General features: G+C 33.9%; 57 protein-coding genes and 2 tRNA genes (1 of these 59 running past the window's edge). 37 read left to right on the top strand and 22 right to left on the bottom strand.

The genetic code is table 11. From position 1 onward, the window contains the following. The first annotated feature begins 54 nt into the window (after positions 1-54). Together Q9Q97_RS00795 and Q9Q97_RS00790 are read left to right on the top strand one after the other, a co-directional pair. Positions 55-411 (top strand): hypothetical protein, encoded by a 357-nt coding sequence (locus Q9Q97_RS00795; RefSeq protein ID WP_306153469.1) that lies wholly within the window; start codon positions 55-57, stop codon positions 409-411. A gap of 88 nt (positions 412-499) precedes the next feature. After that, the gene (locus Q9Q97_RS00790) at positions 500-1,018 is read left to right on the top strand and encodes a ferritin (protein WP_306153467.1); all 519 of its coding nucleotides are present in this window, start codon (positions 500-502) and stop codon (positions 1,016-1,018) included. Positions 1,019-1,081: 63 nt separating this feature from the next. On the opposite strand, the gene Q9Q97_RS00785 is transcribed toward Q9Q97_RS00790, so the two are convergent. Then, complete coding sequence (locus Q9Q97_RS00785) at positions 1,082-2,374, bottom strand: aminopeptidase P family protein (RefSeq protein WP_306153465.1); 1,293 nt, start codon at positions 2,372-2,374, stop codon at positions 1,082-1,084. A gap of 382 nt (positions 2,375-2,756) precedes the next feature. On the opposite strand from Q9Q97_RS00785, the gene Q9Q97_RS00780 reads away from it, so the two are divergent. The 4 genes from Q9Q97_RS00780 to Q9Q97_RS00765 all read left to right on the top strand — a co-directional run bounded on the left by Q9Q97_RS00780 (position 2,757) and on the right by Q9Q97_RS00765 (position 5,948). Further along, positions 2,757-3,938: a hypothetical protein gene (locus tag Q9Q97_RS00780; protein WP_306153462.1), complete on the top strand. Its 1,182-nt coding sequence runs from the start codon at positions 2,757-2,759 to the stop codon at positions 3,936-3,938. A gap of 72 nt (positions 3,939-4,010) precedes the next feature. Then, on the top strand, positions 4,011-4,481 hold the full coding sequence (locus tag Q9Q97_RS00775; RefSeq protein WP_306153460.1) for a GNAT family N-acetyltransferase: 471 nt from the start codon (positions 4,011-4,013) through the stop codon (positions 4,479-4,481). Between the two features lie 70 nt (positions 4,482-4,551). Continuing rightward, positions 4,552-5,292, top strand: coding sequence for a LytTR family DNA-binding domain-containing protein (locus Q9Q97_RS00770; protein WP_306153459.1), 741 nt, complete (start codon positions 4,552-4,554; stop codon positions 5,290-5,292). Between the two features lie 101 nt (positions 5,293-5,393). Further along, positions 5,394-5,948, top strand: a complete 555-nt coding sequence (locus tag Q9Q97_RS00765) for a hypothetical protein (protein WP_306153458.1) — start codon at positions 5,394-5,396, stop codon at positions 5,946-5,948. A 263-nt stretch (positions 5,949-6,211) separates the two neighbouring features. Here Q9Q97_RS00765 and Q9Q97_RS00760 read toward each other — a convergent pair whose 3' ends face one another. Next, a complete protein-coding gene (locus Q9Q97_RS00760; protein WP_306153456.1) occupies positions 6,212-7,573 on the bottom strand; it encodes a hydroxymethylglutaryl-CoA synthase family protein in 1,362 nt (453 codons plus the stop codon). Positions 7,574-7,929: 356 nt separating this feature from the next. Between Q9Q97_RS00760 and Q9Q97_RS00755 the strand changes: the two genes are divergently transcribed. From Q9Q97_RS00755 to Q9Q97_RS00745, 3 genes are read left to right on the top strand one after another with little or no spacing between them, the layout of a single operon-like run. Further along, the gene (locus Q9Q97_RS00755; RefSeq protein WP_306153454.1) at positions 7,930-8,595 is read left to right on the top strand and encodes a succinate dehydrogenase cytochrome b subunit; all 666 of its coding nucleotides are present in this window, start codon (positions 7,930-7,932) and stop codon (positions 8,593-8,595) included. A 15-nt stretch (positions 8,596-8,610) separates the two neighbouring features. Continuing rightward, positions 8,611-10,611: a fumarate reductase/succinate dehydrogenase flavoprotein subunit gene (locus Q9Q97_RS00750; protein WP_306153451.1), complete on the top strand. Its 2,001-nt coding sequence runs from the start codon at positions 8,611-8,613 to the stop codon at positions 10,609-10,611. Positions 10,612-10,649: 38 nt separating this feature from the next. After that, entirely contained in the window at positions 10,650-11,396 is a 747-nt protein-coding gene (locus Q9Q97_RS00745) for a succinate dehydrogenase/fumarate reductase iron-sulfur subunit (protein WP_306153449.1), read from the top strand. A 59-nt stretch (positions 11,397-11,455) separates the two neighbouring features. Here Q9Q97_RS00745 and Q9Q97_RS00740 read toward each other — a convergent pair whose 3' ends face one another. Then, complete coding sequence (locus Q9Q97_RS00740; RefSeq protein ID WP_306153447.1) at positions 11,456-13,753, bottom strand: family 20 glycosylhydrolase; 2,298 nt, start codon at positions 13,751-13,753, stop codon at positions 11,456-11,458. A gap of 157 nt (positions 13,754-13,910) precedes the next feature. Between Q9Q97_RS00740 and Q9Q97_RS00735 the strand changes: the two genes are divergently transcribed. Beyond that, entirely contained in the window at positions 13,911-14,687 is a 777-nt protein-coding gene (locus Q9Q97_RS00735; RefSeq protein WP_306153445.1) for a DeoR/GlpR family DNA-binding transcription regulator, read from the top strand. Here Q9Q97_RS00735 and Q9Q97_RS00730 read toward each other — a convergent pair. The 4 genes from Q9Q97_RS00730 to Q9Q97_RS00715 all read right to left on the bottom strand — a co-directional run bounded on the left by Q9Q97_RS00730 (position 14,684) and on the right by Q9Q97_RS00715 (position 18,916). Then, a complete protein-coding gene (locus Q9Q97_RS00730) occupies positions 14,684-15,754 on the bottom strand; it encodes a dipeptidase (RefSeq protein ID WP_306153444.1) in 1,071 nt (356 codons plus the stop codon). The genes Q9Q97_RS00735 and Q9Q97_RS00730 overlap by 4 nt on opposite strands. Before the next feature lie 9 nt (positions 15,755-15,763). Next, the gene (locus tag Q9Q97_RS00725; protein ID WP_306153442.1) at positions 15,764-16,858 is read right to left on the bottom strand and encodes a D-TA family PLP-dependent enzyme; all 1,095 of its coding nucleotides are present in this window, start codon (positions 16,856-16,858) and stop codon (positions 15,764-15,766) included. Between the two features lie 266 nt (positions 16,859-17,124). Further along, complete coding sequence (locus Q9Q97_RS00720; protein ID WP_306153440.1) at positions 17,125-17,592, bottom strand: RidA family protein; 468 nt, start codon at positions 17,590-17,592, stop codon at positions 17,125-17,127. A 4-nt stretch (positions 17,593-17,596) separates the two neighbouring features. Next, positions 17,597-18,916: a GntP family permease gene (locus Q9Q97_RS00715; RefSeq protein ID WP_306153438.1), complete on the bottom strand. Its 1,320-nt coding sequence runs from the start codon at positions 18,914-18,916 to the stop codon at positions 17,597-17,599. A 181-nt stretch (positions 18,917-19,097) separates the two neighbouring features. On the opposite strand from Q9Q97_RS00715, the gene Q9Q97_RS00710 reads away from it, so the two are divergent. After that, positions 19,098-19,865, top strand: coding sequence for a nitrilase family protein (locus tag Q9Q97_RS00710; protein ID WP_306153436.1), 768 nt, complete (start codon positions 19,098-19,100; stop codon positions 19,863-19,865). Here Q9Q97_RS00710 and Q9Q97_RS00705 read toward each other — a convergent pair. Further along, positions 19,862-21,550, bottom strand: a complete 1,689-nt coding sequence (locus tag Q9Q97_RS00705) for an Ig-like domain-containing protein (protein WP_306153434.1) — start codon at positions 21,548-21,550, stop codon at positions 19,862-19,864. The two genes, Q9Q97_RS00710 and Q9Q97_RS00705, sit on opposite strands and share 4 nt — an antisense overlap. Before the next feature lie 302 nt (positions 21,551-21,852). Between Q9Q97_RS00705 and Q9Q97_RS00700 the strand changes: the two genes are divergently transcribed. The 5 genes from Q9Q97_RS00700 (at position 21,853) to Q9Q97_RS00680 (ending at position 26,258) form a co-directional block, all read left to right on the top strand. Beyond that, positions 21,853-22,728, top strand: a complete 876-nt coding sequence (locus Q9Q97_RS00700) for a hypothetical protein (RefSeq protein WP_306153432.1) — start codon at positions 21,853-21,855, stop codon at positions 22,726-22,728. Further along, positions 22,688-25,045 carry a hypothetical protein gene (locus Q9Q97_RS00695; RefSeq protein ID WP_306153430.1) on the top strand — a complete coding sequence of 786 codons (2,358 nt, stop codon included), beginning with the start codon at positions 22,688-22,690 and terminating at the stop codon, positions 25,043-25,045. The genes Q9Q97_RS00700 and Q9Q97_RS00695 overlap by 41 nt, the downstream gene beginning before the upstream one ends. A gap of 10 nt (positions 25,046-25,055) precedes the next feature. Continuing rightward, complete coding sequence (gene mce, locus Q9Q97_RS00690; RefSeq protein WP_306153428.1) at positions 25,056-25,460, top strand: methylmalonyl-CoA epimerase; 405 nt, start codon at positions 25,056-25,058, stop codon at positions 25,458-25,460. A gap of 146 nt (positions 25,461-25,606) precedes the next feature. Beyond that, positions 25,607-25,680, top strand: a tRNA-Ile gene (locus Q9Q97_RS00685). 158 nt (positions 25,681-25,838) lie between these two features. After that, positions 25,839-26,258, top strand: a complete 420-nt coding sequence (locus Q9Q97_RS00680; RefSeq protein ID WP_306153426.1) for a very short patch repair endonuclease — start codon at positions 25,839-25,841, stop codon at positions 26,256-26,258. Here Q9Q97_RS00680 and Q9Q97_RS00675 read toward each other — a convergent pair. Then, entirely contained in the window at positions 26,255-27,241 is a 987-nt protein-coding gene (locus Q9Q97_RS00675) for a DNA cytosine methyltransferase (RefSeq protein WP_306153424.1), read from the bottom strand. The genes Q9Q97_RS00680 and Q9Q97_RS00675 overlap by 4 nt on opposite strands. A 454-nt stretch (positions 27,242-27,695) precedes the next feature. Here Q9Q97_RS00675 and Q9Q97_RS00670 point away from each other — a divergent pair, with 454 nt between their 5' ends. Further along, positions 27,696-27,959: a hypothetical protein gene (locus Q9Q97_RS00670; protein ID WP_306153422.1), complete on the top strand. Its 264-nt coding sequence runs from the start codon at positions 27,696-27,698 to the stop codon at positions 27,957-27,959. 33 nt (positions 27,960-27,992) lie between these two features. On the opposite strand, the gene Q9Q97_RS00665 is transcribed toward Q9Q97_RS00670, so the two are convergent. Beyond that, positions 27,993-28,583 (bottom strand): riboflavin synthase, encoded by a 591-nt coding sequence (locus tag Q9Q97_RS00665; protein ID WP_306153420.1) that lies wholly within the window; start codon positions 28,581-28,583, stop codon positions 27,993-27,995. 57 nt (positions 28,584-28,640) lie between these two features. Here Q9Q97_RS00665 and pdxA point away from each other — a divergent pair, with 57 nt between their 5' ends. The 12 genes from pdxA to Q9Q97_RS00605 all read left to right on the top strand — a co-directional run bounded on the left by pdxA (position 28,641) and on the right by Q9Q97_RS00605 (position 37,206). Then, positions 28,641-29,690, top strand: a complete 1,050-nt coding sequence (gene pdxA / locus Q9Q97_RS00660; RefSeq protein WP_306153417.1) for a 4-hydroxythreonine-4-phosphate dehydrogenase PdxA — start codon at positions 28,641-28,643, stop codon at positions 29,688-29,690. 105 nt (positions 29,691-29,795) lie between these two features. Beyond that, positions 29,796-30,338 carry a DUF177 domain-containing protein gene (locus Q9Q97_RS00655; RefSeq protein ID WP_306153415.1) on the top strand — a complete coding sequence of 181 codons (543 nt, stop codon included), beginning with the start codon at positions 29,796-29,798 and terminating at the stop codon, positions 30,336-30,338. A 9-nt stretch (positions 30,339-30,347) separates the two neighbouring features. Then, the gene (rpmF, locus tag Q9Q97_RS00650) at positions 30,348-30,542 is read left to right on the top strand and encodes a 50S ribosomal protein L32 (protein WP_008465217.1); all 195 of its coding nucleotides are present in this window, start codon (positions 30,348-30,350) and stop codon (positions 30,540-30,542) included. Positions 30,543-30,717: 175 nt separating this feature from the next. Further along, positions 30,718-31,716 carry a beta-ketoacyl-ACP synthase III gene (locus Q9Q97_RS00645; RefSeq protein ID WP_306153397.1) on the top strand — a complete coding sequence of 333 codons (999 nt, stop codon included), beginning with the start codon at positions 30,718-30,720 and terminating at the stop codon, positions 31,714-31,716. Between the two features lie 23 nt (positions 31,717-31,739). Then, positions 31,740-32,228, top strand: a complete 489-nt coding sequence (gene accB / locus Q9Q97_RS00640; protein ID WP_306153395.1) for an acetyl-CoA carboxylase biotin carboxyl carrier protein — start codon at positions 31,740-31,742, stop codon at positions 32,226-32,228. Between the two features lie 103 nt (positions 32,229-32,331). Further along, entirely contained in the window at positions 32,332-33,681 is a 1,350-nt protein-coding gene (gene accC, locus Q9Q97_RS00635; protein WP_306153392.1) for an acetyl-CoA carboxylase biotin carboxylase subunit, read from the top strand. Positions 33,682-34,093: 412 nt separating this feature from the next. Then, positions 34,094-34,390 carry a hypothetical protein gene (locus tag Q9Q97_RS00630; RefSeq protein WP_306153390.1) on the top strand — a complete coding sequence of 99 codons (297 nt, stop codon included), beginning with the start codon at positions 34,094-34,096 and terminating at the stop codon, positions 34,388-34,390. A gap of 83 nt (positions 34,391-34,473) precedes the next feature. Continuing rightward, the gene (locus Q9Q97_RS00625) at positions 34,474-34,770 is read left to right on the top strand and encodes a hypothetical protein (protein ID WP_306153388.1); all 297 of its coding nucleotides are present in this window, start codon (positions 34,474-34,476) and stop codon (positions 34,768-34,770) included. 28 nt (positions 34,771-34,798) lie between these two features. Then, positions 34,799-35,089 (top strand): hypothetical protein, encoded by a 291-nt coding sequence (locus tag Q9Q97_RS00620; RefSeq protein ID WP_306153385.1) that lies wholly within the window; start codon positions 34,799-34,801, stop codon positions 35,087-35,089. 18 nt (positions 35,090-35,107) lie between these two features. Then, complete coding sequence (locus Q9Q97_RS00615) at positions 35,108-35,401, top strand: hypothetical protein (RefSeq protein ID WP_306153383.1); 294 nt, start codon at positions 35,108-35,110, stop codon at positions 35,399-35,401. A 15-nt stretch (positions 35,402-35,416) separates the two neighbouring features. Then, positions 35,417-35,713: a hypothetical protein gene (locus Q9Q97_RS00610; RefSeq protein WP_306153381.1), complete on the top strand. Its 297-nt coding sequence runs from the start codon at positions 35,417-35,419 to the stop codon at positions 35,711-35,713. A 137-nt stretch (positions 35,714-35,850) separates the two neighbouring features. Then, positions 35,851-37,206, top strand: a complete 1,356-nt coding sequence (locus Q9Q97_RS00605) for a sigma-54 dependent transcriptional regulator (protein ID WP_306153379.1) — start codon at positions 35,851-35,853, stop codon at positions 37,204-37,206. A gap of 47 nt (positions 37,207-37,253) precedes the next feature. On the opposite strand, the gene Q9Q97_RS00600 is transcribed toward Q9Q97_RS00605, so the two are convergent. Then, positions 37,254-39,692: a hybrid sensor histidine kinase/response regulator gene (locus Q9Q97_RS00600; protein WP_306153378.1), complete on the bottom strand. Its 2,439-nt coding sequence runs from the start codon at positions 39,690-39,692 to the stop codon at positions 37,254-37,256. A gap of 173 nt (positions 39,693-39,865) precedes the next feature. Beyond that, complete coding sequence (locus tag Q9Q97_RS00595) at positions 39,866-41,767, bottom strand: S9 family peptidase (protein WP_306153376.1); 1,902 nt, start codon at positions 41,765-41,767, stop codon at positions 39,866-39,868. Positions 41,768-42,234: 467 nt separating this feature from the next. Here Q9Q97_RS00595 and Q9Q97_RS00590 point away from each other — a divergent pair, with 467 nt between their 5' ends. From Q9Q97_RS00590 to Q9Q97_RS00580, 3 genes are read left to right on the top strand one after another with little or no spacing between them, the layout of a single operon-like run. Then, the gene (locus Q9Q97_RS00590) at positions 42,235-43,350 is read left to right on the top strand and encodes an FAD-binding oxidoreductase (RefSeq protein WP_306153375.1); all 1,116 of its coding nucleotides are present in this window, start codon (positions 42,235-42,237) and stop codon (positions 43,348-43,350) included. 1 nt (position 43,351) lies between these two features. Continuing rightward, positions 43,352-44,140, top strand: coding sequence for a monofunctional biosynthetic peptidoglycan transglycosylase (gene mtgA / locus Q9Q97_RS00585; RefSeq protein ID WP_306153373.1), 789 nt, complete (start codon positions 43,352-43,354; stop codon positions 44,138-44,140). Next, positions 44,118-45,086 carry a lipid A deacylase LpxR family protein gene (locus Q9Q97_RS00580; protein ID WP_306153371.1) on the top strand — a complete coding sequence of 323 codons (969 nt, stop codon included), beginning with the start codon at positions 44,118-44,120 and terminating at the stop codon, positions 45,084-45,086. The genes mtgA and Q9Q97_RS00580 overlap by 23 nt, the downstream gene beginning before the upstream one ends. Positions 45,087-45,148: 62 nt before the next feature. On the opposite strand, the gene Q9Q97_RS00575 is transcribed toward Q9Q97_RS00580, so the two are convergent. Continuing rightward, the gene (locus Q9Q97_RS00575; protein ID WP_306153368.1) at positions 45,149-45,709 is read right to left on the bottom strand and encodes a hypothetical protein; all 561 of its coding nucleotides are present in this window, start codon (positions 45,707-45,709) and stop codon (positions 45,149-45,151) included. Between the two features lie 169 nt (positions 45,710-45,878). Then, positions 45,879-46,913 carry an oxidoreductase gene (locus Q9Q97_RS00570; protein WP_306153366.1) on the bottom strand — a complete coding sequence of 345 codons (1,035 nt, stop codon included), beginning with the start codon at positions 46,911-46,913 and terminating at the stop codon, positions 45,879-45,881. Positions 46,914-47,138: 225 nt separating this feature from the next. Between Q9Q97_RS00570 and Q9Q97_RS00565 the strand changes: the two genes are divergently transcribed. After that, positions 47,139-47,315, top strand: coding sequence for a FeoB-associated Cys-rich membrane protein (locus Q9Q97_RS00565; RefSeq protein ID WP_306153364.1), 177 nt, complete (start codon positions 47,139-47,141; stop codon positions 47,313-47,315). Positions 47,316-47,437: 122 nt separating this feature from the next. Here the strand turns inward: Q9Q97_RS00565 and Q9Q97_RS00560 are convergent. After that, positions 47,438-47,511, bottom strand: a tRNA-Ala gene (locus Q9Q97_RS00560). Positions 47,512-47,696: 185 nt separating this feature from the next. Between Q9Q97_RS00560 and Q9Q97_RS00555 the strand changes: the two genes are divergently transcribed. The 4 genes from Q9Q97_RS00555 (at position 47,697) to Q9Q97_RS00540 (ending at position 50,209) form a co-directional block, all read left to right on the top strand. Next, positions 47,697-48,461, top strand: coding sequence for an enoyl-CoA hydratase/isomerase family protein (locus Q9Q97_RS00555; protein ID WP_306153362.1), 765 nt, complete (start codon positions 47,697-47,699; stop codon positions 48,459-48,461). 265 nt (positions 48,462-48,726) lie between these two features. Continuing rightward, a complete protein-coding gene (locus tag Q9Q97_RS00550; RefSeq protein ID WP_306153360.1) occupies positions 48,727-48,903 on the top strand; it encodes a hypothetical protein in 177 nt (58 codons plus the stop codon). A 33-nt stretch (positions 48,904-48,936) separates the two neighbouring features. After that, a complete protein-coding gene (locus Q9Q97_RS00545; RefSeq protein WP_306153358.1) occupies positions 48,937-49,389 on the top strand; it encodes a 6-carboxytetrahydropterin synthase in 453 nt (150 codons plus the stop codon). 76 nt (positions 49,390-49,465) lie between these two features. Beyond that, on the top strand, positions 49,466-50,209 hold the full coding sequence (locus Q9Q97_RS00540) for a UDP-2,3-diacylglucosamine diphosphatase (protein ID WP_264553208.1): 744 nt from the start codon (positions 49,466-49,468) through the stop codon (positions 50,207-50,209). On the opposite strand, the gene Q9Q97_RS00535 is transcribed toward Q9Q97_RS00540, so the two are convergent. The 7 genes from Q9Q97_RS00535 to Q9Q97_RS00505 form a co-directional block, all read right to left on the bottom strand. Then, entirely contained in the window at positions 50,210-51,418 is a 1,209-nt protein-coding gene (locus Q9Q97_RS00535) for a cytochrome c3 family protein (RefSeq protein ID WP_306153356.1), read from the bottom strand. A gap of 83 nt (positions 51,419-51,501) precedes the next feature. Further along, positions 51,502-51,858 carry a hypothetical protein gene (locus tag Q9Q97_RS00530; RefSeq protein WP_306153354.1) on the bottom strand — a complete coding sequence of 119 codons (357 nt, stop codon included), beginning with the start codon at positions 51,856-51,858 and terminating at the stop codon, positions 51,502-51,504. Between the two features lie 249 nt (positions 51,859-52,107). Beyond that, complete coding sequence (locus tag Q9Q97_RS00525; protein WP_306153352.1) at positions 52,108-52,458, bottom strand: hypothetical protein; 351 nt, start codon at positions 52,456-52,458, stop codon at positions 52,108-52,110. Positions 52,459-52,627: 169 nt separating this feature from the next. Further along, positions 52,628-53,542: an alpha/beta fold hydrolase gene (locus tag Q9Q97_RS00520; protein WP_306153351.1), complete on the bottom strand. Its 915-nt coding sequence runs from the start codon at positions 53,540-53,542 to the stop codon at positions 52,628-52,630. Between the two features lie 57 nt (positions 53,543-53,599). After that, positions 53,600-54,883 (bottom strand): MFS transporter, encoded by a 1,284-nt coding sequence (locus tag Q9Q97_RS00515; RefSeq protein WP_306153349.1) that lies wholly within the window; start codon positions 54,881-54,883, stop codon positions 53,600-53,602. Then, positions 54,870-56,573 (bottom strand): single-stranded-DNA-specific exonuclease RecJ, encoded by a 1,704-nt coding sequence (recJ, locus tag Q9Q97_RS00510; RefSeq protein WP_306153347.1) that lies wholly within the window; start codon positions 56,571-56,573, stop codon positions 54,870-54,872. The genes Q9Q97_RS00515 and recJ overlap by 14 nt, the downstream gene beginning before the upstream one ends. 314 nt (positions 56,574-56,887) lie before the next feature. Further along, positions 56,888-57,157 carry the 3' portion of a HopJ type III effector protein gene (locus Q9Q97_RS00505; RefSeq protein WP_113676677.1) on the bottom strand. The gene runs 75 nt beyond the window's last position, so the window shows 270 of its 345 coding nt (coding positions 76-345); the start codon falls outside the window, past its right edge; it ends in the stop codon at positions 56,888-56,890.

Below are 57,157 nucleotides of genomic sequence, written 5' to 3'. Positions count from 1 at the left end.
TGTTTTTATTTGCTTTAAATTATATATTTTTGCATCGTTAATAATTTTTTTAGAATGGCATTAGTTAGTGATTCGACCAACCAAGTATTATTTGAAACCGAAAAAGGATACAGTTATCAATGTGATTTGACCAATACTATCGTTATCAATTTTGTTGATACCGTGTCAAGTTATAAAATTCATGATTTTTTGATTTTTCAAAGAAAGGTTAATAATGTCGATATTTTGAATATGCTTTATGACTTGTCTGATAAGTCAGATGCACAGCTGATTGAGACTACTAAAAGAAATTTTTCCAGAAATCTTACCATCTGCGAAATAGTGCAGCTTAGAGAATTATTGAACGGAACTAAATTTACGCTCAACCTTCATTCTATGCTTTGTAATGTTTTAAAAGCGGAGCTTATTTAGATTCTTACTTAGATTAAATCCAAATTTTCAGACATTTACGGCACTTCGGTCTAATTTTAGTAATTTTACATTATTAAAATTTAAGACTATGAAAGATTTACTAAGAACAAGCACTTCATTAACTGAAGGGATTGAAAATATATTGAACTTACAGGCAAAATTAGAAAGCGACGCTTCAAACAAATATTTAGCTATGGCAGCATGGTTGGATAGAAATGGCTATGCTAATACAGCATCTTACTTGTATAAGCAAGCCGAAGAAGAAAGAGAGCATTTTCTAAAAGTTTTCAAATATATTACAGATATGGGAGGGATTGCAGTTACGCCATCTAATCCAGAAGTACAGCAGGAATTTGCTTCTTTGAGAGAAGTATTTGAAATTGCTTTACAAAATGAAATTGCAGTTACTCAAGCGGTTAATAAAGTAATTGCAAAATGTAGAGCTGAAAACGACTACGCTACAGAAGATTTCATGATGTGGTATGTTGCTGAGCAAAGAGAAGAAGAGAAAAACGCAAGAAGAGCATTAGAGCTTTTTGAGTTGATCGACGAAAATGAAGCTGCTGGTAAATTCCAATTGGATGTACAGATAGCAAAAATCGGATAATTAAAACTGATTTTTATAAAAATAAAAAGCCCTTAATAATTCAATATTAAGGGCTTCTTTTATTTATTCATTCATCAAAGTTTCAATCTCATCAGCTTCAACAGGAATGTTTCGCATTAAGTTGAAAGGTTCTCCTTTTTCCTGAACCACAACATTATCTTCAAGACGGATTCCGAATTTTTCTGCTGGAATGTAAATTCCTGGTTCTACCGTGAAAACCATATTCGGTTTCATTGGTTCGTGAAGCAATCCGTAATCGTGAGTGTCTAGTCCCATGTGGTGAGACGTTCCGTGCATGAAATATTTTTTGTAAGCTGGCCATTCTGGATTTTCGTTCTGAACATCAGCTTTATCTAATAAGCCTAAACCAAGCAATTCAGAAGTCATAATTTTACCTACTTCAATATGGTATTGTTTCCAAAGCGTTCCAGGAGTAAGCATTTTTGTAGCTTCATTTTTAACTCTTAAAACCGCGTTGTAAACCGCTTTTTGGCGATCTGTAAAACGTCCAGAAACTGGAATTGTTCTTGTCATATCGCTTGAATAATTAGCGTATTCTGCAGCAACATCCAATAATAGTAAATCTCCTGCTTTACATTGCTGATTATTTTCGATGTAATGCAAAACATTCGCATTGTTTCCAGAAGCAATAATTGGCGTGTAAGCAAAACCTTTTGAGCGGTTACGGATAAATTCGTGTGCCAATTCAGCTTCTACTTCATATTCTGTAACATTTGGTCTTACAAAACCTAATAATCTGCGGAAACCTTTTTCTGTAATATCACAAGCGTGCTGAATCAAATCGATTTCTTCGCTTTCTTTTACAGAACGAAGTCTTTGTAAAATTGGGTTGCTTTTTGCCACATTGTGTGCTGGATAACGCTCTTTCCACCATTTTACAAAACGAGCTTCACGAGTTTCTGTTTCAACAGTTGCACGATAATGTTCGTTGGTGTTGATGTACATCGTATCAGCGTACGTCATCATTTCGTTCAAAACTTTATGAAAATCCTGTAACCAATAAACAGTTCTGATTCCCGAAACCTGAAAAGCGCGTTCTTTAGTCAGTTTTTCACCTTCCCAAACTGCAATATGATCATTCGTTTCTCTCAAGAAAAGAATTTCTCTCTGATGCTCATAAGGCGCATCTGGAAATAAAAGCAAAACACTTTCTTCCTGATCGACACCGCTCAGATAAAAAATATCTCTGTGCTGCGCAAAAGGAAGTGTACTGTCGGCACTAATTGGGTAAATGTCATTTGAATTGAACACGGCAACAGAATTAGGTTTCATTTCTGCCATGAACTTTCTGCGGTTTTTTACAAAAAGACCACTGTTTATTTGATGATATTTCATAATTATTTCATTTTTGAACTTCGAATTTCAAAATTACATATTTTAAGGATTTTAAGCGAAATAGATTTATTAAAGTTTTCTTATTTGTTTTGGTTCTAGAGTTTTTGCCACGAAGGCGTAAAGGCGCAAAGTTATTTTTAACCTTTGAAAGGGCGTTGCATTATTTTGCTCGCAAAGTCGCTAAGACGCAAAGTTTCGACTTCTTTTGTCCTCCTGAGCAAATCGAAAGATCAGCGTAAAGTGTTTTGTTATTATCATTAAAAATAAGCCTAATTTTTTTCAGGCTTGGTAATTAAAATAATCCTAATACGGTTTCCCGTAAAAAACTTTATCAATTATTATTAATATTTGCGTACAGAAAAAAATAAAAACAAACTTACCTATGAAATTGAAAAAATACTATTTAACCACATTATTTCTTGTGTCACTTTTAGTGCAATCGTGTGCAACAGTTGAAGATGTTGCATTGAGTGCTGAAAATGAAATTCAATCTTTTACAATAACGAGAGGCGAGCTTTCAAAAGAGTTTGAAATTTCTGATGATTCTATTACTGGAATAGTAGAAAGTAATTTTGAATTAAACGATTTGACTCTCAAAGTTTTAATCTCTAAAGGAGCAAAAATAAATCCTGACCCAGCTACAATCAAATCAATTACTGCTCCATTTGCTTTGACAGTTATAGCTGAAAATGGTGAAGATAGAGTTTATAATGTAGATATTAAAAGAGAACCTAGTGTTGAGAATTCTGTTTTAGAATTTAATTTGACTAATGAAGCTTTTACAACTACAGCCAAAATAAATTTAGAAAACGGAGAGATTACAAAAAGAATTCCTGAATTTGTTGATTTGAAAAATTTAAGCATCGATTTGAAATTTTCAAAATATGCTACAATTTCACCAGATCCAAAAACGATAAAAGATTATTCTTCGCCAGTGAGTTTTACCGTTAAGTCAGAATCTGGATTAGAAAAAGTTTATCAGGTTAAGTTTGAATATATGAATAATGATAGATTTCAATCCTGTACAGATGCAAATTCAGACAAATGGTTTGGAGGAGATGATAGAACAAATGTTCCCGATATTTTGCCTTTTGATAGAAATGTAGGAACTGGTCAGACTATTATAGTTGATAAAGATTTAGTTCCTTCAGTTTTTAGTGTCGATTTAAAGGGTGGTTTTAGATATTTTCAAGGAAATACTAACTATGACAAAGCAGTTACCTTAAAATTGGTTGTAAGAGATGAAAATTCTAAAATTTTAGCAACAACTACTACAGATGTTCCAGCTGGTTTTAGCGGTGGTATGATTCCTTTTGACTTAACCCAACACAATATTTTTATGGAAGCTGGAAAAAAATATAAGATGTTTTGGTATGTTGTTAATGGAGATGTAATTGGTGTAAATTCTGGAAGTAATGCTAACTCCAGTAATGGCTCAGGATTTTGTTTCAATTCTGGATGGGCTGGAGAATCTAAAAAAAGTAAAAATACGACACTAGAAGATTTAAGTGTTTGGTATGAGCACTGGTGGCACTTTAATATTGAATTGGAAGGAAAAGAATAAAAACCGAAAACCGAAGCTTATGCTTCGGTTTTTTATTTGCTGTCTAGTTTGTGTTTGGTTTTAAAATTAGAAATGTGTAATCTTGATGTAGAGAAGATTATAATTATGAAGCCAAACATCAACATAAGAAAAATCCAAACCCAAGATCTAGATTTCGTCTACAAATCAATATGCGAGCTCGAAAATGAAGTTTTTGATTTCGAAACTTTCAATGATATTTTCATTGAAAACATTTCAAACCCAAATCATCTTTATTTAATCGCCGAAAGCGGAAATGAAAGTTTAGGTTTCATAACATTTCATGTTCAAAATTTAATGCATCATTGCGGTTTGGTTGGTGAAATTCAAGAATTTTTTATCGACAGAAATCACCGTGGAAAAGGCGTTGGAAGAAAATTAGTTGATGAAATAATTCTCTATTCAAAGCAAAATAATCTAAAAAGTATTGAAGTTACTACAAACAAAAAGCGAGTTGAGAATGTGGCAATTTATGAAAATCTGGGTTTTACTTTGAGCCATAATAAGTTTACTATTTTAAAATAAAAAAAACTTTGCGAACCTTGCGTAGTTCCTTGCGTTCTTTGCGGTTAAACAAAATTCTGCATCTTAAGAAATGAACAAACTAAATCCATCCATAAAACACCATTTAATAGTTGGAATGCTCATTAGTGTTTGGCTTTTCGTTTTTGCATTCATTATAAGACCTTTTGACGACGGAACTATAAATTTTCAATCTTGGCTTTTAATAAGTGTTGGCTTTAGTTTACTGGCTTTTTTATGTTATGGAATTCTCGCAATCATTCAAAAAATGATTTACAAGAAACTTTCAACTTGGAATATTACATTAGAAATTAGCGGAATAGTCTTTTTTTATCTGATTTATTTACTCGGAGTTTACACTTATTACAAAAGTCCAGTTCTAAACGGCGGATATAATTTTACTGAATTCCTCACTATAATTTTCATCAAAGTTGCACTAATTCTAACTCCAGTAATTATTCTCGCAAGAAGATATTTAATTAAGCTGATTCCGGTAAAAGAAGATGTTCTGATTTTTAAAGGAGAAAATAAACACGACATTTTAAAAATCAAAAAAGCCGATTTGGTTTGTATTTCGAATGCGCAAAATTATGTCGAGATTTTTTATATCGAAAATGATAAACTTCACTCTAAACTTATTCGGTCTTCGCTTAAAAAGATACAGGATGATTTTACTTTTTTATTGCAAATTCATCGTTCACATTTAATAAATCCGCTCCATTTTAAGTCTTGGAAAGATTCAAATACAATTGTTTTGACACAAATTGAACTTCCTGTTTCTAAAAATTATAAAGAAGTTGTGTTGGCTTTGTAAATTTCGTACCTAAAAAGATATGTTTTATACCTAAGCTTGTAAAATCAGTAGTTTAGAGGTTTTCTTGTTCTAGTTTTGTTTTTCAATTTTAAAACAATTATATGAAAACAAAGCATCTTTGCCTTCTCGGATTATTATTTTTTCTTCTCAGTTATCTCTTATTTTCCAAAGTTCTCCCAGATTTTAATATACCAATAGATTTGCCTCATTTATTTAATATAATTGGGGCTTGTCTATTGTTGTCTTTTAATGATGTCTTTTCGAAAAACAGATTGAATTCTATTGCTTCTTTTATAACATCTTTAGGTGTTGTTGCTCACATCGGACTTTGTACAATTGATTTTATTATGTTCAGTTTTGGGAATGATGATCTTGCTAAAGCCGAATTGAGTAATCATATTAATAATTCGCCCTTTATTTTATATCCTTTTATAATAGTTGGGCCTTCTTTGCTTTTTATTGGGTTGTCTTTGCATGCATTACGATTCATTAAAACAAATGCAATCAATTCTATTATGGTTTTCCTGTCTTCAGTGGCAATTGGTTTTTCATTTTTTATATTGAAAAATGGAGTTTATATGTTGTTGAGCTGTTTGATTTTTGTTTTAGGATTGGGATTTTTGTTGTTTAGAAAGGAAGAAAAGTTAATTAGATAATTTGTCAATTTGATAATTAGATAATTCCCCGATTTTGCGCATGACCTTTGTCAAAGTTTTAAACTTTGATAAAGGATTTTTTACTTGTCATTCTGAGGAACGAAGAATCTCACAAGGAATTCCGCAAACAAATTCACTAATCTTTGACGAAATACTAATGCGATTCTTCGTTCCTCAGAATGACAAAAATGTGTATAAAAAAACCGAAACAATTAAGTTTCGGTTTCTATTTGGAATTTGGAATTTTTTATTGGAATTTTAATCTATTCCACCCATTTATAATATCTTGCTCCAATCAAAACAGGAATTTCCTTTTCGATTCTGTCTAAAACCCATTCTTGTTTTGGAGTTCTTACGCTTTGCTTTAGTTCTTTTTTATGAAGACCTTCATAAGTATTGAAATCAATTTCTACGCTTTCTGTTAAATTTTTAAAAAGCTTCACATTTGCTAAAGCTGATTTCCATTCTGGCTGAATTGTTCCTTCAAAAACTTTCGATTTCGATCCGCTTCCGTAAGCTAAGAAGCCGAATTTTTCTCCGGCAACTTCTTTATTAGTATCATAAAAATGAGCCAAAGTCGATAACAATCCCATGAAAATAGAACCTGTATAAAGGTTTCCTATTAACGAAGAAGCCAATTCTGCAGGCTGTAATTTTTGAGTTACAAAACTTCTGTAATCATCAGATTTTGCCACTTCTTTGATTTTGGTTTGATAATCTGCAGGTGCAATATCATCAGCAATAATTTTCTCAGTATTGTCTAAAGCGTAGATTTCAGACAACATTCTGCGACCTTGAAAAGAATAAGGTAAGTGCATTACAATGCTGTGCCAAGTATTGTATAAAGTTTCGGTAGTATTTTTTAATTTTTTGAATGAAAAGTAAGCATTTCGCGTACGATCCATATAACATTGATTCGAATATTGACCGTCAAATACCGGCTGATCTTTATGGATTTCGATTTCGGCTTCTAAATTGTCAAACCAAGAATCGTTGTTTGTATTTTTGGTAATTTCTTCTTTTGAAATCGTTCTGTAAGGCTTAAAGAAATCGAAAACCCCTTTTGTGCTTGTTGCCCAATTCTCATCAAAAGCAATAATTTTTGGGTTTGCAGCAATTAACATTGCGACAGCTCCAGCACCTTGAGTATATTCTCCGCCAGAATTTAAATCGTATTTAGCAAAATCACTTGTAACTACAATCGCTTTTTTCGTCGGGTTTAATTTTACAAAATCCAAACAGTTTTGCATCGCATCGACACCTCCGATACAAGCGAAAGTAAAATCGACAACATCGCATTCAGCCAAAGCATCTTCGCCAAATTTTTGCTCCATTAAGCTAATTAAATAAGAAGCAATTGGCTTAGAACTGTCAACACCGCTTTCGGTACCAACATAAATACGGCTGATTTCGTTAAGGTTTATATTGTTGTTATGAATCAATTTGGTTAAAGCATTTGCTCCAAAAACAACAGCGTCTTGGTGAACGTCTGGAAAAGTCATTTTTAGTAATCCAAGACCTTTTTCTAATTTTTCTGGTTCAATATTTCTGGCAACAGCCAAAGTTTTTATGGGTAAATGTATGTTTGCTACATCAAATGAGATAGCATCAATTCCTGTTTTCATTCTTAATTTTTTGAGCCGCTAAAGGTAAAACTATGTTGTGGAATGACAATTTTTTACTTAGACAAAATTTCTGCTGAACATCACTTTTAAAGAAAACAAATCAAAACTTTGAATAAAATAACAATATGATAAATTTTTGGTAATCTACTTAGAGGGTAATTTTTTCTTTAAGTCTTAAAAAGCAGTGTCTTGACGTTTTCCATAGTGAATTATTTTTTAGCAGCTTCATTTTTGTACGTAAAAATACGTAGAAAGGGGCTATTTTAAAATCATTATAAATAACAGCGAAATGGTTGTAGTTCTTTTGTAATTGAGTTATTTTTGTCTAATTTTTTAAAACAAACTACTTAACACTTATGGCACAATCTGCACAGTTGAATGCTTCCATCTTAAAGAAAGTAGCAATGGCTCTTTCGGGAATATTCTTAATCACGTTTTTAGCGCTGCATGTTACCTTAAATTTTATTTCTATTTTGAGTGAACCCGTTTTTAACGAAGTTTCTCATTTTATGGGTTACAATCCGCTAATACAATATGTAATGCAGCCAGTTTTGGCATTCGGAGTAATTTTGCACTTCGTAATGGGATTTGTTCTTACTGCTCAAAACAGCGCGGCAAGACCAATTTCGTACGCAAAGTACAATGGAGCAGCAAACGCTTCTTGGAGTTCTAGAAATATGATTATTTCTGGATTGGTTATTTTGGCATTCTTAGTATTGCACTTTTATGATTTCTGGTTTCCTGAATTAAGCTATAAATATGTAGCAGGTACAGCTCCAGACGCTACAAGATATTATGGTGAGTTAGTTCACAAATTTCACAGTCCAGTTCGTACAGGATTATACTGTATTTCTTTTATCCTTTTAGGATTTCACTTATGGCACGGATTTGCATCTTCTCTTCAATCAATGGGAATGCACAATAAATATTCAAGATTTTTGGCAAAAGTAGGTTACTGGTTTGCAGTTGTTGTACCAGCAGCTTTTGTAATTATCGCACTTTTTCATCATTTCAACCAATAATTAATATCAATTATAATGGCATTAGATTCAAAAATTCCAAATGGTCCTATAGCGGACAAATGGACAAATTATAAAGATCATATTAATTTAGTAAACCCAGCTAACAAACGTAATTTAGATATTATTGTTGTTGGTACAGGTTTGGCTGGAGGTTCGGCTGCGGCTACTCTAGCAGAGTTAGGATATAACGTAAAAGCATTCTGCTTCCAAGATTCTCCACGTCGTGCGCACTCTATTGCAGCACAAGGGGGTATCAACGCGGCAAAAAACTATAAAGGAGACGGTGACTCTGTTTACAGATTATTTTACGATACTGTAAAAGGAGGAGATTACCGTGCTCGTGAAGCAAACGTTCACCGTTTGGCTGAAGTTTCTGCAAACATCATCGACCAGTGTGTGGCTCAAGGGGTGCCATTGGCTCGTGAGTACGGCGGACTTCTTGACAACCGTTCTTTTGGAGGAACTTTGGTTTCTCGTACATTCTACGCACAAGGACAAACTGGACAACAATTATTGTTAGGAGCTTATTCTGCAATGAACCGTCAGATTGGTCGTGGAAAAATCAAAATGTACAACCGTCACGAAATGCTTGACATTGTAATCGTGAACGGAAAAGCGAGAGGTATTATCGCTCGTAACTTAATCACTGGAGAAATAGAAAGACATTCTGCTCACGCTGTAGTAATTGGTTCTGGAGGATACGGAAACGTATTTTTCCTTTCAACAAATGCTATGGGATCAAACGCAACAGCAGCTTGGAAAATTCATAAAAAAGGAGCGTTCTTCGCAAATCCTTGCTACACACAAATTCACCCAACATGTATTCCCGTTTCTGGAGATCACCAGTCAAAATTGACTTTGATGTCTGAATCATTACGTAATGACGGTCGTATTTGGGTTCCTGCAAAATTAGAAGATGCTCAGGCAATTCGTGAAGGAAGAAAAAAAGCAACTGATTTATCTGAAGCAGAAAGAGATTATTTCTTAGAAAGAAGATATCCTGCTTTTGGTAACCTTGTACCTCGTGACGTTGCGTCTCGTGCGGCTAAAGAAAGATGTGATGCTGGTTTTGGAGTTAACAAAACGGGAGAAGCAGTTTACTTAGATTTCGCAGCAGCGATCAAACGTTACGGAACTGAAGAAGCTTACGTAAAAGGTTTAGATGCTAATGATTCAGCTTTAGTAACTAAATTAGGAACTGCAATCGTAAAAAGTAAATACGGAAACTTATTCCAAATGTACTTGAAAATTGTAGACGAAGATCCTTATGTAACGCCAATGATGATTTACCCAGCGGTTCACTACACAATGGGTGGAACTTGGGTTGATTACAACTTAATGACTACAATTCCTGGATGTTTCTCAATTGGAGAATCTAACTTCTCTGACCACGGAGCAAACAGACTTGGAGCTTCTGCTTTAATGCAAGGTTTAGCTGATGGATATTTCGTATTGCCTTATACTATCGGAGATTATTTAGCTCCAGATATTAAAATGGGTGAAATTTCTACAGATTTGCCAGAATTCGTTGAAGCGGAGAAAGCGGTAAAAGATCAAATCGAGAAATTTATCAATAACAACGGTAAACATTCTGTAGATTATTTCCACAAAAAATTAGGGAAAATCATGTGGGATAAAGTAGGTATGGCTCGTAATGCTAAAGGTTTAACTGAAGCTATCGAAGAAATTGCTGCTTTACGTGAAGAGTTTTATAGAGATGTAAAAGTGCCAGGAAGCGCTAACGAATTTAATCAGGAATTAGAAAAAGCAACTCGTGTTGCCGATTTCTTAGAATTAGGAGAATTGTTCGCGAAAGATGCTTTACACCGTAATGAATCTTGTGGAGGTCACTTCCGTGAGGAATACCAGACAGAAGAAGGAGAAGCACTTCGTGATGACGATAACTTTGCTTACGTTGCAGCTTGGGAATACAAAGGAAAACCAAGTGATGCGGTATTACACAAAGAACCTCTGAATTACGAAAACATTAAATTAGTTCAAAGAAGCTACAAATAGTATTTGAATATTGATTCAATACTTAAAACTGATACAAAATGAAACTTACATTAAAAATATGGCGTCAGAAAAACGCCCAAGATAAAGGAGGGATTGTAGAATATCCTATCGATGGAATCGAACCAGATATGTCTTTCCTTGAAATGCTTGATGTTCTTAACGAACAATTAATCAACAAAGGAGACGAGCCAGTTGCATTTGACCACGATTGTCGTGAGGGAATCTGCGGAATGTGTTCTTTATTCATCAACGGTGAAGCACACGGACCAGACAGAGGAGTAACAACTTGCCAATTGCACATGCGTATGTTTAAAGATGGTGACACGATTTTTATCGAGCCATTTAGAGCAAAAGCTTTCCCAGTAATTAAAGATTTAGTTGTTGACAGAAGTTCTTTTGATAGAATTCAACATGCAGGAGGATTTATTTCTGTAAACACTTCAGGAAATACAATCGACGCGAATACTATTCCAATTCCAAAAGACGACGCAGATAAATCATTTGATGCTGCTGCTTGTATTGGTTGCGGAGCTTGTGTTGCAACTTGTAAAAACTCTTCAGCAATGTTATTCGTTTCTGCAAAAGTTTCTCAATATGCATTACTGCCACAAGGAAAAGTTGAAGCAACTGACCGTGTATTAAACATGGTTCACCAAATGGATTTAGAAGGTTTCGGAAACTGTACAAATACAGGAGCTTGTGAAATCGAATGTCCAAAAGGAATTTCGCTTGAAAATATCGCACGTATGAACCGTGAGTATTTAGCAGCAAGCTTAAAAGGATAAAGAATACAATTTAGTATATTTGAAAAACGCTTCCGTTACGACGGAAGCGTTTTTTGTTTTTACTCGTAATACAATTGCGAAGCACTTATTTCTTGTTTTTCTTTTCCTTCTGGCTGAATGAAACAGTTTAAAATCGTTCCGCCAGTTAAATCAAAATAACTGATATTGATCTTATGGAATCCTTTTTCTAGTTTAACTGCCCCATAAGCTTCATTTGCCCAATGAATTTTATCGTTATCTACAATTAATTCATCACTAATAAAAAGCTTTGATCCGTCGTCTGAAAGTGTCGAAAACGTATAATTTCCAGTTTCTGGAATAAAGATATATCCGTTAAGTTTTAAACCAATGTAACGCTCTAATTTCGTCTTCCATTTTTCAGCGCTGATTTTGCCTTCTAAAATTCCAGAGTTTATTGGTTTTGCCAATTCTAAATCCTGAGTTTGTTGAAATAATTTTCCAGTGAAATATTGATACTGCAAACCATTTTTTTTGGGTTGAATTGCCAAAGCAGGTTTTAAATCAGGATTTCGCACAATGATTTTATTGATAGAACTTCTTTTACCGCTTTCGCTAATTTGAATCGTTTTAATAATTCGATATTCACCTTTTGGAATATTGATTTTTACGGGATTTTGATACAGATTTACTGTTTCATCAGGATTATAGCCATCAATCGTGTAGAAGATTTTTTCGTTTTTGATGGTTGGCTTTAAGTCTAAAATATATGTTGAAGCAATTAAAGCTGTTTCATCAGCACCAAAAGGAGTTGGGACTTTATACAATCTTTTTTGTTGTTCTAATTTTTCTAAATGATATGGCAATTGATTTTGTACAAAATGATTGTAATTTTTGTTTTGAGGTGCTGTCCACGCAATTTCTGCTAAAGCAAACATTCGCGGGTACAACATATAATTCAGTTTTGCTTCGCTTGTCAAATATTCCGACCAAAGATTAGCCTGTACACCCAGAATATATTTTTGTTCTTCAATCGTTAAACTGTCAACCGGCGTTGGATTATAATGGTAGATTTTTTCTAAAGTGCTCAATCGCCCAACTGTCAACGGTTCGTTTGGTGAATAACCTTGATTGTAATCAAAATAAACCGTTCCTTCTGGAGTCATTACGACGGGATGTTTCAATTTTGCAGCATGAATTCCACCCGATTCTCCTCGCCAAGACATAACAGTAGCGTTTGGTGCTAAGCCGCCTTCCAAGATTTCATCCCAACCGAAAATCTGTCTTCCATTGGCATTCAAAAACTTTTCAATTCTTTTAATGAAATAACTCTGCAATTCATGTTCGTCTTTTAAACCTAAATCTTTGATTCTTTTTTGACAATTCGGGCAGACTTTCCATCTTGTTTTTGGGCACTCGTCTCCGCCAACATGAATATAATTACTTGGAAATAATTCCATAACTTCTTTTAAAACATCTTCCAAAAAAGTAAAAGTTTCCTCTTTTCCGGCGCAAAAAACGTCTTCAAAAACACCCCAAGATTCTACGACTTTATAATTTCGATCTGGAAAACAAGCCAAATTTGGATAAGCTGTAACAGCCGCCGAAGCATGTCCAGGCATTTCGATTTCGGGAATAATATTGATATAATTCTCTTCGGCAAATTTTACAACTTCTTTAATTTCTTCTTGAGTGTAAAATCCGCCGTAAGGATTTCCGTCGAAAAAAAACGGAGATCTTTCGAATTTATTGCCAACTAAAGTCTGCGCTCTTTTTGAACCAATTTCGGTTAGTTTTGGATATTTTTTGATCTCAATTCGCCATCCCTGATCGTCTGTTAAGTGCCAATGAAAGGTGTTTAGCTTATAGCTAGACATTTGTCTGATAAAATCTTTTATAACATTAACAGAGAAAAAATGACGGCAAACATCTAGGTGTAAACCGCGATACCCGTATCGTGGTTGGTCTCGAACGATTACGCATGGAAATTTTAGCTCTTTTTTGGAAGGATCATTTGGTAAAAATTGCAATAATGTCTGAACAGCATAAAATAATCCTTCTTCTTGACCGCTTACTAAAATTTTATTCTTAGAAATTTCGATTTTATAAGCTTCTTTTGATGCCAATTTTTCATTCGTATCGAACTCAATTTTGATATTTGATTTTTTGGAATCTGAAAATGAATTAACAGCCGATTCAAAAATTTTAGCCGATTTCAATTCCTTTTGGCTGTAATTTTTGTTTTTAAAAGTAACTTGAACTTTTCCATTTATTTGAATGCTGTCTCCAGTCAATTTATAAAAATTTGGAGCCGGAATAATAGAAATGTTCTGTTGTGAATTTTGTGCTTTTCCATTTAAAAAAGAAAGAACAAAAAATATAAAAAGGAATTTTTTCATAAGAGAAAAACTTTAGATTTTATTAAAAACAGTTTTAAAGATATTGAAATGCTTTTAAAACTAAATTATTGAAAATTTTTATTGCCAATACGGCTTTTGGTTTCGATGAATTATTTAACGAATTGTTTATTTTTGTAAATAGAAAAAATCAATCGGCATGAGCACTGAAAATGAAGTTTTAAATTACAGTAAAGAAGAACGTAAAAACCATATTCTAAAAGAGATCAACTTGCACACGCGTGTCAGTTTTGAAACGCTGTCGGCTAAACTTGGTGTTTCAGAAGATACAATTCGCCGTGATATTAATGAATTGGACGCTGAAGCACTTATTATCAAAGTAAAAGGCGGTGCGATGACCAAAGGATATCACTATTCTTCGTCGAATCAGACTTATGCGGTAGAAGCGAAACAAGTTATTGCACAAAAAGCAGTTAGTCTTCTTCATGACGGAATGGTGATTATTGTTGACGGAGGAACTACGATTCGAGAATTCATCCGATTAATTCCAAACGATCTTAATCTCACTGTTTTTACGATTACCGCTTTAACAGCAGTTCAGCTTTTAGATAAACCAAATATTAAAACTATCATGATTGGCGGAAGCATTTCTTCTTACAGTCAGATGTGTGTGAGTGGCGAAGTTTTTCATCAATTGGCCAATATAAAAGCAGATCTTCTAGTATTAGGAACAAATGCATTAGACGTAGATGGCGGATATTCTGATTCTGACTGGGAAACCGTTCAGGTAAAAAAAGCAATGATTCACGCTTCTAAAAAAACTGCAGTTTTAACTATTACCGAAAAACTGAATACAGTTCTAAAAATGAAAATTGCTAGTTTGTCTGAGATAAATTACGTTATTACCGAAGAAGAGCCAAATCACAAAAAACTACAGCCATACAAAAGCGCTGTTCCGAGTTTGGTTGTGATCTAATCCCAATTTTTAACTAAAAAATCAATCCAGTTCTGATGAAAGATTCCTTTTAAATCTTCATCAGAATACCCCTTGTTTTTAAAAATCAAAACCAATTTCTGTAAATCTGCAATCGTATCTAAATCGTACGGACATTGTTCGGTTCCAAAAGCGCCGTCAAGATCAGAACCGATTCCGATATGTTTAGCATTTCCGGCAAGCTGGCAAATGTGATCCATGTGCTGAAACGCAGTTTCCAGACTGCAATTCATTTTTTTAGGATCAGAAATTCCTCTCTCCCAATTCGGAACCATCATCCAAGCATCCAAAGCGCCACCGATAACAGCACCTCTTTCGATTAAAGCTTTAATCATTTCGTCGCTATATTGACGATTGTGATTTACCAAAGCCCTACAATTGTTATGGCTTGCCCAAACTGCACCATTAAAATTGTCTAATGCCTGCCAGAAAGCATCGTCGCATAAATGCGTTGCATCTAGAATTACGTTTAAACGCTCCATTTCTTTTAATAATTCGATGCCGTTTGCGTTCATTTTTCCTGTTGCATCGGTTCCGTTGGCGTACCTTCCCAGGCCGTAATGCGCAGGTCCAACAGCACGCAATCCGTAATTATAAGCTCTTTCTAAATAGGAAATGTCTACAAAAGAATCTGCGCCTTCTAGACTTAAAATGTAGCCAATTGGTTTTTTATCGTTTGGCGTTCCGTCATTCCATAAATTGAAATGTTTTAATAACGAATTTTTATCTGTAATCTGTGTCATTTCACCCGCTTCTTCCATGCTTTTATACCAAGCCAGCTGTCCCTGAGTCTGCGCCCAAGCTTGTTCTGGAGAATTCCATCCTGGAATAATACTGTTGGGTTTTACAAAACGTGCTATTTGAGTGGCAACTACAATTCCGATATTTCCTCTTCGTAGATCAGGAAAAGAAACAGTTGCGCGTTCGCGATCTGGTTTGTCGGTCATTCCTTTTTCTAAATGACGAAGGGTAGGAACATCATTTCTTAAATCGCGGTTCCATTCCATCGCATTCATGCTGAGGTCTAAATGGGCGTCTAGTATAAACATAATCTTGTTTTAAAAATTGATTTTACGCGTTCTCGCGCTAACAGGCCAAACCGAGTAAATTTGATGCTTTTTATTAATTGCCTGCACATTGTCGTAAAGTGCAACGGTTGGACAGACATGATAGGGTTTAGCATAAATAATATCTCCAATTTGATAGTCGTTTTCGCCTTTATTTTCGATAACCAAATGTTCTTCTGAATGTGAAATCGGAATCAGATTTTCGTCATTTAAAATTACTAATCGTTTATCAATCGGATTCTCTGAGGAAACAGCTTTATAGCCAATATCGATACAGAAAGTATTTTTTGTTGGTTTAGAAATAATAGTACCCACAATAACCAAAGCAGGTTTAAAATCCTGCTCGGGCAGATTGATTTGATAATTCGAATCCCAAAAAACAAAAGTTCCCGGACTGCATTCTACATTTTCTTGTTCGGCGTAAAAAGGAAAAGTATTCGAACCTCCGGCGACAATTTTTACATTTTCATTTATTTTCGATTGAATCAAATCAAAAGCTTTTGAGGCTTCTTGTTTTCGTTCTTCAACAGTTCCTTTTATATGTCCGTCGTAAATGTGAATTCCTTCAAATTTGATGTTTTCTAATTTCTGAATTTCACTAATTAAACCTATCCAGTTTTCTGAAAGCGGAAAACCTGTTCGATTCATTCCGGTATTCAAATCTAAATAGAGGCTTAAGATCAGCTGATTTTCTTTCGCGAAAGCGTTTAAATTATTAGCGGTTTCTAGATTATCTACAATTGTAGAAAAATGCAGATCAGGATGTTTTTTTAGTAATGAAAAATATCTTTCGGCTTTTAATCCGACGGGCTGATAAGAAAGAAGAATATCGGGAATTTGATGAATTGCGGCCAATTCTGCTTCTGCAATTGTGGCGCATTTTACTTTTTTAATGTTGTAAATTTTGAACAATTCCAGAATCTCACCGTTTTTATGTGTTTTAATATGCGGACGAAGTTTTTGCGTATCGCCTTTTACATAAGAAATCAGCTTTTCGATATTCTGTCGCACGCGATCTTCATACACCGCCAGAAAAGGAGTGTCTATTAAAGTTTCGGAGTTTATTTTCCACCAGTTCTTCTGCATAAATCTTAATTTTTTGCCACGAATTGCGCGAATTTCCAGTAATTAAATTGTGCAATTTGTGGTTGTATTTTTTCAACACATAGAATCATAGTTTTTATTTGTGTTGAAAAAGGCGTTTTACTTGTTTAAATACACATAGTAATTATGTGTATTTTTATTTTTTTTAACCACAACCCGAGGGATAGCGAACAGGCGAAGCAATTGCACAAAATTTCCGCAAATTAAATTCGTGTAATTTGTGTAATTCGTGGCTATATAAAAGGCTTTTAGTACAATTCAAAAAGCGCTTCAACTTCAACGGGAATATTATCAGGAAGCGATCCGAAACCTACTGCACTTCTCACGCCAATTCCGTTTTCTTGTCCCCAAACTTCTGCAAATAATTCGCTGCAACCATTTATTACATAAGGATGTTTAAGAAAATCTGAAGTACAGTTTACCATTCCTAGAACTTTGATTACTCTTTTTATTTTACTCAGACTTCCAAAATTGGTAACGATTGTTGAAAGCATTGTTAAGCCTACTTGTCTTGCTGCCAATTTTCCAGCTTCGATATCCATATCTTCTCCGATTCTGCCGATAATTAAAGATTTATCGTCTTGAACAGGTCCGTGTCCAGACAAATACAAATATTTTCCGTCTACCAAATACGGTTTGTATATTCCTAACGGCTGTGGAGCAGGAGGAAGTGACAAACCTAGACTTTCGAATTTTTCTTGCGGATTTAAACTCATGATTTTAATGTATTAAAGCGTTTAAAATAAATATAAATACAATTCCTAAAACAGAAACTAGAGATTCCATTACTGTCCAGGATCTAAAAGTGTCTTTTAGACTAATATTGAAATATTCTTTGAACATCCAGAAACTCGGATCGTTTACGTGCGAACACATTAAACTTCCTGCTCCGACAGAAAGTACAAAGAGATTAGGGTCAAGATCGTTAATTTGTAATAAAGGTACTAAAACACTCGCGGTCATTAAACCAGCCGCAGTTGCAGAACCAACGCAGACGCGAATAATGGCAGCCATCATCCAAGCCAATAAATACGGATGAATATTTACTTGGTTTAAAGTCGAAACAATGGTTTCGTTTACACCGCTTACAATCATTACTTCTTTTAAACAGCCGGCGCCACCAACAATCAAAACAATCAAAGCAACATCTTTGATGGCTTGCGTGTAATCATCCATTACAGAAGACATTGTTCTGTTCATTCTAATTCCTAACGTATAGGTGCAGAGCAAAAGCGATAAAAGCATTATCATACTTGGATCTCCGATAATTTTGCAGATTGCAATCAGTTTTTCATTATCTGAAATTAAAGGAAGCAAAGATGTAATTGTCAATCCAAAAACGGGAAATAGGGCAGAAAATAAACTTAAGCCAAAGCTTGGCAATTTGCCTTCATTTTTTACTTCTTCTACATTTAAAATTTCATGTTCCGATTCGGTTTTAATATTCTTAAATAGAGTTGAAAACCGTAAACCAGCAATTAAAATGGTTGGAATCGCGATTATAATTCCATAAATTAGTACAAGTCCAATGTCTGCTTTTAGAATACTGCTCAATGCCATTGGCGAAGGATGCGGCGGAAGAAAACCATGCGCTACAGAAAGTGACGCCAGCATAGGAATTCCTAAATATACTTTTGATAATTTGAATTGATGTGCTACAGAGAATATCAGCGGAACTAATAGCACAAACCCAACACTGTAAAAAAGCGGAATTCCAATTATGAATCCGGTAATCATTAAACCCAAGCGAACATATTTTCTACCTGTCCAGCTCATAACGGTTTTGGCAATTACATTTGCTGCTCCAGAAGAGACAGCGAGTTTTCCGATACAAGTTCCGAAAACGATAATTAAAGTAATGGAGCCTAACATTTCGCCAAGGCCTTTTTGAAGAACAGGGGAAATGTTCTCAATTGGCAATCCAAGGAAAAGTGCTGCTAAAAGCGAAGTAATAATAAAGGCTATAAACGGATTAATTTTAAACCAAGCAATCTGTAAAATCAAGAAAATAATGCAAGCTGTGAGTATAAGAATGCTCATGGTTTGTGGTTGGTTTTTAGTTAGTTGTAATTGTGGTTGGAAATTCAAATATATAAAATAATTTCAAGTATCGCATTTTTTTTGCAAAAACTGCATTTTTTTTGCAATCCAAGTGTTAAAATTATGGAGTAATAAATGAAGTATACACTGATGTTTTCTACCTTTATATAAAATTATAAAAATGAAAATTGCTTTAATCCAAACCGATCTTTTTTGGCAGAACGCCGATAAAAACCGAGAGAATTTTGATTCAAAAATTAATGAAATCGAGTCGGACGTAAATCTGATTGTACTTCCAGAAATGTTTTCTACCGGATTTACAATGAATGCTTCTGAAGTTGCAGAAACAATGCAAGGAGAAACGATTGCTTGGATGAAATTAAAAGCAAAACAGAAAAATACTGCTATAACAGGAAGCATTGTCATTACAGAAAATGGAAAATATTACAATCGAATGCTTTTTGTTTTTCCGTCTGGCGAAATTCAATATTATGATAAAAGGCATTCATTTTCTCTAGCCGGCGAAGACAAAGTTTATACACGAGGAAACCAAAAAGTTATTGTTGATTATCTAGACTGGAAAATTTGTCTTCAGATTTGTTACGATTTGAGATTTCCGGTTTTTGCTCGAAATGTAGAAAATTACGACCTTATTCTATATGTTGCCAATTGGCCAAAAGTGCGCACCAACGCTTGGGATACTTTACTAAAAGCCCGCGCCATAGAAAATCTTTCTTATGTTGTTGGAGTAAATAGAATTGGAAACGATGCTCACGATTATGAACATGTGGGGCACTCGCAGGCAATAGATTTTTTAGGCAATTATATTTTAGAGCCACAAGAAAAAAATGGTGTCTTTGTCATAGAATTGGACAAAAACACCATGTATGAAACGCGTAAAAAACTGGATTTTTTAAGCGATAAAGATCAGTTTGAAATTAAACTTTAAAACGCTTTTCGTTTCTTTTCTGCTTCTTTTTTCTTTTTATCGTCTTGTTTTTTCTCGACTTCTGGATTAAACGGAATACTCAAATCGATTGTTTCGTTCCGATCCCAATTGGCGCGCACATCAAACTCTTGCTGATTGTAGAATACTTCTTCGGCATATTTCTTCTCTAAGAAACTACCAGTGTCATATTGTTTGTTTTTGTTGTCATCGTAAATAACACGCACGGTAAAAAGGTCAGGTTGGAGTAGATTGAATTCTAATGTGGTTGCGCCTTCAGAATAGCCTTCAGCCAAAACAACATCTCCTTTTTTATTGGTCAATTCAACAATAATAGGAAAACGTTTTACATTTTTTAAATTCAAGATAATATTTCCGTAATCGGCATATTCTTTAGTGTTGAGTTTATACGATAAAGTATCATTTGTCTTTTCATAAAAATCAGTCAAAGCGCCTGGTAAGAAAGTGAAATTGTATTTTTCTAAAGGTTCTTTTTTGAAATCGATATACAGTTTTTGGTCAAATTCATCATATTCTGTTGTGTAAGGAACGGCAACGGAATCTTTATTCACCAAATTGATTTTAGACTTGTCAAATTTCACCAATGGGGTTTCGGTTTCCAATGTAAAACGTTCTCTAAAATTAATTTGGCCGTTTTGTACCGCCTTAATATTTAGGGTGTCTTTTTTCAAAGCTTTAATTTTAAAAGAAAACTTTTTGTTGTAGCTCCCTTTCTCCACTTCCATAGATAATGAATCGGCCTTTAAAGGTTTGTACCAGACCTGAAGTGAATCTTTTTTAGGGAATTGCGTTATAATAGTTTCTAGAACTTCATCGCCGTTTTTAAGAACAATTTTTGGTTTTGAATTTTTGAAATTCTGTTTTCCGTCATACGGAAGATACAAACGGTTTCCAGAGGCTTGAATAGGTTTGAACGTTTTTAATGGCAATGTTTCTTTAAATAATTCTAATTCATAAACAGTATCTGTCGGAATAGTGATGTAGTTTTTTAAGAAACCGATTTTATCATCTTTCGGATTAAATTTATTGTTTGATCCTTTGTCTTTTAAAGCCACTAAAAGATATTTTCCTTCTTTTAAATTTTCGAATTGGAAAGTTCGCATACTATCCAAAGTGTTGGTAATGTAGCGCGGAAATTCTTTGTAAATAGTAGAATCTTTGTATTTGTCATTTATTTCATATAGCATTACAGAAACGAAATTATCGACATATTTTCCGTAAGAATCTTTAATTCTTCCGTTTAATTTAAGCGAGTCAATGTGTGATCCTGTAGAGAAAATATATTTAAATTGGTTTAAAGCATTTCCTTCATTATTGTCAGTAATCGCTTGTCCAAAATTAAAACTATAAGTGGTATTTGGCTGTAAGGTATCTCGAATTTCAATCTTTAAAAATTTACTCACCGTTGAAGGCGTGATTAAAGGTTCATTTTTTAAAGGAGGAGAAATAATCAGCTGTTTATTGGTGTTTTTAAGCTTGACATATTCGTCGAAATTTAAAAGGATCGTATTTCCTTTAAAATCTGTAGAATAATTTTCGGGAAAACTAGAGACCAAAACGGGAGCTAATGTATCTTTTAAACCGCCGGTAATACTGCCTCGCTTAGCGCAGCTTATCATTGATATTAAAATTATAAAGGCAATATATTTTAAAGTGTTTTTCAACATAACGGTTTTTCAATTTGATTGCACAAAATAACAATTATATTTGCTTTAATTGAAATTTTTTGGGCAATTATTAGGATTTCGAACTTTTGGAATTCTTCTAAAATTTTAACCTTTCGAGTATTTTAAAACGGCATAATTTCTTACTTTTGAATTAAAATGTAATCTTCTAAGTTTTGTTCAAACGAATTTTTCCAGTTTTGTTTCTCTTTTTAATGTTGTCTTGCACTAAAAGCGAAAAACCTGTAATCTCCTTTTATTACTGGAAAACGATATTTAAATTCTCAAAAACAGAAAGAGAAGTTTTGAATGAAAATAACGTCCAGAAACTTTATGTGAGATATTTTGATATCGGACTTCATCCAGAATCAAACTTTCCAATTCCTGTGAGTCCTGTTCGGTTTTTAGAAAATCCAAAAGAATATATTATTGTTCCAGTTGTTTTTATCCAGAACAAAGTTATGTTGCAGCCTCATCTCGATGTGAATGATTTGGCTCAGAAAACTTTTGATTTTATAGAACAGATCAATTCCAAAAATCAAATTTCGTGTCAGGAAATTCAAATTGATTGCGATTGGACATTAAAAAGTAAAGGGAATTATTTGAAATTTATAGAGGTTTTTAAAAAGCTTTCGAAGAAGAAACTTTCAGCTACAATTCGATTGCATCAAGTGAAATACTTCAAAAAAACGAAAATTCCAAATGTGGATTCAGGAGTTTTGATGTATTATAATATGGGATCGATTGCGCCCGATTCGCTAAATTCTATTTATGATAAAAAAGTAGCAGCACGATATCTTAAAAGTTTGAAAAGATATCCGCTACATCTTGATTTTGCGTTCCCAATTTATTCGTGGGGAGTTCATATTAGAAACAATAAAGTGATCGGACTACGTTCTAAAATGAACAGTGTAGCATTAGAAAAAGATTCTAATTTTGAAAAAATAAGTCCAATTTTTTTCAGAGTAAAAAAGGCCAATTATAAAAATGGTGTTTTTTATGAAGAAAATGATCTCTTAAAAATAGAAGAAATTAAAACAGAAGATTTAAAAGAAATGGCAGAAGATTTGCAAGATAATCTTGTGGAAAAGCCAAACGAAATTATATTTTACGATTTAGACGAATTCAATTTAAATAATTATGAAAAGAATATTTTTGAGCAAGTTATTTCTTGTTTCTAGTGCCGTTTTGCTTTCTGCAATCGGAATATACGCCTGTGCAGATGGAGATTGGGACTATTTAGGATCTTATAATTCAAATTTTACTCCAGAAACTTTTGCTGATAAATCGTATTCGCCATTGTTTTTGTCAGGCGGAATTTTCTACGGAATTGGTTTTGACACTCAGCACAATTCTCGTTTTAATAAAAACATAAAGTCGGATTGGGCAGATTACTTAAAAGGAAAAGCCGATACAACAACAGTTAATTATTTTTTGATTGGTGACGAAAAGCCTAGATATTATTCTGATGAAAAAAATGTGATCAAAAACAAAGAAGAAATAACCGATTTGCATGTTTTTTATAAAACAAAAAAGGAAAATAAAAGCTCTCAGAAATGGGGCAAAAAGCTTAATTTGAAAGATGAGAAAGTTAAAAACTTTGTCGAATTTTTGTATTTGGCACAGAAAATAGAAACCGTTTCTATTGGAGAAGATTATTGGAGTTACGATCCCGTGGTGGCCAAAACGTTCAATGATGCCAAAATGATTCAGTCAATAGAAAATGTCTACAACACGCTGTCTGATCCGTTTTTGAAAAACAGATATTGGTTCTTGACTATGAAAGCGCGTTTTTATAGTAATGATAAGCAAAAAGCAATTGACTTTTTTAATAAAACGGAAAGCTCAGTTGCAAAAAACACTTTATATTATCGCGCTTTGGCGTATGTTGCGGGAATTAATTTCAAGCAGAAAAAATATGCGACTTCGAACTATTTATATGCTCAAGTTTTTGATAAATGTCCAGAATTACGAGTTGTGACGGCTTACAGTTTTCATCCAAAAAATGAATCAGATTGGGCTAAAGCTTTGGCGATGGCAAAAAATAATAAAGAAAAAGCGGCGCTTTGGGCAATTCACGGCTATTATAAAGATGAAAAACAGGCAATTGAAAAAATCTACGAATTAGATCCGAAGAGTGAACATTTAAATTATCTCGGGACAAGATTGGTTAATTCGCTAGAGCAAAAAATAAATAATTCGTTTCAGCTGGACGGGCAAGGAGAAAATCAGAAACCAAAACCGCAGACAGTTGCAGAAAATAAAACAGAAAACAAAGCAAAAGTTGATAATAGCTCTATTGATTTAATTGCAAAAATTTCTGCGGCAGGAAATACCGATAAACCCTATTTGTGGGACATGGCACTTGGATATCTTCAAACTTTAAAGGGGGATTATGCTAATGCAGATAAAAATTATGCTAAAGCAGAAAAAAACCTTCCAAAAACACAATTGGCTGGAATGCAGCTTCGTTTATTGCGTTTTGTAAATAATTTAAGCAAGATTGATAAGCTGACAGATAAAAATGAAAAAACAATTCTTGCCGATTTGAATTGGCTGTATTACGAGCTTCCTAAAAATTATAAAGGAGAGGAATTTCGTTATCAAAATGCTTCTTCGTGGAGCAGAAGCTATTTGTCGCATTTGTATAAAGAAAGCGGCAATTTTGTGATGGCTGAGATTTATGGTGAATCGCGTTATAGTTATTGGAATGACGGAAATGCTTTTTATGACAACGAAAAGAATTTGTTGGCGATAAAATCTTTCTTAGAAAAATCTAATAAGTCGGAAATTGAGAAAATCGGAGCAGGAATTTATAGTTTGAAGCTGAAAGATATTAATCAGTTTCAGGCAGTTCAGGCGACTTTCAAAAACAAGATTCCAGAAGCAATTGCCTTTATGCAGCAAACCGATTCTGTTCAGTATTATAAATTCTTAGGAAATCCGTTTAACGGAAACATCAAAGATTGCCATGATTGCGAGCATGCGGCGTATCAGAAAAGAAAATATACACAGTTAGATTTTCTAAATACAATTAAAGAAATGCAGGATAAACTAGCGCAAAAAGAAGATGTTTATACCAATAGTCTTTTGCTAGGAAATGCATTTTATAATATCTCTCATTTTGGAAATGGAAGAACTTTTTACGAAATCAGTATTGTAGGTTACGGTTCAAGTCCGTATTCGTTTAGAGATTCGATGAAAGAAATGATTACCAATAATTCGGTTTCTAAAATGTATTATCAGAAAGCTTTTGAAGCTGCTTCAAACAAAGAACAAAAAGCAAAATGTCTGTACTTGATTTCGAAATGCGAACGAAACGATTATTACAATAAAAAATACAGTGCAATAAACAGTTATTGGCAAATTCAAGATGATAAAGTTAATTTTATTGCTTGGAACTCATTCAAAGCTTTAAGAAAAGACTATTCGGATACGAAATATTATCAGGACGTAATTGCCGAATGCGGTTATTTTAATACGTACACAAATCAATAAACCGAAAAAGATGGTAAACAAAATAGAACATATCGGGATTGCAGTAAAAAATATGGATGATGCCAATATTTTGTTCGAAAAAATGCTTGGTGTTCCGTCTTATAAAATGGAAGCCGTAGAAAGCGAAGGTGTCTTAACGTCTTTTTTTCAAACAGGAAATAACAAAATTGAGCTTTTGGTTGCGACAAATCCCGAAAGTCCGATTGCTAAATTTTTGGAGAAAAAAGGAGAAGGGATTCATCATATCGCTTTTGACGTTGATGATATCGAAGCAGAAATTGTTCGCTTAAAAAACGAAGGTTTTGTCTTGATTAACGAAGTTCCAAAGAAAGGCGCCGATAATAAATTGGTTGTTTTTCTTCATCCGAAGAACACAAATGGCGTTTTGATGGAGCTTTGCCAAGAAATTAAATAAAAAAAAGTGATTTTAATTTTTGAATAAGAGGTTGAAAATCAATTTCGTTTTTGAGATTCGAAGAAACTTTTAAAATTAAATTAAAATGATGTCTTAAAATATTTGGAGTGAATGAAAAATAGTAGTAATATTGCATCCTCTAAACCGGTCCTATAGCTCAGCTGGTTAGAGCACCTGACTCATAATCAGGTGGTCCCTGGTTCGAGCCCAGGTGGGACCACTTCTTTAGAATAGAAAGCCTTTACAGAAATGTAGAGGCTTTTTTGTTTTTCAATACTTTTTAGGATGTGAAATTTGAAATATTCTGCATCAAAAATTAAACTTTCCTTTCTATAAAATCTCTTAACTTTATCCATCCGAAACAAATTTAATCTTAAGATGGATAGATTAACTCCCGAACAGAGGAGGAAAACTATGCAGGCGATAAAAAGCACTGCTACAAAAGGCGAAGTAAGGCTTGCTAAAGCTTTATGGAAATTGGGTCACAGGTATCGAAAGAATAACAAAAAGATATTTGGAAGGCCAGATCTTACTTTTGCCAAATATAAATTGGCCATTTTTGTGGATAGTGAATTTTTTCACGGAAAAGATTGGGAAACGGAGCAAATGAGGATTAAAACAAATCGGGAATATTGGATTCCTAAAATTGAAAGAAATATTCAAAGAGATGATGAAGTCAACAATTTTCTGGTTTCTGAAAATTGGACAGTTTTAAGGTTTTGGAGCAAAGAGATAGAAAAGAATCTCGAAGTTTGTTTGGCAAAAATTGAAGGAACAATAATGCTTTTAAGTATTTAAACTTTTTCAGTTTTTAATTTTCTAGCTTCGGCTTTTTCTAGGCATTTGAAAATTTCGGAAGCGAGTCTCTGTATCACGGGCATACTTACCGAATTTCCAGCTTGTTTGTAAAGACTAGAATTCGAAATTTTAGGTAGTTTATAATGGTCTGGAAAACCTTGAAAACGAAAACATTCTCTTGGAGTTAGTTTTCTAAAGCCAAATTCGGTTGTAATAATTGGAACATTGTGGCCGCCAGTTCCCATATTGGCGGTTAAAGTAGGGCAGACTTCTTTTTTATTTTCTCGTACATATTGTCTTCTAAACTGATAAATTCGGTCTTCGCGCACAACAGTTTCTTTGAGCATGTTGTACATATATTTATCTTCGGTGTAATAGAACTTTTTGTCGACTTTTTCTTTTGTGATTAAATCGGCAACCTTTTTTGTTAATTCTTCTTTTTCTGGGAAATTAAATTTAAAGCCTTTTTTTACGAAGTCCTTATCGAAAGCAATCATGAAAATTCGCTCTCGATTGTGCGGAATGTTCCCGAAATTTTTGGTGTTCAAAATAGCGCTGTCAAAAGTATAATTCCGTTTTTTGATTTCACGCTGAATTACTTTCATGGTATTTCCTTTGTCGTGACCTTTTAGATTTTTCACATTTTCAAGAAATACCACTTTTGGCCTCATTTCGTCAATAAAATCCAATATTTTAAAGAAATGATTTCCTCTACTGTCTTTAAAACCTTTTCTATGGCCAGCAAGAGAGAAAGGTTGGCATGGAAATCCGGCAGTAAGAATATCAATTTTGTTGAGTTTTTTTACATCCAATTCCATTACATCACCCTCAATAAGAGAGTGCTCGAAATTGTTCCTGTAAGTAACGCAAGCTTTTTTATCAAATTCATTCGCCCATTCTAATTTGAACCCCGCATTTTCAAAACCCAAACAAATACCGCCGACGCCTGCGTATAAACTTCCGACTGTATATTGGTTTTTCATTTGCTTGATTAGAGGTTTTGGAAATAGATTTGAATTTGAAAGCCCAAATTTAACTGTACAAATATATTAATTTGAAAACATTCTCTTAAAAGTAATTAGAGTTGAATCCAAACTTCTTTTTTTGACGTAAATTTTTAGTAACAGGATTTTTTTTCTCATAGTAAAAAATCAAATTCGGCTAAAATCAGGAAATTCTTATAAGCTTATAAGTCTTATAAATAATAGCAAAAAAGACTGATTGTTCTCTAGAGCGTTTTCTGAAAAGGATTAGCAGAATTTTGAAAAAAAATGTTAAAATTTGTTTTGTGTTTTTTGGTTTAAAAGTTGATTTTGTGCAAAAAACTTATACTTTTGTCCAAGATTTTGGAAGTAGAAATGCGTTTGTGCGAAATTTCTACAGAAGAATATTTATCAATAATTATCTAGAGTTGCTGATTTGCAATCGCTTGAATTTATGAAAAATCTAAAAGCCCCATTTTTAGTAATTGCCTTATTGTTTTTAAATGTTTTATTGGCTGCGCCGAAGAATCTGCCTCCTCCTGGGAATGTGCAGAGTACGAGTAACGCAGGTGAGATGACTATAGAAGATGAACCTTGCTTCGGATGTCCTGAGCAGTTTCCAATAGATGAAAATATAGTTTTTCTTTTAACTTCTGGCTTAATTTTAGGGGTCGTAGTAATATATAAAAAAAATCAAACAAAAAAAGCTTCAATTTAAATTGAAGCTTTTTTTGTAGAAAATAGCAAAACTTTATTTGTTGATTGAATAAAGGCGAGAAATGTATTTTCCAACTACATCAAACTCAAGGTTGATTTTTGTGCTAACTTTGAAATCTTTAAAATTAGTGTGTTCGTAAGTGTACGGAATAATTGAGACACTAAACTCATTTGTTTTCGAATTTACAACTGTAAGACTCACACCATTTACTGTAATCGAACCTTTTTCGATTGTAATATTGTTTAAGTTTTTATCGTATTCAAAAGTGTAGTTCCAGCTTCCATTTGCTTCTTCAATTTTGATGCAAGTGCCTGTTTGATCTACGTGACCTTGTACAATATGTCCGTCTAAGCGGTCGCCAAGCTTCATTCCTCTTTCCAGATTTACAATATCGCCAGTTTTCCAATCTCCAATATTGGTTTTCAAGATGGTTTCGTCAATTGCGGTTACCGTATAAAAAGATTCTTTTATGGCAACAACTGTAAGGCATATTCCGTTATGCGAAACGCTTTGGTCTATTTTTAATTCATGTGTAATTGAAGAGTCAACTGTTATATGAAGATTGTTTTGGTCTTTTTGAATTTCGTGAATCCTGCCGAGTGTTTCTATAATTCCTGTGAACATTGTGGTTTTATTTTACTAAATTTGCACATCAAAATTAGTAATAAATAAACTGAGCTCATGAATAAAAAAGCAGAAAATATAATTGTTGGAATTTCAGTGGGAGATTTAAACGGTATTGGAAGCGAAGTTATACTTAAGACATTCGAAGATTCTCGTATGTTGGAATTGTGTACGCCGGTTATTTTTGCAAATGCTAAAATTCTTTCATTCGTTAGAAAAAGCTTTACATCGACAGTCCAATTTCACGGAGTTGACAAATTGGATCAGGTTATACCTGGAAAAGTAAATGTCTTAAATCTTTGGAGAGAAGGAGTTGATCTGAATTTTGGAGTTAATGATTCTAAAATAGGAGAGTATGCGATTAAATCTTTTACAGCAGCAACAAAAGCTTTGAAAGATGGCGAAATTGATGTTTTGGTTACGGCTCCTATTAATAAATACAATATACAGTCTGAGGATTTTAAATTTCCTGGACATACAGATTATTTAGATCAGCAATTAGAAGGCGATGCACTAATGATGATGGTGCAGGATAATTTAAGAGTAGGTTTAATTACCGATCATGTGCCTCTTAACGAAGTTGCTTCACATTTGACAGAAGAATTAATTGCAAAAAAAATAGAAACAGTCAGAAAATCTTTGGTTCAGGATTTTAGCATCGTAAAGCCAAAAATTGCAGTTTTAGGGTTGAATCCACATGCAGGTGATGGCGGTGTAATTGGTAAAGAAGATGATTTGATTTTGAAACCTGTTTTGAAAAAAATATTTGAAGCAGGAACAATGGTTTTTGGTCCTTTTCCGGCAGATGGTTTTTTTGGAAGCGGTCAATATGAAAAATATGATGCTATTGTAGCCATGTATCACGATCAAGGATTAATTCCATTTAAAACTTTATCTTTTGGTAAAGGAGTTAATTATACAGCAGGTTTAAATAGAGTTAGAACTTCTCCAGATCATGGCACAGCTTACGATATTGCTGGGAAAGATATGGCAGATTACAATTCTTTTAAAGAAGCAGTCTATCTTGCAATCGATATTTTTCGCTCGCGTAATCAGTATGAGGAGATTAGCCAAAAACCTCTTAAAATAAAAGAAAAACAGTTATAAACAAAAAAAGGTGAATAAGATTATTAGATTTATAATAATTTTATATCTTTGCACCCCAATTCAGATATCTAGTTTTAGAGTTGAATTGATCAAATTGATGTTGAAATGAGCAAAACAAAAGAATTTTTAATTCCTTTCGTAGGATTAAAACTAGGAAAACACCATTTTGAGTATCAGATAAATAACGAGTTCTTTAAGAATTTTGAATACGATGAGTTTCAAAGTTCAGACATTAAAGTCAATTTGCTTTTTGATAAAAAAAGTACAATGTTAGAGTTAGAATTCAAACACAAAGGAACCGTAAACGTGCCTTGTGATCTAACAGGCGAAGATTTTGATTTACCTATAAAAGGGAAAATGAAGTTAATAGTTCGCTTTGGAGATGAATTTAATAATGATAACGAAGAATTATTGATTTTACCACATGGTGAACACGAGATAGATGTTGCGCAGTATATTTATGAAATGATCGCGCTTTCAGTACCTCAAAAAAGAATTCATCCAGGTGTTAAAGATGGAAGTCTACAGACAGAAACTTTAATAAAACTAAATGAATTAAGTGTAAAAGAACAAAAGGAAGAGAGTAATAAAGAAGAAGATATTGACCCGCGTTGGGAAAAATTAAAGAAACTATTAACGGATAAATAATATAGTAAAATGGCACATCCTAAGAGAAAAACCTCGAAAACAAGAAGAGATAAGAGAAGAACACATTATAAAGCTACTGTAGCTCAAATCGCTACATGTCCTATTACAGGTGAGGCGCATTTATACCACAGAGCTTACTGGCATGAAGGTAAAATGTACTACAGAGGGCAAGTTGTTATCGATAAATCTGAAGCGGTTGCTTAATACGTTTTTGTAAATTATACTAGAACTCTCACATAGTGAGAGTTTTTTTTGTTGGTCATAATTTTCGTTTTTTAGGAAAATATAGACAAATTCGTTACGTTTTTTTTTGTAATTTTCAAGTCTTTTAAAAATTTTTCAAATTAATCATAATTTGAAAAGAAAATAATAGAATATAATGAATACAATCACAGCCGCAATTACCGCTGTTGGAGCTTATGTTCCTGACTTCGTTCTTTCGAACAAAGTACTAGAAACAATGGTTGATACCAATGATGAGTGGATTACCACTCGAACAGGAATTAAAGAAAGAAGAATTCTTAAAGATGCTGATAAAGGTACGTCGTACCTTGCGATAAAAGCAGCACAGGATTTAATTGCAAAAGCAAATATTGATCCGCTTGAGATTGATATGATTATAATGGCAACTGCAACACCAGATATGATGGTGGCTTCTACAGGAGTATTTGTTGCAACAGAAATTGGAGCGACAAATGCATTTGCATACGATTTGCAAGCTGCATGCTCAAGTTTCTTATACGGAATGTCTACTGCTGCGGCTTATGTTCAGTCAGGACGTTACAAAAAAGTACTTTTAATTGGTGCAGATAAAATGTCATCAATTGTAGATTATACAGATAGAGCAACTTGTATTATTTTTGGAGATGGGGCTGGTGCAGTTCTTTTTGAGCCAAATTATGAAGGTCTTGGTTTACAGGATGAATATTTAAGAAGCGACGGTGTAGGACGCGATTTTCTTAAAATTCCTGCAGGAGGTTCTTTGATTCCGCCTTCAGAAGATACTGTAAAAAATAGACAGCACAATATTATGCAAGACGGTAAAACTGTTTTCAAATATGCTGTAACTAATATGGCAGATGCTAGCGAATTGATTTTGCAACGAAATAATTTGACAAATCAAGATGTTGACTGGTTAGTGCCACACCAAGCTAATAAACGTATTATTGATGCTACTGCCGGAAGATTAGAATTGGACGATTCTAAAGTTTTGGTAAACATCGAAAGATATGGTAATACTACTTCTGGAACTTTACCATTAGTATTAGCTGATTTTGAAAATAAGCTTAAAAAAGGAGATAATGTTATCTTTGCCGCTTTTGGTGGAGGATTCACTTGGGGATCTATCTATTTAAAATGGGCTTACGATACAAAATAAATTAAAACTAAAAACGAATCATTATGGATTTAAAAGAAATTCAAAACCTAATCAAATTTGTTGCAAATTCGGGCGTTGCAGAAGTGAAGTTAGAAATGGATGATGTAAAAATCACGATCAGAACAACTTTAGAAACAAATGTAACAGAGGCAACTTACGTACAGCAATTACCAGCTCAGGCAGCTTTACCTCAAGCGGCAGTTCCACAAGTTACAGCTCCAACAGTTGTAAGTGTAACTCCAGAAGCTCCAGCAGCAGCTAACGATTCTAAATATATTACTATAAAATCTCCAATCATTGGAACATTCTATAGAAAACCATCTCCAGACAAACCAGTTTTCACAGAAGTTGGAAGCACAGTTTCTAAAGGGGATGTTCTTTGTGTAATTGAAGCAATGAAATTATTCAACGAAATCGAATCTGAAGTTTCTGGTAAAATTGTAAAAATTCTTGTAGACGATATGTCTCCAGTAGAATTTGACCAACCTTTATTCTTAGTAGATCCATCATAAATAAATTTAGATTTTAGATTTTAGATTTTAGAATGGTTCGAAGCAATTTTGTTAACCATCTAAAATTATCTAATTATCAAATTGTCTAATTAATTAAAATAAGATGTTTAAAAAAATATTAATTGCGAATAGAGGAGAAATTGCACTACGTGTAATTCGTACATGTAAGGAAATGGGAATCAAAACTGTTGCAGTTTACTCTACAGCCGACGCAGAAAGTTTACATGTTAAATTTGCTGACGAAGCGGTTTGTATTGGCCCTCCTCCGAGTAACTTATCGTATTTGAAAATGTCAAATATTATTGCAGCTGCTGAAATTACAAATGCAGATGCAATTCACCCAGGTTATGGATTTCTTTCTGAGAATGCTAAATTCTCAAAAATCTGTCAAGAGCACGGAATTAAATTTATCGGTGCTGCTCCAGAAATGATCGACCGTATGGGAGATAAAGCTTCTGCAAAAGCTACAATGAAAGCAGCAGGAGTTCCTTGTGTACCAGGTTCAGATGGATTATTAGAATCTTACGAACATGCACAAAAAACAGCAGCAGAAATTGGATATCCAGTTATGATGAAAGCTACTGCTGGTGGTGGTGGTAAAGGAATGCGTGCCATCTGGAAAGAAGAAGAGCTTTTAAAAGCTTGGGAAAGTGCACGTCAGGAAGCTGCTGCTGCGTTTGGAAATGACGGAATGTACATGGAAAAACTTATCGAAGAACCACGTCATATCGAAATTCAAGTTGTTGGAGATGCATACGGAAAAGCTTGTCACCTTTCTGAAAGAGATTGTTCTGTACAGCGTCGTCACCAAAAACTTACTGAAGAAACACCTTCACCTTTCATGACAGACGAACTTCGTGCAAGAATGGGAGAAGCTGCTGTAAAAGCTGCTGAATTCATTAAATACGAAGGAGCTGGAACAGTAGAGTTTTTAGTAGACAAACACAGAAACTTCTACTTCATGGAAATGAATACTCGTATTCAAGTAGAGCATCCGATTACAGAACAAGTTATTGATTATGATTTGATCCGTGAGCAAATTATGGTTGCTGCTGGAATTCCGATTTCAGGTAAAAACTACCTTCCACAATTACACGCTATAGAATGCCGTATTAATGCTGAAGATCCATATAACGATTTTCGTCCTTCACCAGGAAAAATTACTACGCTTCATATGCCAGGAGGACACGGAGTACGTTTAGATACTCACGTATACTCAGGATATAGCATTCCGCCAAATTACGATTCTATGATTGCTAAGTTAATTACAACAGCGCAGTCTCGTGAAGAAGCTATCAGCAAAATGCGTAGAGCTTTGGATGAGTTCGTAATCGAAGGTGTGAAAACTACAATACCTTTCCACAGACAATTAATGGATGATCCACAATATATTGCAGGAGATTATACAACTGCATTTATGGATACATTTAAAATGAAATCTATCGAGGAATAATATTAAAGGCTGTCAATTTTGACAGCCTTTCTTTTTTATATACTTCCTCTTAAATTAAATTCCAATTTTTTAAATTGCTTCGCCTGTTCGCTATTCCAAACTAGAGATGAGCTATTTAAAATTTTAGATCTTATATCTTGATCACATTGGGATTTGGGATTTAAAAAATTGGAATTTCCTAAGCTTGCAATTGGAATTTGGAATTTCAGCCAAGGTTACACTTAAAGTGTTTACTTATTACACACTTCTTTTCTCTTTTACACACCTTTTAAGTTTTATCTTTTTTTGCTATATTTGACTTAAAGCCTTTAAAAACAGGTTTTTATGATCTTTGGCACGGCTCTTTTCTTTTACGGCATAATAATTTCATTATCTAAAGCGTAAACAACTATTAATTTAAAATATATACGTTATGAAAAATTTATTTTTATCAGCCGCAATTGTCTTAGGAGGTTTAACTTCATTCGCTTCAACTACACAAGTAAATAATACAATCGTAAAAACGATTTCTATTGAAGACGAATACACTGAAATTAAATTAGAAGAATTACCAGCAGCAATTACAGAATCTTTGAAAAAAGCTTATCCTACTGCAGTAATCACTAAAGCTTACAAAAACGAAAAGTCAGAGTACAAACTTGATGTTACTGTTGGTGACAAAGTTGGAAATCTTTTTGCTAATGCAGACGGAACCTGGATTCAAAAATAATTCAAAATTCTAAAGTATTCGTATTATGAAAATTCAAATAAAGAATACTAAAATCAAATTAACTACATTAAAATATAATTATCATGAAAAATTTATTTCTATCAGCCGCAATCGTTTTGGGAGGTTTAACATCATTTGCTTCAACTTCGCCAATTTCAAATACAATCGTTAAAACAATTTCTATTCAAGACGAATATACAGAAATTAAAGTAGTAGAAGTTCCAACAGCGGTAACTGACGCTCTTAAAAAAGCATATCCAGATGCAGTTTTGACTAAAGCATTCAAAAATGAAAAGTCAGAATATAAACTAGAAGTTACTGTTGGTGACAAAACAGGAAATCTTTTTGCTAACGCAGATGGTACTTGGATTAAAAAATAATTAAGTCTAACCCTTAAAAACTATTACTATGAAAAAGTTAATCTTATCGGCAGCAATTGTTTTAGGCAGTTTGTCGATGTACGCAGAGACCCCTGTTGCAACTACTCCAATAGTGCATACAGTAAATGATCAGGATGGATATAAAGAAGTGGACGGAGTTCCGGCAGCCGTAAAAAAAGGTTTAGATGACGCTTATCCTGGTGTAGTGCTTGAAAAAGCATGGGTTAATGATAAAAAGGAGTACAAAATTGAGATAACCGTTCGAGGCGAAAAATCGATCGTTTATACAGATGCTTCTGGTAAAATCCTTAAAAAATAATTTAAACCACTAAATATTATGAAAAAGTTAATCTTATCAGCAGCGATTGTTTTAGGAAGTCTTTCAGTAAACGCTACAGTTCTTCCAGCGATTTCGATTTCTCAATCAGTACTTGTTCAGGATGGATATACTGAAGTTGCTTTAGATGCTGTTCCGGCAGCTGTCAAGTCTACAGTTGAAAAATCTTTTCCAAATACTAAGCTTGAGAAAGCTTATAAAAATGATAAAAACGAGTTTAAGCTTGAAATTTCAAGTGGAGACAAGAAGTATACTATTTTCACAGATGCTTCTGGGAATATCATTAAAAAATAATTTAAAATCAGCATCATGAAAAAACTAATCTTATTAGCTATGGTAGTTTTAGGAACAATGTCAATTCATGCCAATGTATTGCCTGTTTCTCAAAACACTAAAGCGACTGTAACTGTTCAGTCAGAATACACTGAAGTTACGGCAGATGCTGTTCCTGCAGCAGTAAAAACTGCTCTGCAGACTGCTTATCCAGGAGCAAAACTGGAGAAAGCATTTGTAAACGAAAAAAAAGAGTATAAACTCGAAATATCAGTTGGAGACCAGAAGGCTACTGTTTATTCAGATGTCAATGGTAACTGGTTGAAGATATAATTAGGTGAATTTAGATTTATGTTTTTGGTGAAAAAGAGATTGCGTCGTGCAATCTCTTTTTTTTTACATATTTTACATAAATTTATGAAATAACAAGTTTAATAATGTTATTTTAGCAAAAAAGTCCCTCAAACCAAATGCCGAAGATATTACTGATAGAAGATGATATTGCGTTTTGCAAATTATTAGAGAAATTTCTAATCAAAAAAGCGTACAACGTAACGATAGCTTTCTCTGCAGCAGAAGCACGTGAAGCGGTTAAAAACGAATCTTTCGATTTGATTTTGACAGATCTTCGCTTGCCTGATTCTGACGGTATCGGACTTATGTCTGAATTTAAAAATTCTCATCCTCATATTCCTGTTATTTTGATGACGGGCTATTCTGATGTAAACACTGCGGTAAAAGCCATCAAAAACGGTGCTGCAGATTATATTTCAAAACCATTTAATCCAGATGAGGTTCTTCTTGTTATTACCAATGCGCTTCAAGCGCCAAAAGTGGAAGAAGAAGAAACTCCTGTAAAAGAAAAAAAGACTGCAAAAAAGCAGTCTCCATCAGGAGAAAATGAATTTGTTAAAGGAATTTCTGTTGCATCCAAAAAACTTTTAGATCACATTCAGCTGGTAAGTCCAACCGATATGTCGGTTTTAATAATTGGAGAAAGCGGAACAGGAAAAGAAATCATTGCAAAAAGCATTCATCAGCAAAGCAGAAGAAAAGACAGTAATTTTATTGCAGTCGATTGCGGTGCGATTCCGAAAGAATTGGCGGCTAGCGAATTTTTCGGACATTTAAAAGGATCTTTCACAGGAGCCATCAACGATAAAAAAGGATATTTTGAAGCTGCAAATGGCGGAACTTTATTTTTGGATGAAATTGGAAATCTTTCTTACGAAAATCAAATTCAGCTTTTAAGAGCGCTTCAGGAAAGAAAAATTAAACCCGTAGGAAGCAATAAAGAAATAAACGTCGATATACGCATTATTACAGCTACAAACGAAGATTTGCGCGAGGCAGTAAAAAACGGCGATTTTAGAGAAGATTTATACCATAGAATCAACGAGTTTTCGATTCAGTCACCATCTTTAAAAGATCGTGGTGAAGATTTAATGGTTTTTGCCGATTATTTCTTAGAAAAAGCCAATCAGCAATTGCATAAAGAAGTCATCGGATTTTCGCCAGAAGTGGTTTCTATTTTTCAGAATTACAACTGGCCTGGAAACTTGCGAGAATTGCAAAACTGTGTAAAACGTGCTACGCTTTTAACTCGAGGAGATTTTATTGAAAGCGATGTTCTCCCAGCAGAATTTTTTCAGATTCAAACACAGCAGACACCAGCAAATGAAGTTTTTTCTTTATCTGAAAATGAAAAAGAAACGATCATACATGCGTTGTCTAAAACGCAGAATAATAAATCTGAAGCAGCAAAATTGCTGAAAATTACCAGAAAAACACTTTACAATAAATTGAAACAATATAATATTGAATAAAAAAAGCAGTCTAAACAGACTGCTTTTTTTATGAATTTCATTAAAGATTAAATTTCTTGTTTCAATTCCTCAAAAAGGACTTTTATTTTTTCTTTTAAATCGGCGTAGGTAGCCTTTATGTCAATCGTATTTAAATCTTCTTTTTCTAAATCTTTTAAAATATCTCCAATTTCATTCGCTTGAATTTGTTTGAACATTGGAGCAATACGATGCGCGATAGATTTTATTTCGTCATGATTTTGTTCCTCAATGGCAACTTTCAAAAAACCTAAATTTTCTATAGTGGTTTCCAAAAAAGACTTTAAAACCTCTTTCAAAGCCGATTCGTCCTGACCCAGAAAATCCTTTAAGGTTTCTAGAGAATATATTTGAGAAGTATTTTGTGTTGTATTCTCGGTATATTCCGTTATGGGCACTTCTTCATGATCCAAAATATGCTGAATCGTTTCTAGTAAAATTTTTGGAGAATATGGTTTTTTAACAACAGTTGTAAAACCAGCCTTTTTATATACAGTAAGATCAAGATCGGTACGGCCTGTCAATGCAATTACAGGCTGATTTTTGAAAATGGTTTCAGGAAGTTCTCGAAGTTTTTCTAAAAATAAAAATCCGTCTATTTCGGGCATTTGAATATCGGTAATTACAAAATCAAACGGAGTGGTTTTAATTGTTTCTAAAGCTTTGGCAGGATTAGTAAACGAAAACACCTGATGCTGTTCTTGTTTTAAAACACCGCTCGTTAAATTCAGAAGATTAATATCGTCGTCTACAACAATAAAAGTTTGTTTTTTACTGTTTTTTGCAGTCTTTGGTTTAATTTCGTTTACAGGAATATTTTGGCTATTATCAAATAATAAAGGCAGTCGAATAAGGAAAGTACTTCCTTTTCCGAAGATGCTTTCTAAGGTTAAATTACCGCCCAAAATAGAAATAATCTTTTGGCAGATCGATAAACCTAAACCTGTTCCTCCGTATTTCTTTTCAATGCTTTCATTCGCTTGGGCAAATTCTTCAAAAACCAATTTTTGATTGGCTTTTTCAATTCCGATTCCAGTATCTTGAATCGAAATGGTGAAAAACTGATCTTCATTCGCGTAAGCGGCAATTCGAATATGGCCTTCTTCGGTAAACTTATAAGCATTTCCGATAATGTTGGTCAAGATTTGTTTTAAACGAAACGGATCACCAACAATGCGTTTTTGAAACTGCTCGTCTATATTGATAATAAGATCAATATCTTTCTGTTTGTAAACCGTTTGTATATTTCGGGCAACATCTTCAATAATTTCTGGTAATGAAAACGGAACTTTTTCTATCGAAATTTTTCCAGCTTCAATCTGCGAAAAATCCAATAAATCCTGAACAAGCTGTGAAATATATTCAGATGAGTTTTTAATGTTTTTAACGAAATAAGACTGCTTGGTGTTGATGTCTGAATTTCCTAAAAGTTCAGAATATCCTACAATCGTACTCAAAGGTGTTTTTAAATCGTGGCTTACGGTTGAAATCAATTGTTCTCGACTCTTAAGCAGGTTTTTTGTTTTGAAATTGGCAATTTCCAGCTGTTTTTTATACAATTGAGATTTGGAATAATCGCTCACAATTAGAATCGAAAAAAAGACCGTCAGCAACAAACCGATAACCGCAGAAGCTGTCACAATTTCGTTGACTCTTTTTAATGATTTTTCTTTTAATGAATTGCTTTTGATCGAATTGATGATAATTTCTCGCTCAATAATTCGAAGTATTTTTCTAAGCTGATCCGAAATCGCTATTTCGTTTTGAAGCAATTTGTTTTCTTCAAAATTTAGAGATTCTTTCTTCTTTTCGGCTTTTAATTTTACAGAACTTAAAAGTTTTTTAGAATTGGCCAAAATAGAATCAGAGGCTTTTTTGCTCAGTGTATTGGTGCTATCGTCTGGAATATTTGAATTTAAATAATCCACATATCGCTGTAAAACGCCGCGCTGATAACTTCCTAACTGGTTTGGGTTTTTAGTGAAATCCTGAAGCTCCAATTTTCTCAGGTTAAATTCCATTTTTGTGATTTCATCGATCGCATTATTTACAGAGGTTTCATCATCAGCTTTATTTTTAATTTCTCTTAATTGCTGGATGTTTTCTGTCTTTTCAGACAAAAAATAAGTAACGCTATCCAAAAGTGTTTTTTGATATTCTGTCGTAACAACTTGCTTTAAAGTATCGATACGTTTGCGAAGAGAATCGGTTTCGATCAGATAATTTTTAAAATCTTTTTCAGAATTATTTTGAATGGTTTGTCGAGCTAAACTTTCAGTTTTATAAACATTAGAATACAATCTGCTGACTCTAAGAATTTTTATTTTTTCTAAAGCAATCTTGTCTTCCAGCTTGTTGTAAACTACATTTTCAGAATAAAGAAACCATCCAACGGTGACAACCAAAGCCAATAATGCAACGTAGCTGAATAAAACCTTGATTGCGGTGTAACTTTTTTTGGTCTCCATATTTGCTGAAAGATTTGGGAATTTCGGAATTATTAAAACATTGCAATTTATCTAAAAAAATCTGTTTTAGAAAGTGGCAAAATAATCATTATGTTACATAATTGTAAGGTCTCCAAAGAAAAACAGCCGTAGATTATGTAAATCTACGGCTGTTTTAATATTGTTTTTATGGATTATAAAGTTTCATCTAACCATTTGAAGAATTCGCCCTGCCAAACCTGTGCATTTTGAGGTTTTAAAACCCAGTGATTTTCGTCTGGGAAATAAACAAATCTACTTTTGATTCCTCTTAACTGAGCCGCTTGAAAAGCTTCTTGCCCTTGTCCGATTGGCACACGGAAATCTTTTCCTCCTTGGAAAATCAAAATCGGCTTATTCCAATTCTGAACTAAAGCTGCCGGATTAAAAGTAGTATATGCTTTTTGTGCAACAGCATTATCTTTTTCCCAATATGGTCCGCCAAAATCCCAGTTGTTAAAGAAAACTTCTTCTGTTGTTCCTAACATCGAAACGGTATTGAAAACACCATCGTGAGCGATAAAAGTTTTGAAACGGTTTTTGTGAATTCCAGCTAAATAAAATACAGAATATCCACCGTAACTTGCACCAACACAACCTAAACGGCTTTTGTCAACATACGATTCTTTAGCAACATCATCAATTGCAGAAAGATAATCATCCATAACTTGTCCGCCCCAATCTTTACTAATCTGCTCGTTCCATTCAACTCCATGACCTGGCATTCCGCGACGGTTTGGCGCTACAACCACATAACCTTTAGCAGCCATTAAAGAAAAATTCCAACGGAAAGAATACGATTGTGTCAACGGACTTTGCGGTCCTCCTTGACAGAATAATAAAGTTGGGTATTTTTTTGAAGCATCAAAATTTGGAGGTAAAATTACCCAAACCAGCATTTTTTTGCCGTCGGTTGTTGTAACGTAACGTTTTTCTGTTTTGCTTAACGCTAAAGTTTTATACGTATCTGTATTTACGTTTGAGATTTGTTTCCAAGTATTTTTCTTCAAGTTAAAAGAATAAATCTCAGCTGCATGATTCATGTCTGTTCTTGTCACGATAATATCGTCTCCAGCAAAACCAACTAAATCATTTACGTCAAAATCGCCGTTTGTTAACTGGCGCACGTTGATCGCAATTCTCGTTAAACCAGGAAAATTAACAGAGAAAAGCTGTTTTGTTCCATCAACAGGTGCAACAAAAAATACTGTTTTTCCGTCTTTGCTCCAGATAAAATTATCTACAGTTCCGTCCCAATTTGCAGTTAAGTTTTGTTTGATTCCTTTAAACTCAACAATAATATCGTTTTTATCAGACTCATAACCATCGCGTTTCATTTGCAGCCAAGAAAGATTTCCTGTTGGAGAAAATTGCGGTGCTGTGTCGTAACCTAAATTACCTTCCGTTTTATTGGTCGTTTTTTGAGTCTCTAAATTGTACTCATAAATATCTGTATTTGTCGAAATCGCATAAGCAGTTCCCGCTTTTTTCTTGCAAACGTAAAAAATGCTTTTGCTGTCTGGCGACCAGATATAATCTTCGTCACCGCCAAAAGGTTTTTGCGGAGAATCGAAAGTTTCACCTTTCAAAATATCAACTCCTTTTGCGCCGTCTTTGTTTTCTTTATAAAAAACGTGATTAAATTTTCCTTCGTTCCAAGTATCCCAGTGGCGATAATCTAATCCGTTGTAAATTTGAGCGTCCGATTTAGTAAGTTCTGGGTAAAAATCTTTACCTAAAACGCTCTCGATTTTTACTTCATCATTATAAACAACAAATTTTCCGTCTGGCGAAATATTTTTGTCTTTTAAAACATCTTTGGTGTCCTTAATTTCAGTGGCATTACCTCCGTTTACAGGAATAATATAAAGTTTAGAAGTCGATTTGTTATCGGCTACAGAAGGCGTTGAAACCTTATAAACAATATTTTTTTCATCTTTTGAAAGTCCAAGTGGAGTTACTCGTCCTAATTTCCATAACAATTCTGGCGACATTACATTTTGTCCGATAGCGTTTAAACTCATCATTATTAAAGTTGTTACTACTACTTTTTTCATAATAAAAATTCTATTTTTTGTGGTGCCTAAAATACAACATTTTAATCCCATTTAGTTAAATCCTTAATCCCAAATATTGTTAAAGTTTAGATACTAAAATTCCAATTTTCTAAATTCCAAATTCCAACTGTCACCCTGAGCGGAGTCGAAGGGCGCACCAATTGGAACGCATGCTTCGACTCCGCTCAGCAAGACAAATGGGGGACAGGCTCAAAAGTAAAGTTTTGGAATTTGGAATTTAAAATTTGATTTTTTCTCTCTTGTCACCCTGAGCGGAGTCGAAGGGCGCACCAATTGGAACGCATGCTTCGACTCCGCTCAGCAAGACAAATGAGAGAGAGGCTCAAAAGTAAAGTTTTGCAATTTGGAGTTTATCTAAAGTTTAGAATTTAAAAAAATTGTAATTTAACCCAAGATTGAAATTTGGAATTTAAAATATTGGAATTTATTTTTTAGAATAAAAAATCATGGAACTAAGCTACTGGGAACTAAAAAACTGGTTTTCAAACATAGATTACACAATTGTCGGAAGCGGAATTGTCGGACTGCATACTGCATTACGCTTACGCGAAAGATTTCCTGCGGCTAAAATTCTGGTTTTAGAACGCGGCATGTTACCTCAAGGCGCCAGTACTAAAAATGCGGGTTTTGCCTGCTTTGGAAGTCTGTCTGAAATTATGGATGATTTGAAAACACATTCAGAAGATGACGTTGTGGCTTTAATCGAAAAACGCTGGAAAGGTTTGCAATTGCTTCGAAAAAAACTAGGAGATCAGGCGATTGATTTTAAACCTCACGGCGGATATGAATTATTTTTGGCAGCAGACGAATCAGGATTCAACGAATGCGTTTCTAAAATTCCGTTTGTCAATGAAGTTTTAAAACCGCTTTTTAAAGCTGATGTTTTTTCGAAAGAAGTAGACCGATTTGGTTTCGGTAATATCCACGAGTATTTAATTTTTAATCCGTTTGAAGGACAGATCGATACCGGAAATATGATGCAGGAATTGCTGAAACAAGCAATTGCAACAGATATTTTTATTTTAAATCAGCAGACCGTAAAATCGTATGCTGATGCAGGAAATCATGTCGAAATTGTGGTAAACGATTTTAGCTTTAAAACCAAAAAACTGCTTTTTGCGACCAATGGTTTTGCAGGCGAATTGACAAATGGCGCTGTTAAACCAGCAAGAGCGCAAGTGCTTATTACAGAGCCAATTCACAATTTAGACATCAAAGGAACGTTTCATTTAGATCGCGGTTATTATTATTTTAGAAATATTAATAACCGAATTTTATTAGGCGGAGGCCGAAACCTTGATTTTGAAGGTGAAACGACAACCGAATTTGGACAGACGAAAATTATTCAAAATAAATTGGAAGAATTACTGAAAAATGTAATTTTACCAAATCAGGATTTCCAGATTGCGCATCGATGGAGTGGCATTATGGGAGTCGGAAATAGTAAGAATCCTGTTGTAACCCAGCTTTCTGAAAACGTATTCTGCGGAGTGCGTTTAGGCGGAATGGGAGTGGCGATAGGAAGTTTAATAGGAACAGAATTAGCAGATTTAATAGAATAGCATGGCAGCACCCAAGAAACCAGCACCCAAAAAAACAACAACTACAAATAAGCCCAAACCGGCGGCAAAGAAAAAAACGAATCGCAGTTTTGGCGAAAAAGTAAAATGGTTTTTTATTAAAGCGGCTTTATGGTTTTTTGGAATATCCATCGGATCGGTGATTTTTTTCAAATATGTTCCGGTGCCATTTACGCCTTTAATGCTCATTCGTGCCATCGAAAATAAAATGGCTGGAAAAGAAGTTTATTTTGATCACGATTGGGAACCGATTGAAAAAATCTCAATGAATTTGCAAAAAGCGGTTATTGCCAGTGAAGATGGAACTTTTTTAACTCACAATGGTTTCGATTTCAAAGCACTTCAAAAAGCATATAAAAGCAACGAACGCGGACGCAGAATTCGAGGCGGAAGCACCATTTCACAGCAAACGGCCAAAAATGTTTTTCTATGGCAAGGAAAAAGTTATTTCCGTAAAGGCCTTGAAGCTTATTTTACCATTTTAATTGAAATTATCTGGGGCAAAGAACGCATCATGGAAGTTTATCTAAACAGCATCGAAATGGGCGATGGAGTTTACGGTGCTTATGCCGCGACAGAACATTGGTACAGAAGAGATGCGTCGAGTTTAACGCCAATGCAGGCGGCAGGAATCGCTGCAATATTGCCAAACCCAAGAAAATTTAAAGCGACAGGTTCATCAAGTTATATTAATAGAAGAAAAGAGAGAATCGTGCGTGAGATGCGTTACGTTGGAAAAATCAATTACAATGGAAAAGAGGAAAAGAAGTAAAAAAGCACTTTTTGCTTTTCTGATTTTGACTGTAACGTTAACTTTTGGACAAGGAAAAACTAAAGAAATAGGTTTTATAACAGATAATGATTTGTACACTTCGTCTAAATACGATATGTATTACACCAATGGTTTGGAGCTTTTTTTTCGATTTTTATCTAAAAACGATAACCCGAAAATAAATAAAGAAATCACCGAATTTAGAATTGGGCAATATCTTTATAATCCGAGGTTTTTAAATAAGGAAGCGGTTACTGTAAACGATCGTCCTTTTGCCGGTTATATTTTTGCCGAAGTTGGGAAAAACTTTTTTTACCAAAGCGAATCGGTTTTAAAGACCGATTTCCAAATTGGTTTTCTTGGTCCGAATGCGTTTGGCGAGGAATTGCAAGAAGGATTTCATAAGATCATTGGTTACAAAAAAGTATACGGCTGGGAAAATCAGATTCATAATGCTTTAGGAGTACAGGCTCATGCTATTTATTCTAAAAAAATGTTTCCTTCAAAACATAATGATTTTGTAGATTTTCATTGGCAGTCGGAAGCAAATTTGGGAACGATTTTTTCTGGAGTCTCAACAGGATTTATGGCGCGATTCGGATTTAAAAAACTAATTCCGATTTACGATTCTAATATACACGATGCGTCGATAAGTGCAGAAGCGCAACCGAATATTCGAGAGTTTTACTTCTATGCGGCGCCAAGCGTCAATTATCAGTTTTATGATGCCACTATAGAAGGAAGCATGTTTAATGATACAAGTCCGATTACTTTCGATTTAGAACCGCTTCGTTTCAATGCCGAAGCAGGTTTAAAATACCGATACAACAACTTCAATATTTCGTATTCTTTCCTTTATCGAGGAAGAGAATTGAAGGATCCAGGAATTGATACTAATTCTGGATATTTCTATGGCTCTATTCGAATGGGGTTTTTGTTGAGGTAAAATACTGCTCTAAATAATTAGTTTATTTTTTAGGATTTCTTTTATAAATGAATTTTTTAAGATTAATCTAAATTCATTTCTTTGGAATACTGATCCCATTTTTTATTAAGATAATCGGTTGTTTGTTGCATTATTTTCGAATTTACATCTGAGGTATTTTGTACGGTTGAACTTAGTGTCGCTTTGCCATTTTCAAAATAGATATAAGCACTAACATCTTGATCTCCCCAAAAGAAAGGAAATACAATTGCCCTATTTTCTGCGCTTTCAGTTATATATTTTTCCATACTGATTATAAAGGAAAACATCGGTAGCATTTCCACGAAGTTTTCACTAAAAAATAGCATGCCCCAATGCCATTCTTCGGTCGCTTCGTCGTAATCTGAAAAAGCCATTGCTTGATCGTATTTGAGCCAGCTATTAATGACTTCCTGATTGTTTTCGTCATTATAAGGACGAAGTAATTCTGAAGTCAAATCCATTTTTGAATACATTTTAAGGCTGTCCCACCATTCGATCCAGTTTCTATTTAGTTCTGGTGTTTCAACGGGATTGCTTAAAAATTTTTCTAAGTTAGATTTTGAAATTTTGACTTTACAATATAAGGAGCTTAATTCAGACATAATTTGATGTTTTATTGTACAGTGTTTTATAGAGATTTATAATAGCCCCAATAGAAACGACATCCTTTTATGGTCTCAAAAAAAACGAGAATCATAAAAGATGCAATGAATATCGGAACGGATCGTCTTTTGAAAACGAAACTTCCTGCTACTTATTTTCTAATAAAACTTATTTTCGACGATTGTCGCACTGCAGATAAATTTCTTCATTTGATTTGTCGATAATTGAAATTACTGGACAACCAAAAGAAGCATTTTCAAAACCAAAAACAACGGCTGGTTTGTTTTTAAAAAGTTTACCCGTCCATTGATTTACATTCTTGCCTTCAGAATAATTTAAAGGAGAAAGAGAAATGCCTTCTTTTTGGTAAAAAAGCTTATCTATGATAATTTCGTTGGTTTCGTTTTGCGGAGTTTTGACATCGGTGACAATAAGACGTCTGGCATAAATTATTTTATTGCTGTTCGTATATTCTTGTAAAAAATACTGATAGGTTTTGGTTTCAAAAAAATAAGAACTTCCTGTAAGTGCGTTAGTTATTACTTTTTTGTATTCTTTCTTTAATTTTTCGTCTGGATACTCTTTTGCAGTGATTTTTTTCCAGACAATAGGCATCATTTGTTTCTCCACAAACGGATTTTCTTTGCCAACATACACTAAAGCGTTTTTATAATCTTGGCTAAAGTCTTTTAAGTTTTTAGTATTGACTTCAAAGCCAATTCTATAATCCGTAGATTGGTAAGGCCAGTTTTTAGTCGAAGCGTCACCATTCAACATTGCGGAGGTTTTTAAGTTTTTAATTAAAAAAGAAGCCAGTTTGTCTTTCGCATAATCGTAAACGAACAAAGAATCGGTTTCAGAAATTTCTATTTTGGATAAGAATCGCGTTCTATAATTTTTGTCGAAAGTAAAATATAAGGCAGTTTTTTTATCCATTTTTTCTATCTGCGGTAAAGAAAGCGTATCATTAGTTGCAGCTGGGTAAAGGTCAGAAAGTGAAAGAAAGGCAATATCACTTCCTTTTTTTGGAGTGAGCGTAAATAAATTAATGCTTTCTTTTTTTGAAGATTTTTCTTTAATCGCAAGTGTATCCGCAGGAGCATTTTCAGGAGGAGCGACGTCATCGTTTTTAACTTCGTACTTTTTATTACAAGAGACTAAAAAAAGAAACGAAATCAGCAGTATGATTTGATTTGTTTTCATAATGATTTTTAAGTTATAGTTTTTAAATGTCTTTAAGTTTCTGACAGTAAATAGCATTAAGTAAAAATATAATTATTAAATGTAAGGAAATATTTTATAATAAAGTGCTGATTTTGAAACTAATAAAGCTGATTTCCATTTTAGGAATTAGCTTAAGAAGACTTTTAACCTTTTGATAATGTGTACTATTATCAAAAAGTTTATTTTTAATCAAAACTTAACTGTATGGACATTAATTGGAATATAATAGGCATTGTAGCAATTTTGATTGTCATTTTGGTTGTATTGACCATCAGAAAAAATTTGCGAGAAAAAAAGAAACTGGAGAATTTGCTGAATAACGATTTTAAAAAAGCAAAGAAAGATGATGTTGAGGCCGATGATGCGGCAAATGAGAAATAATATTAGTTTAATGTTTAATGCGATAGACCCGACAGGTTTTTAAAACCTGTCGGGTCTAAGGTTGAAGATATAAAAAATAAAACCCTTGTAAAAATACATTTACAAGGGTTTTTCGTTTTTAGTGGAGAATACCGGATTCGAACCGGTCACCCCTTGCCTGCCAGGCAAGTACTCTAGCCAAATGAGCTAATCCCCCGTGTTTTTGAGATTATCGTATTCGAACCATCACCTTCCCGATTTTTCATCGGGATACTCTAGCCAAATGAGCTAATCCCCCAAAGCGTTAACAAATAAAGTCAATTAATTTTCAAAAAACAAATTTCAAATCGCTTAGTCAGAATTATTTTTCAAAAGCGTAACTTTACGTTAAATCCTATTTTTATGAGTTTAGAAAATACAAACGGAAGTTTAGAAACTTCTTTTCAAAATACTATTGCAATTGTACAATTTGGGCATCCTGCAAGTAATTCTTTTCCGCGCGAATTGCTGGATCGTCTTACTGCCGAAATAAATTCTTTGAGTAGAAATGAAAATGTTTCGGTAATTATTTTAAAAAGCGAAGGAAATAAAACTTTTTGCTCTGGAGCTTCTTTTGACGAACTTTTGAAGGTTGAAAATGAAGAACAAGGAATTGAATTCTTTTCTGGTTTTGCCCATTTGCTAAATGCAATGCGAAATTGCAATAAAATCATAATCGGCCGCGTGCAGGGAAAAGCAGTTGGCGGCGGTGTCGGAATAATTTCGGCTTGCGATTACGTTTTTGCAACGCATCAAAGCGATATTAAATTATCAGAATTAGCGATCGGAATCGGACCGTTTGTGATTGAGCCAGCTGTTTCTAGAAAAATCGGGAAAACCGCAATGACCGCGATGACCTTGGCGGCTCACGAATGGAAATCGGCAGATTGGGCATTCGAAAAAGGATTGTTTTCTGTTCTATGTGAAGCTGAAAATCTTGATGCAGAAGTCGAAAGTTTTGCGTTAAAATTAAGTTCGTACAATCCTGAAGCTTTGCACGAAATGAAAAAGATTATTTGGGAAGGAACAGAAATTTGGGAATCGCTTCTTTTTGAGCGCGCAGCAATTACAGGTAAATTGGTTTTATCTGATTTTACGAAATCGGCGTTACTTCAGTTTAAAAAATGAAAAAATTAAACACATAGAAACATAGTTTGTTGAAACGTAAAAAAGTCGTTTCACTCAAAATTAATACACATGACTATGTGTTAATGGTAAGTCATTTTTTTATCTTCTATTTAGAGAGAAAAATCTATGTTTCTATCTGTTTAAAATTTTAGTCTTGTTTGCTAATAATTATCATATTATAACTCTATTCGGTTATGGATCTTTGTCAAAGTTTTAAACTTTGACAAAGATTGATTCACATCATAATTAAATAAAAATATTTCAAATGAAACTCATTTCTTTATTCCAAAAAGTAGATGTTGCCGAAAAAATAAAGAACGCTCCAGACAGCAGTTATGAAATCGGCGTGGTGATTGGAACTTTTATTCCGTTCCTAGTTTTGGTCGGAATTGCCTTTTGGATGTATAACAGAGCTAAAAAAAGAGACAAAAACGGTTATTAATTTGTAAATTTGCAAGCTTAAAATTAAAAATCGATGAGTAATATCAGAATTACAAAACAATTTAGCTTCGAAACTGGCCACGCTTTGTACGGTTACGACGGAAAATGCAAGAACGTTCACGGACACAGTTACAAATTATCGGTAACCGTTATTGGTTCGCCAATTACAGACCGATCGAATGTAAAGTACGGAATGGTAATTGATTTTTCTGATCTAAAGAAAATTGTAAAAGAAGAAATCGTCGATCAGTTTGATCATGCGACTGTTTTCAATCAGACGACACCGCATATCGAATTGGCAAATGAATTGAAAAACCGTGGACATCATGTTATTTTAGTAGATTATCAGCCAACTAGCGAAAATATGGTGGTAGATTTTGCTGAAAGAATTGGAGCAAGATTGCCAGAAGGAATTTCTCTTTTCTCTCTAAAACTTCAAGAAACAGAATCTTCTTTTGCAGAATGGTATGCAAGTGATAATATCTAAAAATTCCAATTTTTAAATTCCAAATTCCAATCTTTAAGGAATCTAAAATCTAAAGTCTAAAATCTAAAATTCTTCGATGAAAAAAATATATTTCGCTTCAGATCAGCATTTTGGTGCGCCGACTCCCGAATTGAGTTTACCGCGCGAAAAGAAATTTGTTGCCTGGTTGGATGAGGTTAAAGAAGATGCAGAAGCTATTTTTCTTTTGGGAGATTTATTTGACTTTTGGTTCGAATATAAAACGGTTGTCCCTAAAGGTTTTGTTCGAATTTTGGGCAAGCTGGCTGAAATTCGCGACAGCGGAATTCCGATATATTTTTTTGTTGGAAATCATGATCTTTGGATGAATGATTATTTCGAAACCGAGTTAAATATTCCGGTTTATCACGATAATAAGGAATTTACTTTTAACGGAAAGACCTTTTTAATTGGTCACGGCGACGGAAAAGGGCCTGGCGATAAAGGGTATAAACGAATGAAAAAGGTATTTACGAATCCGTTTTCAAAATGGCTTTTCCGCTGGCTTCATCCAGATGTTGGCGTTAGTTTAGCACAATATTTATCGGTTAAAAACAAACTGATTTCTGGCGATGAAGATGTAAAGTTTTTGGGTGAAGAAAACGAATGGCTGGTTTTATATGCCAAACGAAAATTGGAAACCAAACATTACAATTACTTCATCTTCGGACACCGCCATTTACCAATGATTATTCCTGTTGGCGAAGATTCTAATTATGTAAATCTTGGCGATTGGATTGGTTATTTTACCTACGGTGTTTTTGACGGCGAAAAATTTGAATTAAAGAAATTTGAAAAATAATCACTTTTTTGCATTCGGATAAATTCCGATTTTGTGCGTTCGCAGAATATATTCCGAAAGCTGTTTGCTATTTGAAAGCTGAAATTTAATTGCTCCAGATGCTTGTTTCGGCATGTGGCATTCAACACAATTGTTAGCCAATAATTTTTCAGGCATCTTTTTTAAAGTAGTTTCGTTATGCTTTAAACCCTGATGGCAACTCATGCAGATTTTAGAGTAGGAAACCATATTTTTAGAAGCATTTTCATGAGGATTATGACAGGTAATGCAATCCATTTTTTGGCTGTTGAAACATTTGCTTTGCGCCATTAAACGGTACTGATTACCGTGAACATCAAATTTTGCTGTATCGGTGATGCTTTTAGTTTCACGAAAGTATTCCGATAAATTATCTCCAGGCTTAAAATCAAAACGAGATTTTAATTTCATTCCGTCATTTCCTGCATGACATAATGCACAGGCATCTAATTTTTGCTGTCTGCTTAAGGTTTTTAAACTGGTAATGCTGTTGGCAACTTTTACACTTGGATTTTTTAAATGAAATTCAACATGTTTTTTGGCTGGACCGTGGCAGCGTTCGCAGTCAATTCCGTAAACAATCGTTTTTTTATTGATTACATCTTCGACATCCATAGACATAAAATTTCTGTCTGCAGAACTTTGGTTAACAGTTCTCGAACTAATATTAGAACTGTGGCAAGAATAACAGTCTTTTACCACCATTCGGTCAAAATACGGTTTATCGGCAGGGAAGCCCGGACTTGTTGCCCAATTGTTTATCGAATGATAAAAAGAAACTGGCAATTCATAAGTATTATTGTCTTTCCAGTAAACAGAAGTCTGTGCGTGTTTGGTTCCAAAAACGATTTCAAACTTATATTTGGCTGTTTCTTTACCGTTTTTATATAAAACCTGATACAAACTGTCGCCACGTTTTTCCATGACCAGTTTGGTGTTTTTATCATAAATGAAAGTATGATTTTTAGAATCAAAATCACCAGAAACATTTCCTAAAATAGCTGGAGCTGTTGCTTTAAAATGCGAACTTTTAAATGCCATTTCAGATTGTACTTTATGGCATTGTACGCAGCTTTCAGAACCCGCATAATCAGTTCCGCGCGGATCAATATATTCCTCTGATTTGTTATTGCATCCGACAAAGAGAATGGTCAGAAGGGTAAAGGTTAGTAGAAATACAGCTTTTTTCATTGCTGTAAATATACTTTTTTTTGAATTGAATCAAAATATATTTCAATAATGAAAAAATGCTGTTAAAATATTTAGAATGCTTCTTAATTCATGCCGACTCCGTAAACATATTCATCTAGTTCAATTTTGAACAAAGAACCTTCAACCAAATCTTTAATCGATTTTAATTCGGTCATATTTACAGCTAAATCTATCGAATTGCATGGTGTTTTCAATAAAAACTTATGGCAAGAATATTTCATTTCGCAGGCTTCACAACAAGTGTTTTCAATCATACTGTCTTCAATCAAATCGCAGAAAAGATTCAATTCCTGAACGGTAAAATAAAAACCAGTTTCTTTAAAAACCAATTGCACTTTATCTGAAATCGTAGTGTTATGATCTTTCCAGTAAAATGCTATTCCAAAGTTATTATGATATATCTGTTCAATTTCTCTCATCGTAAATCCTTTTAATTCAACAAATATAAATATTATTTATATTAATTCTAAATAAAAAATTCATAAAAATTTGAAAATGTTTTTTGAACCATATAAGTCATATAAGTTTATATTAAAGTTTTTTTTTGATGCTACTATTAAAAAAAAGACATAAAAAAACTCCAAAATATGGAGCCTTTAATTTTTTTAAATTTAGTTTTTAAATGAACTTATATGACTTATATGGTTCAAAAAAAACCTAATAAAATTTTAATTCATTCCTGCACCGTGGATATATTCATTAAGATGAAGTCGAAATAAAGAACCATCAACTAAATCTTTTATACAATCTAATTCAATCGGTGATATTTCTAAATCTAATGCAACGTAAGGTGTTTTCAATAAAAATTTATCGAAGGCACGTTTTACGCCACGTGTATCATTATGATCGGTTACGCAGTCTTCAATTAAATCATGAAATTCATTTAATTCTTCAATTGAAAAATAGAATCCCATTTGTTTAAAAAGCAATTGAATTTTATCTGATATAATTTCGTTGCCTTCTTTCCAATAAAATGAAATTCCAAAGTCGTTACGATATATTTGCTCGATGTCTTTCATGGCAATTTTTTTAGGCCACAAAGGTACATACAGTTTGCATTAATCTGGACTAAAAAAAGCATAAAAAAAAGCTAAAAAATATTATTAATTATTGACTGTAAGTTGTTTAGCTTTTCGTTTTTTGAGTTTTACTTTTAAAATGAACTTATGAATTATATGGTTTAAAAATCTATTTCAGCCATTTATTGATGTTTGATAGAAATGCTGCTTGCTGGTCAACAAATAAATAATGCGAGCAATTATCAAGTAAAGCAAAATGATTTTCTCCAGTTATCGCTTTGAGCGAATTAATTTGTGCCAATGAAAAAACGCCATCATCTTTTCCGTAAATTCCATAAATAGGAACGCCAGCAGATTTGATTTTCTTTAAAAGAAGTCTAGTGTCGATGTTGTTTTGTTTTTCATTTTGATAAAAAACTAACGGAGCATTTTTATTTCGAATATTGGTTTTATAAAATTCTCCAGCTTCATAATCAGCGAATAATTTTTTAGATTCTGCAGTTGGGTTTGGCATTTTAAAAAAGCCATTTTCTCCCGCAAGTTCGTAACATCCTTTTCTATATTCGGCAGAATTTTTATTTAGATTTTCTACAATATTAATTTTCTTAAGCTGTTCAGAATCGGTACTGAATTTTTTCTTCAGCGTATTTAAAATATGATCGTAAGTTTCCTGTTGAGAAAACAAAGCGCCAGCCAAAACCAAAGCGCTCACATTTTGCGGATACTTATTAGTATAAAGCGTCGCAACTATACCGCCAAAACTGTGGCTAAGAAGAATCACTTTCTTTAAATGATATTTTTTATAAATCGAATTTAAATCCTGAAAAGATTCTTCAAAAGTAAATTTTGCATTTGGGTCTGCAGATCTTCCTTCGCCTCTACGATCATAAGCAATTACATAAAAACCTAAATCAGCTAGATTTTGTGCTGTAGTTCCTTCAAATAAAGTCGCATTACCGCTTGGTCCGCCGTGGATGAAAATTATAGTTTTGTCTTTTGAGTTTCCGTAGGTTTTGATGTAGAGATTCTGTCCTTTAGCTAAAAAGGAAAATGTCAAAAATAAAACGATTGGGAATAATCTCATTTATTGATTTCAAAGTTTAATGAAATTAACTTACATGACTTATATGGTTAAAAAATGTTATTCCAACTTTTGATGTTCATCCATATCTCTTTTCAAATCTAAATTTCTAAAAGTTGGTGATTTTAATGCAGTGAAAATAACAGTCAAAAGCGTTACACTTCCTCCAAAAACAACTGAGGTTACAGCGCCCATCAATTTAGCTGTTGCGCCACTTTCAAAAGCACCTAATTCGTTTGAAGATCCAACAAAAATTGAGTTTACTGCACCAACGCGTCCGCGCATGTGATCTGGAGTTTTAAGCTGCAAAATAGTCTGACGGATAACTACGGAAATTCCGTCTGCCAATCCGCTTAAAAATAAGGCGAAAACAGAAAGCCAGAAGTAAGTAGAAAGTCCAAACAGGATAATCGATAAACCGAAAACAAAAATGGCGATTAAAAGTTTTTTTCCTGCATTTTCATACAAAGGAACGTAAGCCGAAACCAGCATCGTAATGAACGCGCCCACAGCAGGAGCAGCCCTTAAAATTCCGAAACCTTCAGAACCCACTTTTAAAATGTCTTGTGCGAAAACGGGCAATAATGCAACTGCGCCTCCAAAAAGTACAGCAATCATATCCAAAGAAAGTGCTCCTAGAACAATTTTATTTTTGAATACGAAAGTTATACCTTCCATAAGACTGTCTTTCATAGATTCTCCCATTTTCGGATTTATAATTGGTTTCTGGCTGATTTGAGATAAGGCAATTAACGAAAGAATTGAGAATCCGAAAACCAGACACATTGACCAGTGAACGCCAATCCAGTTTATTGAAAATCCAGCCAGTGCTGGCCCCATAACGGCTCCAATTTGCCAAACCGAACTGCTCCAAGTTGCAGCATTTGGATATACTTTTTTAGGAATGATTAGTGATAAAAGAGAGAAAATAGTTGGCCCCATAAATGAACGAACGATTCCGCCAAAAAATACTAAAGCGTAAATCGAATACAAAATCAGATGCGTAGACCAGCCTCCAACTACTTTTGGCCAAGTCAATAAGAAAAGCCCAAAACTGATTACTGAAAATCCTAGAATACATTTTACCAATAGGCTTTTCTTTTCTCTTTGGTCTACAATATGTCCAGCAAATAAAGACATTGAAACCGCAGGAATAATTTCCATTAAACCAATAATTCCTAAAGAAAGCGGATTTTTAGTTAAACTATAAACTTCCCACTCAATTACAATAAACTGCATTGACCAGGCAAAAACTATGGCAAAACGCAGCAATAAAAAAACGTTGAATTCTCTATATCGAAGCGCCTGATAAGGATCGCGCTTAGTTGATTTAATTTCTTCCATTTGTTCTAATGTCTTTTAGCATAAGCTGAGTGGAAACCGTTCCGTTCCACTCGTTTTCAGCAATGCAGTATGCCAGCTGAAATGTATTCTGATTTTTAGTTATATCTAATTTTTTTCCCAATCCGAAACCAATTGCTGCGATTCCGTCGGAATTATATTGTTTGGCAAAAAGTCTCAAATGTTCTTCTTCTGCTCCCAAAGTTTTGGCGTAACCTGTATCTTTTACTTCTTTGGTCATAAAAACTGGTGTCATGTTTTGAGGACCAAAAGGTTCGAATTGTTTTAAGATTCGAATTAATTTTGGAGTAATGTCTGAGAAATTAATTTCAGCATCAATCTCAATTTCTGGCGTAAGCATTTCGGGCTGAATAGTTTCTGAGACGCATTTTTCAAAAGCATTTTTAAAGGCTTCATAATTTTCTGCTTTCAAAGTCATTCCGGCAGCATACATGTGACCTCCAAATTGTTCCAAATGTTCAGCGCACGCATCGAGTGCATTATAAACATCAAAACCTTTTACAGATCGGGCAGAAGCGGCATATTTGTCACCACTTTTAGTAAAAACCAAAGTCGGACGATAATAGGTCTCGATCAGTCTTGAAGCTACAATTCCGATCACGCCTTTATGCCAGTCTTCTTGAAAAACTACGGTTGAAAAACGTTCTTCTTCGTTGTTCTCTATAATCTGCTGAAAAGCTTCTTTGGTAATTTTTTTATCTAAATCTTTTCGATCTGCATTGTATTGTTCAATTTCTGAAGCAAATTGCTGTGCTTGCTCAAAATTGAATTCAGTAAGAAGTTCTACAGCGTGATTCCCGTGTTTGATTCTTCCTGCAGCATTAATTCTTGGCGAAATAATAAAAACAACATCAGTAATATCTAAAGTTTTCTTTTTTACCTGATGCGTCAAAGCTTTGATTCCTGGTCGCGGTTCGCTGTTAATGACTTTCAATCCGAAATAAGCTAAAACACGATTTTCTCCCGTAATCGGAACAATATCGGCAGCAATTGCAGTAGCAACTAAATCCAGATACGGAACTAAATCTTCAATCGTTTCATTTCGATTCTGACCTAAAGCTTGAATCAACTTAAATCCAACGCCACAACCGCACAATTCGTCGTAAGGATAAGAGCAATCTTCTCTCTTTGGATCTAAAACGGCAACCGCATCAGGAAGAATGTCTCCTGGACGGTGGTGATCGCAAACGATAAAATCAATGTTTCTGGCTTTCGCGTAGGCGATATGATCAATTGATTTTATTCCGCAGTCGAGCGCAATAATTAAAGAAATTCCGTTGTCGTCTGCATAATCAATTCCTTTGTATGAAATGCCATAACCTTCGGCATAACGATCGGGAATATAAGTGGCAACATTTGGATAATGAGATTTTAAATACGAAGAAACCAAAGAAACGGCTGTTGTTCCGTCAACATCATAATCTCCAAAAACGAGAATGTTTTCTTCATTTTGAATGGCTTGTTCAATTCTTTCAACCGCTTTGTCCATATCTTTCATCAGATACGGATCATGAAGATGCTCTAAAGACGGACGAAAGAAATTCTTCGCATCATCAAAAGTTTCAATTCCTCGCTGAATCAAAAGTGTGGCTACAAAATCTTCTACATTTAAGGCCTGAGCCAAATGTTTGATCTTTTCTTCAGAAGGTTTTGGTTTTAAGGTCCAGCGCATTTTTTAATTGTAGATTGTAGATTTTAGATTTTAGATTGAGAAAATCTAAAAACGTTTAATCTGGATGTGTATTTTTTTAGCCAAAGATTAGAAGGATTCGAAAGGATCTTTTTAACCGCAAATTTCACAAATTTTCACAAATTGAATTAGCGGAATTTGTGAAATTTGCGGTTCATTTTTTAAATAATCATTCAAATCCTTTTATCCCGATAGCTATCGGGAGTGACAGAATATTAGGTTTCAACTATGTCAAAGTTTTAAGAGTTGAAGATGTAGTATTTAAGAATCTAAAATCTACACTCTAAAATCTAAAATTACTTTGCTTCAAGTGCATTTCCTTCAAACTGAATTCCGTCCCAGCCTAAGTTGATGAAATTTCTAATGTTTTGGTGATTGGTTCCGTTTGGATCGCCTAACACTTCTTCAAAATAAAAAGCTCCAAAGCAAGCTAATGTTTCTTCTTTGTTTAAATTCTGCAATTTCGCAAAAGAAAACAATTTGCAAGAACCAGAATTTTCGCCTGCTGCGTTATGTTGTGTTCCGTTTTGAAAAGCAGTTGGAGTAAAGTTGTAATTTTCTTCGAT

The sequence above is a fragment of the Flavobacterium sp. DG2-3 genome (assembly GCF_030730925.1).
Classification (GTDB): Bacteria; Bacteroidota; Bacteroidia; order Flavobacteriales; family Flavobacteriaceae; genus Flavobacterium.
Note: the sequence above shows the minus strand (reverse complement) of the source record. Positions and strands in the feature narration are given on the sequence as shown.

Excerpts from the sequence above, each read along its gene's own strand:
- Q9Q97_RS00795 (WP_306153469.1), top strand. The coding sequence starts at position 55 with ATGGCATTAGTTAGTGATTCGACCAACCAAGTATTATTTGAAACCGAA.
- Q9Q97_RS00790 (WP_306153467.1), top strand. The coding sequence starts at position 500 with ATGAAAGATTTACTAAGAACAAGCACTTCATTAACTGAAGGGATTGAA.
- Q9Q97_RS00785 (WP_306153465.1), bottom strand. The coding sequence starts at position 2,374 with ATGAAATATCATCAAATAAACAGTGGTCTTTTTGTAAAAAACCGCAGA.
- Q9Q97_RS00780 (WP_306153462.1), top strand. The coding sequence starts at position 2,757 with ATGAAATTGAAAAAATACTATTTAACCACATTATTTCTTGTGTCACTT.
- Q9Q97_RS00775 (WP_306153460.1), top strand. The coding sequence starts at position 4,011 with ATGTGTAATCTTGATGTAGAGAAGATTATAATTATGAAGCCAAACATC.
- Q9Q97_RS00770 (WP_306153459.1), top strand. The coding sequence starts at position 4,552 with ATGAACAAACTAAATCCATCCATAAAACACCATTTAATAGTTGGAATG.
- Q9Q97_RS00765 (WP_306153458.1), top strand. The coding sequence starts at position 5,394 with ATGAAAACAAAGCATCTTTGCCTTCTCGGATTATTATTTTTTCTTCTC.
- Q9Q97_RS00760 (WP_306153456.1), bottom strand. The coding sequence starts at position 7,573 with ATGAAAACAGGAATTGATGCTATCTCATTTGATGTAGCAAACATACAT.
- Q9Q97_RS00755 (WP_306153454.1), top strand. The coding sequence starts at position 7,930 with ATGGCACAATCTGCACAGTTGAATGCTTCCATCTTAAAGAAAGTAGCA.
- Q9Q97_RS00750 (WP_306153451.1), top strand. The coding sequence starts at position 8,611 with ATGGCATTAGATTCAAAAATTCCAAATGGTCCTATAGCGGACAAATGG.
- Q9Q97_RS00745 (WP_306153449.1), top strand. The coding sequence starts at position 10,650 with ATGAAACTTACATTAAAAATATGGCGTCAGAAAAACGCCCAAGATAAA.
- Q9Q97_RS00740 (WP_306153447.1), bottom strand. The coding sequence starts at position 13,753 with ATGAAAAAATTCCTTTTTATATTTTTTGTTCTTTCTTTTTTAAATGGA.
- Q9Q97_RS00735 (WP_306153445.1), top strand. The coding sequence starts at position 13,911 with ATGAGCACTGAAAATGAAGTTTTAAATTACAGTAAAGAAGAACGTAAA.
- Q9Q97_RS00730 (WP_306153444.1), bottom strand. The coding sequence starts at position 15,754 with ATGTTTATACTAGACGCCCATTTAGACCTCAGCATGAATGCGATGGAA.
- Q9Q97_RS00725 (WP_306153442.1), bottom strand. The coding sequence starts at position 16,858 with ATGCAGAAGAACTGGTGGAAAATAAACTCCGAAACTTTAATAGACACT.
- Q9Q97_RS00720 (WP_306153440.1), bottom strand. The coding sequence starts at position 17,592 with ATGAGTTTAAATCCGCAAGAAAAATTCGAAAGTCTAGGTTTGTCACTT.
- Q9Q97_RS00715 (WP_306153438.1), bottom strand. The coding sequence starts at position 18,916 with ATGAGCATTCTTATACTCACAGCTTGCATTATTTTCTTGATTTTACAG.
- Q9Q97_RS00710 (WP_306153436.1), top strand. The coding sequence starts at position 19,098 with ATGAAAATTGCTTTAATCCAAACCGATCTTTTTTGGCAGAACGCCGAT.
- Q9Q97_RS00705 (WP_306153434.1), bottom strand. The coding sequence starts at position 21,550 with ATGTTGAAAAACACTTTAAAATATATTGCCTTTATAATTTTAATATCA.
- Q9Q97_RS00695 (WP_306153430.1), top strand. The coding sequence starts at position 22,688 with ATGAAAAGAATATTTTTGAGCAAGTTATTTCTTGTTTCTAGTGCCGTT.
- mce (WP_306153428.1), top strand. The coding sequence starts at position 25,056 with ATGGTAAACAAAATAGAACATATCGGGATTGCAGTAAAAAATATGGAT.
- Q9Q97_RS00680 (WP_306153426.1), top strand. The coding sequence starts at position 25,839 with ATGGATAGATTAACTCCCGAACAGAGGAGGAAAACTATGCAGGCGATA.
- Q9Q97_RS00675 (WP_306153424.1), bottom strand. The coding sequence starts at position 27,241 with ATGAAAAACCAATATACAGTCGGAAGTTTATACGCAGGCGTCGGCGGT.
- Q9Q97_RS00670 (WP_306153422.1), top strand. The coding sequence starts at position 27,696 with ATGAAAAATCTAAAAGCCCCATTTTTAGTAATTGCCTTATTGTTTTTA.
- Q9Q97_RS00665 (WP_306153420.1), bottom strand. The coding sequence starts at position 28,583 with ATGTTCACAGGAATTATAGAAACACTCGGCAGGATTCACGAAATTCAA.
- pdxA (WP_306153417.1), top strand. The coding sequence starts at position 28,641 with ATGAATAAAAAAGCAGAAAATATAATTGTTGGAATTTCAGTGGGAGAT.
- Q9Q97_RS00655 (WP_306153415.1), top strand. The coding sequence starts at position 29,796 with ATGAGCAAAACAAAAGAATTTTTAATTCCTTTCGTAGGATTAAAACTA.
- rpmF (WP_008465217.1), top strand. The coding sequence starts at position 30,348 with ATGGCACATCCTAAGAGAAAAACCTCGAAAACAAGAAGAGATAAGAGA.
- Q9Q97_RS00645 (WP_306153397.1), top strand. The coding sequence starts at position 30,718 with ATGAATACAATCACAGCCGCAATTACCGCTGTTGGAGCTTATGTTCCT.
- accB (WP_306153395.1), top strand. The coding sequence starts at position 31,740 with ATGGATTTAAAAGAAATTCAAAACCTAATCAAATTTGTTGCAAATTCG.
- accC (WP_306153392.1), top strand. The coding sequence starts at position 32,332 with ATGTTTAAAAAAATATTAATTGCGAATAGAGGAGAAATTGCACTACGT.
- Q9Q97_RS00630 (WP_306153390.1), top strand. The coding sequence starts at position 34,094 with ATGAAAAATTTATTTTTATCAGCCGCAATTGTCTTAGGAGGTTTAACT.
- Q9Q97_RS00625 (WP_306153388.1), top strand. The coding sequence starts at position 34,474 with ATGAAAAATTTATTTCTATCAGCCGCAATCGTTTTGGGAGGTTTAACA.
- Q9Q97_RS00620 (WP_306153385.1), top strand. The coding sequence starts at position 34,799 with ATGAAAAAGTTAATCTTATCGGCAGCAATTGTTTTAGGCAGTTTGTCG.
- Q9Q97_RS00615 (WP_306153383.1), top strand. The coding sequence starts at position 35,108 with ATGAAAAAGTTAATCTTATCAGCAGCGATTGTTTTAGGAAGTCTTTCA.
- Q9Q97_RS00610 (WP_306153381.1), top strand. The coding sequence starts at position 35,417 with ATGAAAAAACTAATCTTATTAGCTATGGTAGTTTTAGGAACAATGTCA.
- Q9Q97_RS00605 (WP_306153379.1), top strand. The coding sequence starts at position 35,851 with ATGCCGAAGATATTACTGATAGAAGATGATATTGCGTTTTGCAAATTA.
- Q9Q97_RS00600 (WP_306153378.1), bottom strand. The coding sequence starts at position 39,692 with ATGGAGACCAAAAAAAGTTACACCGCAATCAAGGTTTTATTCAGCTAC.
- Q9Q97_RS00595 (WP_306153376.1), bottom strand. The coding sequence starts at position 41,767 with ATGAAAAAAGTAGTAGTAACAACTTTAATAATGATGAGTTTAAACGCT.
- Q9Q97_RS00590 (WP_306153375.1), top strand. The coding sequence starts at position 42,235 with ATGGAACTAAGCTACTGGGAACTAAAAAACTGGTTTTCAAACATAGAT.
- mtgA (WP_306153373.1), top strand. The coding sequence starts at position 43,352 with ATGGCAGCACCCAAGAAACCAGCACCCAAAAAAACAACAACTACAAAT.
- Q9Q97_RS00580 (WP_306153371.1), top strand. The coding sequence starts at position 44,118 with ATGGAAAAGAGGAAAAGAAGTAAAAAAGCACTTTTTGCTTTTCTGATT.
- Q9Q97_RS00575 (WP_306153368.1), bottom strand. The coding sequence starts at position 45,709 with ATGTCTGAATTAAGCTCCTTATATTGTAAAGTCAAAATTTCAAAATCT.
- Q9Q97_RS00570 (WP_306153366.1), bottom strand. The coding sequence starts at position 46,913 with ATGAAAACAAATCAAATCATACTGCTGATTTCGTTTCTTTTTTTAGTC.
- Q9Q97_RS00565 (WP_306153364.1), top strand. The coding sequence starts at position 47,139 with ATGGACATTAATTGGAATATAATAGGCATTGTAGCAATTTTGATTGTC.
- Q9Q97_RS00555 (WP_306153362.1), top strand. The coding sequence starts at position 47,697 with ATGAGTTTAGAAAATACAAACGGAAGTTTAGAAACTTCTTTTCAAAAT.
- Q9Q97_RS00550 (WP_306153360.1), top strand. The coding sequence starts at position 48,727 with ATGAAACTCATTTCTTTATTCCAAAAAGTAGATGTTGCCGAAAAAATA.
- Q9Q97_RS00545 (WP_306153358.1), top strand. The coding sequence starts at position 48,937 with ATGAGTAATATCAGAATTACAAAACAATTTAGCTTCGAAACTGGCCAC.
- Q9Q97_RS00540 (WP_264553208.1), top strand. The coding sequence starts at position 49,466 with ATGAAAAAAATATATTTCGCTTCAGATCAGCATTTTGGTGCGCCGACT.
- Q9Q97_RS00535 (WP_306153356.1), bottom strand. The coding sequence starts at position 51,418 with ATGAAAAAAGCTGTATTTCTACTAACCTTTACCCTTCTGACCATTCTC.
- Q9Q97_RS00530 (WP_306153354.1), bottom strand. The coding sequence starts at position 51,858 with ATGAGAGAAATTGAACAGATATATCATAATAACTTTGGAATAGCATTT.
- Q9Q97_RS00525 (WP_306153352.1), bottom strand. The coding sequence starts at position 52,458 with ATGAAAGACATCGAGCAAATATATCGTAACGACTTTGGAATTTCATTT.
- Q9Q97_RS00520 (WP_306153351.1), bottom strand. The coding sequence starts at position 53,542 with ATGAGATTATTCCCAATCGTTTTATTTTTGACATTTTCCTTTTTAGCT.
- Q9Q97_RS00515 (WP_306153349.1), bottom strand. The coding sequence starts at position 54,883 with ATGGAAGAAATTAAATCAACTAAGCGCGATCCTTATCAGGCGCTTCGA.
- recJ (WP_306153347.1), bottom strand. The coding sequence starts at position 56,573 with ATGCGCTGGACCTTAAAACCAAAACCTTCTGAAGAAAAGATCAAACAT.